This is a genomic window from Spirosoma spitsbergense DSM 19989, from assembly GCF_000374085.1.
Classification (GTDB): Bacteria; Bacteroidota; Bacteroidia; order Cytophagales; family Spirosomataceae; genus Spirosoma; species Spirosoma spitsbergense.
In genome coordinates this window covers 1-57671 of record NZ_KB893555.1, presented here as the reverse complement: position 1 = coordinate 57671, position 57671 = coordinate 1, and the positions used below count along the sequence as shown (strand labels likewise).

Genomic DNA, 57671 nt, shown 5'->3' with positions numbered 1-57671 from the left:
ACGCTTCGCAGCAAGCACGTTACGGTCGCATCGGCCACCTGCTCCACTGTGTTTTGTTCGGGACAGTCTTTGCCAGCCAGCACCATGTTAGGTTTCAGCAGCAGCCCTTCCAGTCTGACCCGCTGGGTGTATAGCTGGGTAAAGAGCCTGGTCAGCCCCCGCTGCGTCACGGCGAAGCACCGGTCCAGGTCGTGCGTGCCATCCATCAGCACTTCCGGCTCCACGATGGGCACCAGGCCAATCTCCTGACACAAAGCTGCATAACGGGCCAGTGCGTGCATATTGGCTTCGAGACAACCACCTGATGGTAAGCGCTCACGGCCTATGGCACCAATGGCAATGACGGCCCGCCACTTGGCAAACCGGGCACCCAGCTGTTTGTACTCCGTCAGGCGTTCGCGCAGGCCATCCAGTCCTTCGGTTATTTTCTCCTCCGGAAAACCGGCCAGCGGTTTGGCACCCAGGTCGACTTTTATCCCCGGAATGATACCGGCCTGATTCAGCGCATCGACAAACGACACCCCTGCTTTAGTCTGCTGCCGAATGGTTTCGTCGTACAAAATGGCTCCGCTGATGGGCTCGCCCAGGCGGGGCGTTGTAATCAGCAACTCCCGATACGCCCGCCGGGCTTCCACCGTCTGCGGAATGCCTGCTGCGGCAAATCGCCTGTTGCAGGTGGGCGTACTTTCGTCCATCGCCAGCAGTCCCCTGTCATCGGCAACAAGGGACCGGGCTGTTTTGATGAGTTCGTTCATGTGCTTACACCGGCCATGTCCAGTTGCGAATCTCGGGCATATCCTGGCCGTTCGTGGTGATGTAGTGCTTGTGTTCGATGAGTTTATCTTTCAGTATCTGTTTCAGATACGCGCCCCGATTACCCAGCTTGGGCACCCGATCAATGACATCCATCACCAGGTGAAAGCGATCCAGGTCGTTGAGCACCGTCATGTCGAAGGCGGTGGTAATGGTGCCCTCTTCCTTGTAGCCCCGCACGTGGATATTTGTGTTATTGGCGCGGTTGTAGGTGAGTCGGTGGATGAGCCAGGGATAGCCGTGAAACGCAAAAATTACCGGCTTGTCTTTGGTGAACAGCGAATCGTAATCGGCGTCGTTCAGGCCGTGGGGGTGTTCGGTATGGTGCTCCAGTTTTAGCAGATCGACCACGTTGACGACCCGGATTTTCAGTTCGGGTAAATGCTCCCGCAGAATCGATACGGCGGCCAGTGTTTCCAGCGTCGGCACATCACCACAACAGGCCATTACCGCATCCGGCTCCCCTCCTTCGTCATTACTCGCCCAGGGCCAGATACCGATTCCTTTGGTACAATGAAGTAGGGCGGCTTCCATACTCAGCCATTGCGGGGCCGGGTGCTTGCCCGCTACAATTACGTTGACATAGTTACGCGAACGCAGGCAATGGTCCATCACCGACAGTAAACAGTTAGCATCGGGTGGTAGATACACCCGCACAATACTGGCTTTTTTGTTGATCACGTGGTCCATAAAGCCGGGGTCCTGGTGGGTGAACCCGTTGTGGTCCTGCCGCCAGACGGTAGATGTCAGCAGGTAGTTCAGCGAGGCAATATCGGCGCGCCAGGGAAGTTCTGCGCATGTTTTCAGCCATTTAGCGTGCTGATTAAACATCGAGTCGACAATATGGATGAACGCTTCATAGCTGTTGAACAGGCCGTGCCGGCCGGTGAGCAGATAGCCTTCCAGCCAGCCTTCGCACTGGTGCTCGCTGAGCATTTCCATCACGCTGCCCGATGGGGCCAGAAACTGGTCATTCACCTCTACCTCGGTGTCCCACTGCCGGTTGGTGGCTTCAAAAACGGCTCCCAACTGGTTGGAGAGCGTTTCGTCGGGGCTGAATACCCGGAAATTGCGGGGCTCCTGATTCATCCGGATCACATCGCGCAGAAATTCGCCGACGGTATGCGTATCGCTGGCCTCGGCCGCACCGGGGGCCGGTACATCGACGGCATACCCGCAAAAGTCAGGCAGGTGCAATCCTTTGAGCAGCAGCCCGCCATTGGCCTGCGGATTGGCACCCATGCGCCGGGTACCGGTGGGTGCCAGTGCGGCCAGTTCGGGTATAAGTTGCCCGTTTTCATCGAAAAGTTCATCGGGTTTGTAGCTCCGAAGCCAGCCTTCCAGCTGGGCCAGATGCGCCGGGGGTGTCGTTGCCGATACGGCCAGCGGTACCTGGTGTGACCGGAACGTTCCTTCGTTGGGCACGCCGTCCACCTCTTTTGGGCCCGTCCAGCCCTTCGGCGATTTCAGGACAATCATTGGCCAGCGTGGACGAGTCGTATTGCCCAGTGGTTTACGGGCACCTTGCTGAATGAGTTTGATTTGCGTGATGGCCTCGTCCAGAGCCGCGGCCATGAGCTGGTGCATGGTTTCCGGCTCGTCGCCTTCTACGAAATAGGGCGTCCAGCCGTAACCACGCAGCAGTTGGTCCAACTCCTCGTGGCTAATGCGGGCCAGTACCGTGGGGTTGGAAATTTTATAGCCATTCAGGTGTAGAATGGGCAGCACAACACCGTCGGTCTGTGGATTCAGGAATTTGTTGGAGTGCCAGGCCGTGGCCAACGGACCGGTCTCCGCTTCGCCATCGCCAACGACACAAGCCACGATCAGTTCCGGATTGTCGAAAACGGCGCCAAAGGCATGGCTTAGCGAGTAACCCAGCTCACCCCCTTCGTGAATCGAGCCGGGCGTCTGGGGCGAAGCATGGCTCGAAATGCCACCGGGAAAGGAAAACTGAGTAAACAGTTTTTTCAGCCCGGCCTCATCCCGGCTGATGTCCGGGTACACTTCGCTGTAAGTGCCCTCCAGATAGGTATTGGCTACCACCGCCGGCCCACCGTGCCCGGGTCCGGAGACGTAAATCATATCGAGATTCCACTTCCTGATAATCCGGTTGAGGTGCGCATAGATAAAGTTTTGCCCCGGTGTGGTACCCCAGTGGCCCAGCAGCATATGCTTGATGTGCTCCAGCCGGAGCGGTTCCCGCAACAACGGATTGTCGTGCAGGTAAATCTGGCCGACGGACAGGTAGTTGGCAGCCCGCCAGTAGGCGTTGATATGCTGGTAGTCGTCGGGCGATAACGGGCTGTACGTTTTCTCTCTTGTTTGCGGGGGCATTACGTCAATTGCTTCCATTTTTTGTCAATGTTTTTGGTTAATTACTGTATTCCATAGGTGCATCCATCAGTTGGTAGACCGTTTGGGCAATCATTTTCTCCTCATCGGTCGGAATGACGCGTACCGTAACCCGGCTCACATCGGTTGAAATCACGTTCGCGTTGGCGGCATTTCGTTTTTCATCCAGGTCAATCCCTGAAAAGGCCAGTCCCTGACAGATCCGGGCCCGTACTTCGGGGGCGTGTTCGCCAATGCCGCCCGAAAACACGAGCGTTTCCAGTCCGCCCAGTACGGCCGCAAAGGCACCGATATACTTTTTAATCTGGTAGCAGAAGAGGGCAACGGCCTCAGCCGCCCGAACATCGTTGGCCTGCCGGTCGAGCAAAATCTGCATATCCGAACTGGTTTCCGAGATACCCAGCAGACCCGATTCGTGATTGATCAGGTGGTTAAACTGCGTGGGCGTCAACGGTTCCGATTGCATCAGGTACCACGCCACACCCGGATCGAGGTCGCCCGTTCGGGTACTCATCGGTACCCCACCGGTTGGCGTAAACCCCATGCTGGTGTCGATACTTTTGCCATCCTGAACGGCCGCCAAACTTGCGCCACTGCCCAGATGGGCCAGAATAACCCGCCCATGCGCAACCTCGTTACCAGCCAGCCGTGCGAGCTCTTCCAGCAAATAGGCGTACGACAGACCATGAAACCCATAACGCCGGATGCCTTTCGCATCGAACCGCCGGGGAATGGGCAGGAGTTGGGCCACGCGCGGCATAGTACGGTGAAAAGCCGTATCGAAACAGGCAATCTGAGGCAGATTCGGGTGCCGCTCCCGGATAATTTCGATTAGTTCAATTTCGGCGGGTAAGTGATCAGGATCATAGGCACTAATCCGTCGAAGTTCGGCGATCAGTTCGGGCGTAATCCGTTCGGGCTCGGTATGTTCCATGCCGTGTACAACCCGATGGCCCACGGCGTTGATACGGTTAAAGACCGGTTGTTTTTCGAGCCAGTTAAGCAGCGAATTCACCGCCGACGTAAAATCATGGGCATCTACCGGCGCCGTATCTGGCTCCCGGGTCATCGGGTCGGTAAACGTCAGTTTGGCATTCGGCTGACCAATTCGGTCGATGTGCCCCGAGAGTTTCCTCGTCAGCGACTTCCCCCAGCCATAGACTGCAAACTTGATGCTCGATGAACCGCCGTTGATCGTAAGTATGTACTGGTTTCGTTGGGTCATGGCAAGGTAGTATGGTTGGTCGAAGGTCAGCTGATGAGGCTGTTCCAGTTCTGCCAGATTCAGGCCGAAGGTGGCAGCCGCCAGCTTACGTGATTGATTTCCCCAGCCATTGGTCAGCAATACGCCCCCGATATCGACAAATAAGGGGGTGACTAATTGGTCTGGCTGCCGGGTTATTGTCATCGTACGTTCTTTCCGGTTGTGGTTTTTCAGAAAAAAGACGGTACACAATCAGCTGATCCCGTTCACAAAACTCGCTAGCCTGCAACAGGCAGGCAATGACGAATATCAGGTCTCGATATGATGATTTACCAGGAGTTGCTTCAGGTTGACGGGTAATTCATCCGGTTTGCCAGTACAGTAAAACCCGGTAACTGTCATGCTCATCCGTGACTGATGTCATGGTGGAGCATGACAGTTACGTTTACCTTTGAGTCATTACCTTTATAGAATCACTAGCCTGACTCATGTATGATCATCGCTTTCTTTAGCTGTCAGCCGTACGAACAACCTTTCCTGGAAGCCGCCAACAGCAATCAACGGCATCAGCTCACATTTCTGCTCCAGACGCTTACGTCAGAAACCGTTAAGCTGGCGGCCGGGCATCAGGCGGTGTGCGTTTTTGTGAACGATCACCTCACTCGTGCCACCTTAAAGGCACTTGCTGACCAGGGAATCCGGATTGTGGCCCTACGGTGTACCGGTTACAATCAGGTTGATCTGACAACGGCCAAAGAGCTGGGTATTCTTATTTTGCGCGTACCCACTTACTCGCCCCATTCCGTTGCTGAACATGCGGTGGCGTTGCTGATGACCTTAAACCGGAAGACGCACCTGGCTTACCAGCGAACCAGCCAGAATGACTTTACGCTCGATGGCCTGATGGGATTTGATCTCTACGGTAAGCGGATTGGGGTAATTGGTACCGGAAAAATCGGTCAGGCCTTTGCCCGCATCATGCTCGGCTTTGGGTGCCGTGTGCTGGCTTATGACAAGGTGAAATCGGCGGTTTTGCAGGAGCTTGGTGTGGAGTATCTGCCCCTGAATGAGCTACTGTCCGAAGCGGATGTTATCTCACTGCACTGTCCGCTTACGTCCGAAACGCACCATTTGATAGACGTTGCCGCGCTGGCCCGGATGAAATCCGGCGCGTATCTGATCAACACCAGTCGGGGTGGTTTGCTGGATACGCATGCTGTTCTGACGGCTTTGCAGAGCGGCAGGCTGGGGGCGCTGGGTATTGACGTGTACGAACTGGAAGACGAATTCTTTTTCAGTGACTGGTCTAATAAATCAATGCCTGATGCCGATCTGGATACCCTGACGCACTCTCCAAACGTACTGGTCACGTCGCATCAGGGCTTTTTCACCCACGAAGCGATGGCGCAGATCGCCCACACAACGCTTAATAACCTGACCTACCTGGAGCAGGAACGCCTGCCTGCCGATGCCGTTGTGGTTGGGTGAGGATGGCCCAGGTGGGGGAATACCTGACCATGAGCACACGATCGCCTGACCTGCATCATGTTTCACCTGCAAATAATCACCCAGCTTTACGGTATCCAGCACAGCAGTACGGATTCCGGCAAATACGCCTTGTTCATTCGCTTGTTGAATAAACTGACTATGGTACATAAAACGCAACAGGAATTGATTACCGACGGATTTATCTTGCCCTGTCAGGCTACTGAAGATACGGAATGGGTGAGTGATCCCGCTGATCCTACCATGCACGAAACGGGCCCGATTCGTCAGGGCGAAACAATCTGGGTACACCATGAGCTTTTTGGCAGTGGCCCGACCTGGGAGCCAGCCCGGCTGATGGATAACACACTACGCTTTGTTCAGCCCCATCACTTTGGCCTGAAGATTCGCTCAGCCAATCCGGCGCATTCCAATCCTCTTTAGCACTGGTTCAGCCCTGCCGGGCGTACGGGTTTCTCCCTCTCCCGAAGCCTTTTTTTAGGCGTTGGGAAGACGGGGGCGGGGCGGGGTAAATACATTTTATAACAGTATATCTCATAAAAAAATGAACGCATTAGTCTATCATGGTCCCGGGAAAAAGTCCTGGGAAGAGAAGCCGACTCCCGTTTTACAGCAGCCTACGGATGCCATTGTGAAAATTTATAAAACCACGATCTGCGGAACCGATCTGCACATCCTGAAAGGCGATCTGCCGGAAGTGACGGATGGCCGGATATTAGGGCACGAAGGAATAGGAATTGTTGAAGACGTTGGGTCCGCCGTGACTACGTTTCAAAAAGGAGATAAGGTCCTGATTTCCTGCATATCCTCCTGCGGAAAATGTGCCTATTGTCGAAAGGGGATGTATTCCCACTGCGACCAGGGCGGGTGGATACTGGGTCACCTGATTGACGGGACACAGGCCGAATACGTCCGGATCCCGTTTGCCGATACCAGCTTGTACCACATACCCGAACAGGCCGACGATGATGCCGTTGTGATGCTGAGTGATATCCTCCCGACCGGGTTTGAATGTGGGGTGTTGAACGGGCAGGTAAAACCGGGAGATACAGTCGTGATCGTGGGGGCCGGACCTATCGGCTTAGCCGTATTGCTCACCGCGCAGTTTTACGCACCGGCCAGGCTGATTATGATTGATATAGACGATAACCGGCTGCAGGCTGCCAAGGCACTGGGGGCTACACACACCATCAACAGCCAGGAGGAAGATGCGATCAGTGCGGTATTCAGCCTGACGGAAAACGTGGGTGCCGATGTCGCCGTCGAAGCAGTGGGCATCCCGGCTACGTTCGAATTATGTACCGCCGTTATTGCCCCCGGCGGGTGCGTTGCGAATGTAGGCGTTCATGGCAAACCGGTTGAGCTTCATCTGGAAACGCTCTGGTCTAAAAATATCACCATCACAACCCGCCTTGTCGACACCGTTACCACGCCTATGCTGATGAAAACGGTACTCTCCCACAAACTGGATGGAACGAAATTGATCACGCACCATTTTGCCCTGAACGATATCCTGCAGGCTTATGATACGTTTGAGCATGCCGCCAGAGAAAAAGCGCTGAAAGTGATTCTCACCAACGAGTAGCAGCCGTAGTAGGGACGGTTTCAGCTACTACCAGTGGCAGATTAACAGATATCGACCAGAACAAACCGGTACTATTGACTCCCTTAGCCTGGCGTCAGCGCACACTGCCGGGCGTATTTCGGGTATGATCCGACGCTAAATTAAAGCGTTTTAGACTGGTTAGTGTTATACTCTTAAACCTGTTAAACCCAACATCATGGCACACGAGGAGAAGAAGAACAAGAACATCAAAAAGGTAGCGACGAAAGCCGCCAAGGTGCATGGGGCTCCCAAAGTACCCAAGTATGAACAGAACGAGTCAGGTATTGGTCCGCTGGATTTGACTCCTAAAGCTAAAAAAGGAGCAAAGTAAACGGAGGTAAACAGTGGCTAATGTAGCATAAAGGCCAGCCACCGAATCAGTTCGGGGCTGGTCTTTTCTGTGTCAAATCAGGCGCAGTCAATAGGGGAGGCCAGCTATCCGTTTATCCTTAACGATAGTCGCTCCGCAACATCAGACAATAGCTAATAGGGGAATATCCGTTAACCGGGCCATGCGCTGCGTTTCGCCATCCACAAAAATCTGCCGTAACCAGTTGTGGGCCTGCGGTAACATTATAATCAGATCCGCTTTGTTCCGATGGGCAAACGTCAGGAGCAGGTCATATACTTTTGAACCGGGCAGGATCGTCAGCGTATGAGGGACGGTGGCCATCAGATGACGGATATGCTCGGCCCGATGTTGAACAGCCGTGTCCGCCGGATTATCATGAACACAGAGTACATTGATCGCGCAGCCAAACTGCCGGGCAAAGTGGAGGGTCGTGTCGAAAACGACGGCGTTGGGAGCAAGATCGAGGTCAATACCCAGCACGACGTTGTTAATGGCGGCATAGTCCGTCGATGGCGGAACGAGCAGCAACGGTACGTGGGTCTTGGTCACCATGTCGGAGGCTACGCTCCCCATTATCTGGGCACTTTGCGGGGCTGACCCAACGGTAGACATAATCAGCAGGTCAACATGCTCATCCTGGGCAGCCTCCAGAATGGCAGGTATCGGGTGCCCCTGCCGGGTCAGGCAACGAATAGTCACCTCATTGCCGTAGCGTCCATGCAACTCCCTGGCCAGGTGTTTTAGTGCCCGCTGGCTGTCGTCGTGCATGGCTTGAGCGCTGAGCGGAAAATCCCCGCCGGTTTCTGCGGGATTGAGTGGCCAGAAATGGAACACATTGATCAACAGTAAACTGGCCCGTTGGGTGTGGGCGAGTTGTAGGGCAAAATGGGCCGCCCTATTCCCATTCGGTGTAAGGTCGGTAGCAACAGCAATCGTTTTCATATGCGCAGAAGTTTCGGAGGTTGTTTAGCAAAACTAACTCGTTTCCTTAGCCCGAAAAATGACTAAGATCAGGCGTAGAACTGATTGATTTATAGTGGACAACTGACTAATATCAGGCGTTTGCAGGCTGTCAGGCCGCACCTTTACATTTGTTAAACGGCTCTGATTCCATGCGCTATCGTCTAGTTTATTCGCTTTTGTGCCTGCTATCGGCTACCGCCGGTGCCCAACCGACTACCAGCTGGGAACGGCTGAGTAACTACGCCCAGTCGATTGGGGCCGTTGATGCATCTATGAGTAAAGTGTGCCCTAACCCGGACGCAGCCTGTCTGTTGCGCTATTTTACGGCGGTTGTTTACGGCCATACGCCCCGCCATATGAGCTATCAGGGCGTACCGGAGCAACTCGATACGACCCGGATCAACCGACTCGTACACCAGTTTCTGGCCGGAGCCGAGTGGGGTTCACTGCTGGATTCACTGGAATCGCACGACCGAAATTATCGGCAGTTGACTGCTTACTGCATGCGCTGTCTGGTGGACGATTACATGAGCGATTCGCTGACCATCGAACAGGTGCAGGAAACGCTGAATACCTACCGCTGGCTCAACCGTTTTTCCGCCGACAAACGCATCCTGATCAATAGTCCATCGGCCACGCTCCGGGTTGTTGACCGGCAGGGAAACACCCTGCTCAGCAGTCGGATCATTGTGGGTAAACCAGACACCCCAACCCCGAATTTTACCGCCTTTGTACCCAGCGTGGTTGTTTATCCCTACTGGAACGTACCCCGCTCCATCATGGTCCGGGAATTGCTGCCCAAAATCCGGCGCAACCCGGCGGCTACGCTGGAGGCCATGAACCTACAGGTGATCGACGCCAAAGGACAGGTTGTTGCCCCGGCACGGGTAAACTGGTCAGCACCCATATCTTCATTCCCGTACCGGCTTCGGCAATCGACGGGCTGTGATAACGCGCTGGGTCTGCTGAAGTTCAATGTTACCAGCCCGTACGATATTTACCTGCATGACACCAACGCCCGGCCGCTTTTTGCGCGCGAGAATCGGTTTTTGAGCCACGGCTGCATTCGGGTCGAAAAGCCTGCTGAACTGGCGAATTTGCTGCTTGGACAAACCCGCTTTGCCACCGATTATCTGACGAATTGCCCCATAAATGGCAGCCCTAAAACAGTAGCGCTGCCCAACAGGATACCCATTCTGATTACCTACAGCGTACTGGATATAGACGACGCCGGTGCCATACAGGTCTATCGGGACATATATAGCCGGTGGCATCCGGGCTTATAATTAGGCACTATTGCCGCCATTCTCTCCAAACGTCCAGTTTTGGACCAATCGGCGGACAGGAGGGGCGGAATGCTACTAACCTAAAAAGAACTGATGACCAGGCTCATCTTTATTAAAATCAGCCATACGGCGATCTGGGTATTTTTCAATGGAATGATTTTTTGTCTCTTCTACGCGGGTATCACCAACGCGAGTGGGTGTGCGCAGGGCCTGTCATCACGGAAGGCGTCGTTTTGGTCGCGTTCAACGAGACATGCCCGCTGACGTTGATGGCACGAAAGTATTCAGATGCTGCCAACGATAAATTTGATATCTATTTACCCGGTTGGTTAGCCAGGTACACCAAACTAATCTATACCACGCTGTTCGGTCTTGTCATTGGCTTATTGATCTCCCGGCTGTTCATTGTTTCCGGGTGTTTTTACGATCATACATGCGGATTTTTCCCTGCGGCCTCCGCTACGAAATTTATACAAAAACAAGTAACACCTGATGATAATCAGGGTGTTTGCTATTCATCATCATAGTTCAAAAAGCGCTGAATCTGTTGCTTTGTCGTACAGAATCTACTATAGCCAACTATGAAAACGATCGTTGTTCCTACGGATTTAAGTCCCGATACGGAGATAGCTTTATCGGTTGCCGTCGATATTGCGAGCGTATCCGGAGTTACTGCCATTACGCTCCTGCATGTGGTGGCCTACCCTTTACCGATGCCCGTGTACGCTTATGTGCCAGCCACAACGGTTCCTACGAGCAGTATCTTGGCCGAATACAGGGAAATCGAACAGGAAGCAGAATCTGCCCTGAAGCGATTCGCCAATCAGACAGCCTACGCTGGCGTTACTATTACCCCCGCCCTCATCACGAATGGAGAGGGACTTGTAACGAACCTGACAAAGTATTCGGCCGATCTGATTGTGATGACCTCCGAAGGGGCATCGGGGTGGGATGAGTTCCTTTTCGGATCGAATGCCGAAGAGGTCGTTCGGTATGCCCATTGTCCGGTATTGATCGTAAAGCAACGTATTCCCCATTTCCAGCCCGAAAATATTGTGTACGCGGTGGACGTAGATGCCCACTTAAAAACCGTTCAGCACTACCCGTTCCGGATGGGTGAAGGGGGCTTACACCAGTTCTTACACGTGATGTCTCCTTCCGATAATCGTAACCCCGAGGTTGTTCGGGAATGGGTAAGCGACTTTGCCCTCGGAAATGGCATAACCAACTATGATCTTATCATGCGTTCGGCCAAAAGCGTCCCGGAAGGCATTATTTGCTACGCCGATAATGTAAAAGCCGATCTGATTGTTCTGTTCACGCATGGGCACAAGGGCATACGACATCTGCTATCAGGTAGCGTGGCCGAAGATGTATTGAACCACGCAACTATGCCGGTTTTGGTGATGCGGGCATAAAGACAAAATTACCTGTCCCCATTGCGTAGCTACTTTGCGTACAGAAAACCTGCCCTCATGATGGTTACACGCACATTTAACCCCGCGGTGAATCCGGCTTCGGGCCAGCAGACTCCGCCTTTATGCCCTACGCATCAGGGCAAAAACAACTGTCTGGTGCAGGACGAGACTTACGCGGAATACACAGCAGCGTCTAAAAAACAGACCTTGAGGGCCTGAGCGATATCCATCAGATTAAAGGAGGACATTGGCTTTTGGATATAGCTGTTAATGCCGTTCTGGTACGCTGCGGCCACCAGATCCGGTTGGGATGAGGTCGAAATCATTACCGTTGGAATGTGCCGGAGGGCCGGGTTGGCCTTGAGGGCTTTTAACGTCTCCATCCCATTGGACCGGGGCATGTTCATATCCAGTAGAATCAGATGTACAGATTGGTGGGCTGGCTCCTGGCTCCATGTTTCCAGCAAATCTAATAAACCTCCTCCATCATTGGCTTCGACAAAGGTCACCGACGAATCAAGCTCCTCAAATGACTTGCGCATAAAATAGCGGTCATCCGGGTCATCATCAGCCATGTAAATGACTTTTTTAGCGGGGTTCATAATTGGAAATGAGGGTAAGTTAGCACGGGTTAACAAAGATTAGCAGTAAAACTCATTTCTACAATGACGGAAGTCAGTATCGAATGTGATTGTTTACGGAATTGGTCTGTTTGCCGGCACTCAACTTCGACTGATTATATAGCCACCTGATAGCCATAGCCACCCCGACGTTTCCCGCAGGAACGGCACGTTCGTGACGATTCCTTCGGCATCGGCACCAGAAGCTAAACTGGCCGTTATCCTGCTGAAGGAAGCTGGATCTGCTGCGGTAAGTAAAGGCGGGAGTCCAGCCAGCACTACCCACGAAGTCCTCGTCTGACGTGAATACGGTAGTGGATATTATCAGTCGATGAAGTTCGTGAAGCTGAACGCTGACCTCGCTATTCTGGTGGATGTGCTTACGGTTTCAGACCCCTCCGGGTGTTATTCTCCCATTGTTACCATTGCCTTAATCACCCCCTTTGCCGGGTCGAGCCAGCTGGCAAATTCGTTGGCTACCTCCCCGAAGCCGACACGATGGGTGATATAGGTCGTTGGAGTAATTAGCCCTGCCTTCATTGAGGCCATTACGTGGTCGAAATCGGCCCGGGTAGCGTTGCGGCTGCTCATCAGGGTGGCTTCCCGTTTGTGGAATTCGGGGTGGCTGACGCCGATATCGCCCTTCTGCAAGCCTACCAGTACGTACCGGCCACCGTGGGCGAGGTAACCAAAGGCGGTGTTGATGGCCCGCAGATTACCCGTCGCGTCAATAACGACCGTCGGCATAGCGCCATTGGTAATGGCGCTGAGCTGTTCGGTCACGTCGGCATCCGTAGCCTGGATAGTATGGGTTACACCCAGCCGCTCCCGACAGAACCGGAGTCGTTCGGCGTTGATATCCAGCGCGGGTAGTCCTAAACTTGTTATGAAAGGTTGTAATGAGTCACTACAAACTTGATTGAGTTTATATGTCGACCCAGTTTTTTCGAAAACCAGAGACTTAAGCGAACCAACCGGGAGCATCGTTGGCGAAGCGTACAGAAAAACCGTTCCGCGTGATTTGTATCCTTTTTTTGCCTTGAAGACCGGTGTTGATGAGCGGGAATAATTTGCTTATAGGCCCGCCAGTCATCGGTATGAAACGTGGCATGAGCACGATATCGCTCGGGTAATGCCTGCCATAAGCCTAATGCACCATCCGCGCTTCGATCACCCACGAACAGGGCCACCACTTGGCGGCTAGCCCGGTCAATGGCGACCCAAACCCATTGTTTATTGGCTTTCCAGCCGAAAAAACTCCACAGCTCATCGAGTTCGCAATTAACCTTAACTAATTATATATCAGCCTTATCACTCACTGAGCAAGCCAAATCATGCGGCAATTCTTCATAAAGCTCATCCATGTAGGTATAGAGTTGGTGAGGCTTAATTTCCAGCACTCGACAGATGGCTTGCAGAGAAATACGTTCGCTAGCATAAGTTCAATGCGCTGTTTAGATTCGTTCGATAGGGGCTCATAGGTACGCAACTGGACAAATTGTCGGCCACATCGTTTACACTTGACGGGGCCGCCCTTTAGGTTTGCGTCGTGGTAAGATTCCAAGATTTGGTAATTTGCCAACAAGTAACAGGGCGGGTTATCCTATGGGGCCGCAGAGTACCAGCTCTATGCGCGGATTCAGGCCCCGCCCTGTCTTGCTTGCTCCAGACTCAAATGGAAATTCGGGCATCATGGCCCATTAGCAAGCGGGGCGCCCCGTGGCGGTTTGAGTGATAGAGTAAGCACTTGTTGAACTACTAAATTATTACCTCTCATGGACATTCGCTATTTCATCGGCGTTGACATTTCAAAAGCTACTCTGGACTGGGCTGTTTTTGATGGTAAGACAATAGTCCTGCAAAGCCAATCGGCTAATTCAGAGACTGGTATTAAAGCAACCATCAAACTCATCAAAGCCCTGCCGGGTTTTAGGGTGGCTGAGTCCGTTTGCTGTATGGAACACACGGGCATCTACAACGCCCACCTATTGGCTCACCTCCACAAAATTTCTCTCCCCATTTGGTTAGAAAGCAGTTTGCAGATCAAGAAAGCGGGTGGTCTACAACGGGGTAAAACCGACGCAATTGACGCGCAGCGCATCGCTGAGTACGCTTTTCGCTTTCGCGACCAGTTGCACTTGTGGCAACCGCCCCGCCCTGTTTTACAGAAACTGGCTGCTTTAAGTGCGCTGCGCCAGCGGTTAATACTGGTTCGCCAGCAACTTCAGCAGCCAATCAGGGAACAGCAAGGTTTCGTTGACAAGGCACTTCACAAACAACTGGCTAAAAACTGTCAGGCTTCCCTAAAGGCTATCGAAGCAGACCTGGCTGTGGCTGACAAACAGATCGATGAACCGCACAGGCGGCCCTGTCATCCAGCAGGATGACCGCCTGAAAGAGTTGTTCAAGTGGATTACCTCTGTTCCTGGTGTTGGTCCGGCCACAGCGACCGAAGTAATGGTTGCTACCGACGAGTTCAAAGCCATTTCTGACCCTAAGCTTGACTTTAGCTGTTTGGAAAACACGAAATGCTTTTCACAGGCCATAGAACACGATTGAGCTGTCTATTTTTGAACATCAGCTTGAAAAATCAGATGTTCAAAAATACAATCAGGCTCTATTTTTGCTTAAACAGGCCAATTTAAGGCTTTTCTAAAAGGCTAAAGTCAAGCTAAGAAGCTGGCCTGTCATGCGGGTGTTGCCCCCTTCGAGTATAAGTCGGGGAGTAGCGTTCGGGGCAAAACTCGCGTTAGTCAACACGCCCGACTTCGCCTAAAGTCGCTCTTCCACTTGGGGTCAATGTCAGCTATTCGAATGAAAGGAGAATTGCAGGATTATTACAAACGCAAAGTCGGATCAGGCAAGAACAAAATGTTGGTGCTCAACAACGTTCGAAATAAGCTAATTCATCGGGTTTGCTCGGTAGTTCACCGCCAGCAGAAATATAACAAAAATTATACGCCAGCCCTTGCATAAACCATGGAAATCCGTGCGGTCGAGCTTTGCCGTAGTAAGTAGATCCATTCTTGACTAAATTTGTCGAGCCGCAGTTTGGGCAGTTGTCTTGTTGATACATGGCACGTAGAAGTGAGTTTGACGACCCAAAACTACGGCCCGGCTGCGGCCTTTTTCTATCATCATTACTTTTTAAGGACTACCAAACAAGTTACTCACGTGGACAGTGTTTAACCTGTTTTTCTGTTCTTTTCGCCTGCTGATAACCCGGTGTATCAAACCCGCAAAAACGTCTTCTTCTTGTATAGAAAGTACAGGAAGACCCACTTCATGGCCAGCAACGCCATTACTCCACCAACGCCCCTGACCACATCGGACGAAGACAGGCTGAGCAGGCCACCGAAAAAGAAGCGGGCGGCATACTCGAAGTCGATGAACTTACCCGCCAGGTAAATCAGGATGGAATTCATGCCGATGATGGTGAAGAAAAACGTCCAGCCTTTTATTCCTTTCACGTCGATTATCCAGTAAAACAGGCCCAGCAGGAGTAAGCTCAGCCCGCCCGTTACCAGCACGAATGAACTGGTCCAGAGGTTTTTATTGATGGGGAATACGAAATTCCAGAGCCAGCCGAGCACCAGAAGAGCCGCCCCCGCCCCCAGCAGGTAGATCGTTTTCCGGCTCCCCGGTTTGGCGGACCTTTGCAGAAACGTACCCGCAAAAATACCGAGCAGGGCGTTGCCAATGGCGGGTATGGTAGAAAACAATCCCTCCGGGTCGTGGATGGTTTTATACAGGTGGCCCGGCACCAGCATCCGGTCGATGTAGCTGGCCAGGTTGCAGGGCATCGTGAGCACACCCGCCCCACAGCCCGGCACCGGAATCAGCATCATACAGGCCCAGTAACCCAGTAACACCCCAACAAACCAGCCGTATTGGGTACGCGGCCGGGCGTAGAGGTAAATGAGTTGGGCGAACATCCCCGCCAGGCCGATGCGACCTAAAACACTTGGAAATCGCGTATCCTGAAAAGCCTTGAGAAACAGGCCATTGTTATAAATAATACCCAGTACCACCAGAATAAGCCCCCGGCTGATAATTTTCCGGGCGATCAGGGCTTTATCATCCCCTTTCGCCAGCCGACTCCCGACGGAGAAGGGCGTGGAAACCCCCGCCATAAACAGGAACAGCGGAAAAATAAGGTCATACGCCCGGAACCCGTTCCAGGCGGGGTGGGAGAATTGGTCGGCTACGGCAATGGCCCAGGCCCAGCCGGTAGTTTTAGCCAGTACGTGGAAAATTTCTTCGCCCCCCATAATCCAGAACATATCGAAACCCCGCAGGGTGTCGAGGGAGAGGAGCCGTTTGACGGGAGTGGGCTGGGCAAGGGCTGGTTCGGCCTGGGCAGCGAATGTAGGGTTGGGCATAATGGATGGTTTCCGGGCTGGAAACTTGTCAGGTATAGGGAAGAGGTAGTCGGTTATTTTTATGCGAGGGCCAGCCGGATATGCGCCAGGTGGTGCTGTACGTGCCAGGCCGACATGGCCAAAGCCTGGGCCTGACTGAACAGCCGTTGCCGAACGGGATGGTGATACGTTATGGCCAGCATCGGTTCTGTCAGCGACCGGGCCAGGTACAGATAACGCCGGTTAATGCCATCCAGCATCAGCAGTGAATCGGCTACGGGGGCATCCAGGCCGTCGGCTGTTTTGACCCAGCCATCCATATTGATTAGGGTAACTTCATGATAATCGGGTTCGGTCAGGGCTTTCTTCATCCGAAGAAAGTGCAACAGGTGGATATCGGCCACGTGGTGCACCAATTGCTGTACCGTCCAGCTACCCTCGCGATACGTTTTCATCAGGTCGGCAGGGGAAAGTGACCCGACGGTTGGCTGGTACTGACCGACACAACGGTCGATGGTGTTGAGAAGGTCGGTGATTTCGGCAGGGGTGTACTGTTCCTGCGTCACAAAAGGTCCGATGGGGAATTTACGGTCGGTCATACACACGGGGGAAATCGAAAATGCAAGGTAATTAATTTTCGGTCTGATTGAAGAATAGTCTCCGTTTTAGCTTCCTGAAGCAGTTTTTTTCACTGGCTGGCATACTGGAGCAGGGCGTTTTTTTACCAGAATGAAAACACAGGTGCCGCGGCAGTCGACCTCTACAATAAGGCTGGATAAGACATTGTGTTTTTTTGGCTGAATTTTTGTTGTGTATTCTATGAGGTAGGGTTACTTTGGTCATTTGTTTCCTTATTTGCTTTATGCGTATCATTTTTTACGCTTTAACGTTACTACTTTTCTTGCCTGCCCTGGTTAGTAAGGGTCAGGTGACTTCGCATGCCGTTTTGTTGCAGGATACAACCCGTTTTGTTTCCATTGGACGGAGAATGTCTATTCTGGAAGATAAAACGGCCCGATTGACGTTAGCCCAGGTTCGGCAACGCACCGATTTTGTGCCCAGCTATTCCGAAAAATTTCAGTACGGGTATACCAGCAGTGCCTACTGGTTTCGGTTTGAGGTGACCAACCACAGTCAGGAAAACCAAAAGCACTGGCTGCTTGGCCTGCTGGATGCCATCTCGCTTGATTATGTAGACTTGTACCTGGTTTATCCGAATGGGCAGGTAATACACCAGCAGGGAGGGGGAAAACGGCCTTACGTGGACTGGGGGTTTTTTGACCCAGCCCCATTTTTTCGGGCTACCTTCCCCACCAGTCAGCCCGTAACGGTTTTCGTTCGTATCGAAAGCAGCCTTAGTATGTATGGTAACGTGACGGTTTGGGATGAGTACTACAACCTGAGCAAAAGGCAGGTGGTTATTTTCTTTATCTGGCTGTTTCTGGGATTATTTATCCTGCGCTCCCTGCACAGTTTCGTGCTGGCCCGCTTCATTCCTGATCCGCAATTCCGGTTCTATGTCCTCTGCACGTTTCTGTTCTATATAGCAACGCTGGCACGTGCAGGCGTGTACTCCCTTTTTCTGGTCAATTATCCCATTCTGCTGAACTGGATGCAGTACGGAATGGTGCGCCTGCTGCCCCTGGGACTGGCCGTCTGGATGTATAGCCTGATGGATGGGCAGCCGGTCTTTAAGCCGCTTCGGTGGACGATGCTATTGGTTATGGGTATTAGTCTGGTAGGGGCTCTTTTGCCTCTCTTCGTTGAGAACGCGGCTATCGGCGAGTTTTATGCCATACTGATCCTGGCTACGTATGCGCTGTTTTTTATTGGTGCTGTGCTTGTCTGCACAATAGGAAGAAAACCCACGCCGTATTTTGTACTGCCCATTACGCTGTGTATCATCCCGTTCGCATTCTACCAGATGGCAACCCTGCGGATAATTACCTACACCCCCCTGATTAATCAGCTGCCCATGCTGGCCCTGATAATCGAAATGGTGGTCATGTCACTGGTGCTGGGGCGGATTGTACTGACGTATATTAGGGAACGGATTGCCACCGCCAATGCGCTGATGCTGGAAAAAGTAGAAGTCGACAAGCTACAGGAACTGGGCGCGCTGAAAACCCGCTTCTTTACCAATTTATCCCACGAGTTACGCACCCCTCTCACCCTGATTATCAGTCCACTGTCGGAGCTGAAAAAGCGATTCCCCGATGAGCCGATGCTACCCATGATGGAGCGCAACAGCAACCGGTTGCTGGGGTTGATCAATCAACTGCTCGATATGAGCAAACTGGAAGCGGGTCAACTGAAAGCCCAACCCGAACCGGGCGACATGGCTGCCTTTTTTCGGACTCTGGCGGATTCATTCCAGGCGCTGGCAGACAGGCGCCGGATTCATTTTTCCTTTACCCAGAACGAATCCGAATATTGGGCCAGTTTCGACCGGGATAAGGTGGAGAAGGTCGTAACCAACTTACTGTCCAACGCCTTTAAGTTTACTCCCCAGGGCCACGAGGTCCGTGTGGATGTTCAACTGGCGTTCCGTTCGGTGCAGTTTAGCGTATCCGATACCGGAATCGGGATTTCCACGGCCAATCTGCCGTATATTTTCGATCGGTTTTATCAGGTAGACAGCCAGGTGAACCGGTCCTACGAAGGAGCGGGTGTCGGACTGGCCCTGGTACGGGAACTGGTTGAGGTGTTACAGGGGACGATTTCAGTCGACAGTAGCGAGGGCAAAGGTACGACCTTCCGGGTCAGACTGCCTTTGTCCGCAGCAGTCCAGTCAGCGGGGAAAATAATGGCCCCGGCAGGTATCCCGGCCACTTAGGTCGAATCCAGACGCTGAGTTCAGTCAGCCACGCCGTCCCGTGCCGGAGAACATTCTGCTTATCATCGACGACAATGCCGATGTCCGGAACTATATACGGCGTATTTTTGAGCCTGGTTATTCGATTGTCGAAGCCGTAAATAGATAAACTATTGAAGGAAAAACCCGGTTTTCGACGGTGAAGTCTCAATCGAAAGCTATCCGGAATTACGTAAATAAGCAGTTAACACCTTTCCAGATGCGCTTATTCTGTCTACTGCTACTTTTGCCGTTTACTGTTCCAGCTCAATCGGCCCATCAGGAGGGGCCACTTACCACCAAAGGCTGGCAGGAGCTGACCATTGCTGATGGACTCTCGCAGGGGATGATTTTTGGTCTCAGGCAGGATAGAAACGGCTTTATCTGGGTGGCCACCAAAGATGGCCTGAACCGCTACGACGGGCATAACTTCACCGTATTCACCCATGATCCCTATAATCCGTTCAGCCTGTCGAACAATCACTGCCCGGCACTGCTGCTCGACCGGCGGGGGAGGCTGTGGGTGGGTACGCTCAACAAAGGACTGAATCTGTTCGACGACCGTACCCACCGGTTTTACCACGTCGACATTATCGACCATTCGACACCCAACAGCGGGGGCTACGAAATCAATCTGCTGAGTGAAGACCCCGATGGGAATATCTGGCTGGCGACCGACAATAACAAACTCTTCAAGATCAGTTTACCGCCTTCGTTACAAACGGCCTTCCCGACACAAGCCAACTTCACGACTCAGGTAACGATTGAGCCGTTGCCAATACCCACAACGGCTACTGAAAATTCGGTTCGCTACATTCGTTTTCAGGCCAATGGACGGGCTACCCTCGGGTCTTCTTTCGGCCTGTATTCCTTCAACTGGCAACATCCTGCCGGGATAGCCAAAGACAGTCTGCTCTCCCGGTCGTCGCTCGATTTTCATGCCCTCTACCACGACGAAAAACAGGATATCTGGTTTGCCGCCACCCGTGATAATATCCTTGCCTGGAAACAGGGTGTACTAAAAACCATTGCCCTACCCAAAACCAATAATTTCAGTGTCAATTTTGACGTCATTGACCCTGCCATGATGGCTATTTCGGCTACTAATTACCTCTGGCTGATGTCGCCGGCCGAACTCTTTGCTCAGGATAGTCTGTCGGCCCGTAACGCCTTTGTGACATTGCCTCCCAATACCTATTCGGTGACTGAATTTCTGAAAGACCAGACGGGTAACCTATGGATTGGTACGGGTGGGTATGGGCTGCGTAAATTCAATCCTAAAATCAAACGGTTTCGGTCTTACCTGCCTAATACATCGCTGACCGAACTCTACGCCGACCGGCAGGGACGGGTGTATACGCGTCACCAGTATGCCTATCAGTTACTGGACCGGACGACCAATCAGATGGTGCCTTTTCTGGATAAAAAATTACCCGCTGCCGACCAGCGACAGCGGTACCTGATGCAGGATCGCCGGGGGATATTCTGGGTGTCCAACGTCAATTTTGAAACCCACGAGGCTACGCTGTTTAAGTTTTCTACCGACTGGACGCTCCTCAAAAAATACCCGCTGCCTCCCGGAACAACCTTTGGTTTTACGGGTAATCAAACCCTGGAAGGGCAGACGGGCTACCTCTGGATTGGGGCTGCCAACGGGAAACTGCTCCGGTTTGATCCGGTTACTGAAACGTTTGCCGTGTTTAGCTACCATGATCTGATACCGGGAGGAAGCGAAGGGTTGGAAACCTACGCCCTGCATCAGGACGCAGCCGGAACGCTCTGGATCGGGACCCAGAAAGGACTGATACGGACCGACAACGTGCTGGCGAACCCTACTTTTTCGCTGTACAAAAATTCGCTGACCAACCGGCTGAGCCTTAGTTACGACTTTGTGTCTAGTCTGGCTGACGACCCCTACCAGCCGGGGCGGTACTTGTGGATAGGTACCAAAGGGGGGGGGGTTAACCGGCTCGACCGGCAAACGGGTCATTGTCTGCACATTAAAGAAGCGCAGGGACTGCCCAATAAAGTTGTATACGGCCTATTGACCGATCAGTTTAAGAATTTCTGGATAAGCACGAACCGGGGTCTGGCTGAGTTCAGTCCGAAAACGTTCCGGTTCCGCAACTACACCAAAGGGGATGGCTTGCAGGATGATGAGTTCAACACCAGCTCGTTCGTCAAATTACCGTCGGGCGAGTTACTCTTCGGTGGTATAAATGGACTCACTGCGTTCCTGCCATCAGCGTTACTCAATACCAGAACCCGGCCACCCATTGCCAATATCATCAACCTGAAAATCAATAATGAATCCATTCCCGTTGGCGGTCCCGATAAGATTTTGACCGAGAGTATCGACCATACCCATCGGATCGACCTGGCCCATGACCAGAACCTGCTGACGGTGGAGTTCGGCGTGATGGATTACACCAATTCAGCCCAAAATCAGTACCGGTACCGCCTGTCGGGTATTGACCCCGACTGGGTGAATGCGGGCACCAATCGGTTTGCCAATTATGCGCAGCTTCCCATCGGTAATTATACGTTCGAGATGATGGGATCGGCCGATGGGCAGGTCTGGAGCAAACCAGTCGAACTACAGATTTGGATTCATCCCCCGTTTTACCGGACCTGGTGGGCGTATCTGTTTTACGCGCTGGTACTGGCCGTTGCACTGCGGCAGTTGTACCTGTTCCAGACGCAGCGGTGGCTGCTCCAGCAACGACTGTTGTTCGAGCAGCGTGAAGCCATTCGGCTAACCGAACTGGACTCCTTCAAGACCCAGTTTTTTACGAATATTTCGCACGAGTTCCGCACACCACTGACACTGCTGCTGGGACCATTGGGCGATTTGAAACGAAAATTCCCGGAGGAGTCGGTGCTGCCGATGATGGAGCGCAACGGGAATCGGTTGCTGAGCCTGATTAACCAACTGCTGGATCTGAGTAAACTCGAAGCAGACCAGCTCCGGACCGAACTCAAGCGGGGAGACATAGCCTCGTTTCTGCGTACGCTGGCTATTTCCTTCGACTCGCTCGCCGAAAGCCAGCGAATCAGGTTTACGTTTGCTCAGACTGAAACCGAGTGCTGGGCTGATTTTGATGCGGATAAGATGGAGAAAATTGTGACCAATCTATTGGCCAATGCCTTCAAATTTACCCCCGCCGGTAACGATGTGCACATGAACGTTAGTTACCCCGAATCGGCCGAAACCCCGAATTTGCAGGTAATCATTGAGGATACCGGAATCGGTATTGCACCGGAAGACCTCGCGCATATTTTCGAGCGATTTTATCAGCGTTCGGCCGGTGGGCAAAGCCAGGCATACGGAGGAACCGGTATCGGACTGGCTCTGGTACACGAACTGGTCCGGGTACTGGGCGGCCAGGTTGGCGTAACCAGTACCGTTGGTCAGGGTACCGCCTTTACCGTAACGTTACCGCTGATACTCGTCGATAAACCGGTATTGCCCCAGCCGGCGGCTACCGATAGTAGCCTGCCGGGGCTCCAGGACGTAGTATTCCCGGTTCCGTTGTCGCCCGGGATCTCCCCCCTGGAGAGTGAACCGATGGATACTGAACGCATCCTGCTCATTATCGACGATAATGCCGATATCCGCGCCTATGTACGCACGGTGTTCGAAGCAGATTACCGGGTTATTGAGGCCGAAGACGGGCAGGAGGGGCTGGAGAAAGCCATGGCCACGATGCCCGATATCGTCATCTGCGACCTGATGATGCCCCGGATCGACGGCTTCGTTTTTTGCCGGATGCTGAAAACCCAGGAGGTAACAAGCCACATCCCGGTAGTGATGCTCACCGCAAAAGCCACCGTCCAGGACCGCATCGAAGGCTTTGAACTGGGAGCTGACGATTATCTGACCAAGCCCTTCAACCGGGCTGAACTACAGGTGCGGGTGCGTAATCTGGTGCAGCAGCGCCAACGGCTTTACCAGCGCTTTGCTACCGGTCTTATGTCAATACCCACTAATGCTACCCCGGTAGCCGATGGGATTGAGCCGGCAAAGCCTGTGCTGCTGGCGGCTGAACAGAAATTCCTCGATCGGCTCTCGGTGGTGGTACTGGCGCATATCGATAATGCTGCGTTTACCGTCGAGGCACTGGCCGAAGCGGTTAACATGAGCCGGGCACAATTGTTCCGTAAACTAAAAGCCCTAACCAACACGACCGCCAGCAACTATATCCTGAACATCCGAATGGTGAAAGCTGCTCAGTTACTGAAAGAGCAGGAAGCGTCCATTACGCAGGTTGCATATGCCGTCGGATTCGATAACCCATCTTACTTTACGAAAGTATTTAAAGAGCGCTACGGGGTATTGCCTTCGCAGTATGGCAAGTCGCTGACTCGTTCTGCTGACACTGAATAGATTGCTACGCGTTCAGTTTTTCATAAAAAGATCTTTCACGGTGCTTTTCTACGTTCATGCAACCTGATTGCTAGTTTATACAACCAGAATGGTGGTAGGTGAATTCGTGTGTGGGGTACTTGCCATCGTATTTGATGCCCGGTTTATACACTTTATTCTTCTATGATCGCCGTGTTTATTTCCGCAAAATGCCGCGTAAATAATAAATTGTAACGCAGGATTCAGACTTAAGTCAACATGAAGCGTGGCTCACTGCAGACGATTACCCAACAATAATCTAACCCAAATTCATACCTTGATGAACACACTGTTTACGTACAATCCCAAGTACTTTACCGTTCACTACAGTCTTTTTATTAGCCTTCTCTGTTGGTTAGGGAGCCAGTCGGCCGGGTTTTGCCTGCCGTTACCGTCAAGTTCTGTTAACATGGGCGTGGTAACGAGAAATAACGACGGGTCTTCCCTGGGTACTGTGATGATCTCCCCGGTGGCAGCACCCTTACCCAACCTCTCGTCTCCGATGTCCGTTTCGGCGGTTGAGCCTAATAAGTGCTACCGGCTGGTATCCCGGCTCAGTGGCAGGGTGCTGGGCATAACTGGTAGTGCCCAGAATGACGGGGACAAACTTGTTCAGCAAACCGACGCCAATCAGCTTACCCAGGGCTGGCGGTTTACGCCTGCCGATGGGGGCTACTACAGCATCACGGTGCTGTCTACCCAGAAAGGTATTCAGGTGGCCAATTTCTCGAGTGCCGATGATGCCCTGCTGGAGCAATGGACCTACTGGGGGGGCAGTCATCAGCAATGGAGTGCACAGCGCAACGCCGAGGGTTATTATACGTTCAGCAACCGCAATTCCAGTAAAGCGATTACGGTACGCAATGCCAGTACGGCCGAGGGGGCTGAAATTAGCCAGCAGACTCTGGGGGCGGGGCAGCAACAGCAATGGAGCGTCCAGGAGAGGACGTGTCCGGCCGGGGCCAGATTGGGCGCTGTGGAAACGGGAGTAGCAGTCAGACTATGGCCTAACCCTGCCCGCGACCACGTACTGATCGACCTTAGCCCTGTTATTGGACAACCGGTGGGTTTGCAACTTAACGATCTGCTGGGCCACCCACTCCAGCAGACGAAGCTGGAAGTGGCCCCTGCCGAGCCGTACCGCCTGAACACCAGCCAGCTTCCCGACGGCCTGTACCTGATTCAGGTTACACCCACCGGGCAATCGCCAACTACGTTGCGGCTGTTGATACAACGGTAATTGACAGGTGCGATACGGATGAGGTCGGGCAAGTTGATACGGCCTCATCCGTAGCCGGGTTGCCACTGGGTATGAGCCAGAGGGAGGGGTATCACGTCTATCGGTAAATATAGCCATTCCGGGAACCCCTGTAAACTGGCAACGGCCAGTTAGAACTGATGTTTAGAATTGCCCCGCTGGTTTGTGCTTTGTTATTGTTTTTAAGTGTTCGGTAAGTTGTTGAAAATCAACTTGATGATACGTTAATTAAAAAAGTAAATGCCTGAAATGAGCAAAAGAATGCCGAAAATGGGTCAATGAGAAACTGGCAGAAACCCCCAATTTGGACAGCGTAACCCATAAATGTTTACTTATATTCTTCCTCTTTTTTACGCGTCCACCTTCCTCTTTTTCTAATAGTTTACCGCTACTACCTCACCTTAACCTTAAACGTAAAGTCCAACACCCGGATACAGCCCTCGCAAATTCGCAGCGGCCGTATCCGGGTGTTGGACTGAAGTGACGTCCATGTGAAAAATAGCCGCGTCCCATACGCATGAGATAGTGCGGCTATTTAAAAAAAACAGACTACCTGGTGATTTTGAAGGAATCCAGCTCCTTGCCGTCCACGTCAATCTGCTTAACGGTCATAGTTTTGTCGTTTATGTCCACCACCGTCAGCGAATTAATGTTAGAGTAGAATTTGGTGGTGAACTTCTGCCAGGAATCGGGGTCATTGTTTTGTTCGGGGTTGTAGAGTTCCTGCCCACCCGCGCCCGTCACGAGGTAGATAATACCGCTGGGTTTAGTGTTCGTCTTTCCATCGAACGATTTATCAAGCGTCCAGCGTCCGTTCACTACCCGGCCCCGTGCTTTGGTACTGCCCATACTGGCCACCAGTAATACGCCTTTTTTATCCGGCACAAACGTCATTGGATACGACCGCTGGTAATTATGCACGTGGCCATTGAACACCACATCGACCTTGCCTTGCTCGAATACGGGCGAGAGTAAACGCATGTGCTGCTGCTCGAAATGCTCCCGCGATGAGTTGAAACCCGGATGATGAAACATCACAAACCGCCATGTGGCTTTCTGAGCGGCTGGCGATGCCAAATCGGCGGCTACCCAGTCGGTGATGGTTTTGTCGGTAAAGTCAACATATGGGTTGGAGTCAAGTACCGTCCAGTGAGCATTGCCGTAATCGAACGAGTAGTTTGCCATTTTGAGGTAGGCATCTCCGGCGGCCGTCTGAAAAGCCGTCCGATTATCAGCCGAAGCGGTGAGGGTAGGCACCATTGGGCCACCTTCCACGCCCTGCGGCCCGTTGAGGGGCTGGTTCCAGTAGTAGAAATACGCCAGTGCATCGGGGTACTTGTTCAGGTCCCGGGTGTCGGTATCATGGTTGCCGGGAGCCACAATCATCGGCACCGACCGCAGCAGGGGAGCACCCTCAGCGGTAGTCTGGTCAGCATTATAGATAGGCCAGAACCGTGACCGGTACTCCGAAATGAGCCCGCGTTCGTATACGATATCGCCGGGTACAACCACCATATCGGGTTTGGCGAGCATGGCCTGCGTGGCCAGTTTTTTCTGGGCGGCCGTTTCGGCGCCAATATCGGCGAAGGCCACAAACCGGTACGGCTGGGTAGACGCTTTGGATGCCTGCCCTTCGGCCGTAAATACTTCTTTCTTACCCTGCAACACCCGGTAGGTAAATTTTCCACCCGGCGTCAGGCCGGTCAGGGCTGCGTTATAGACCCGGTGCGGCTCGATACCAGCAACCGCCACCCGAATAGACGTTGGGACAGCCGTTTTCTTCCAGGGACCACTAGTTCCCATCCGGTATTCGACCGTCCAGTCCGCATCGTTATCCGGCGCGTGCCAGAGTAGTTGCAGGTTGTCCGGAGAAGGCGTACGCCCGATTTGCAGGTATGGCTTGGCAATGAAATTATCCTGTGCTGTTGTCAGCTTACAACATAGCAGAGAGAAGAGCAGGAATGGAAGGGTAATTAATTGCTTCATTGGGGAGGTGGGTTGGGGTAAATGAATAATGGACAATGTAAAATGGATAATCAGCCGTTGCAATAATTATTCATTTTACATTGTCCATTCAATCAATGCTGATTCCCTTTTCCGTTGGATGGGTAGGCACCAATGTCGGTGCTGGGCGCCGTTATTTCCGTAGAGCCGTAGCGTTCGCTGATCGGCACCACGTTCAGCGGGGTAAAGCCCGTCGTGCCTTTGCCCAAAGCGGGTGATGTAGGCTGGAGCCGGAAATTGAAGGTACCAACAAAGCTGGCGTCCGCAATTTTCTTCGTGGCTACGTAGGGCAGCGGGAAATTCACGAACAGCGGGTTGTTTTTCTGTACGACTGCTGTACCGTCATATGCCTGACCGGGCTTATAGCCTGTTGGCAGAAACGTTGATGGAGCCGGAATATCGGTCGTTTGTGGCTTGGTGGTAAAGCCGACCGGATAGATCTGGTTGGCCATCTTCAGCGAATCGACGTAGTTGTAGTTATTGCTGTACTTGATGTTCGAGGTGTCGGCTACCACCAGCGAGTTACCCGCATAGGAGGCTGTAGCCCCCACGATACGCGGGCCGTATTTGCTATCGACAATCAGGTTATTGTAGTAACCGCCTTTGGCCCCGTTCTCATAGTTGATCGAGCCACCCCGTCCGTCGGACGACCGGCGCCAGCCGTTGGCCACCATCGTATTATTGTACATCAGGATGTTGGTCTGTGGCTGGGTAGGCGATTGCCCGTCATTGGACGCTTTCGGGCCGTTGGTAGCCATGCCGATAATCAGGTTGTAAGCAAAATTGCCGACGGTACCCCCTTTGATATTGAACGCTTCGCCCCCGGTAAAGCCGCATTTCTCGAAGGTGTTGCGCATAATGTTGTACTTGCCGCCAAACGGACGACATGGATCATCGACTGCACCATACACCCACGAATCTTCCAGTACTACGATACCGTCCGAATTCTTGGAGGTCAGCGTATAGGCGTTGGCTCCGTTGGCCAGGAACGATACCGGCGATGTGCCGAGCTTGCCACCGCCAAAATCGAGGTGGGTCCACTTAATGATGATGTTTTTGAAGGTCGTTTCACCCGCAATACCACCCCAGAAGCCTTTGTAGGCCGGGTCGGTAGTAGGGTCAGCACCGAGCGTTTCGTTTTTAACCGCTACCGAAGATGGCACGGTGAAGTAGATTGGCTTAGCCTGCGTGCCAAGTGATAACAACGACCCTTTCACGACGAAATACCAGGCACCCTTACCATCGAACAGCACTTTGGCGCCCGGCTGAATCAGGAGCGTGTCGCCTTCGTTGATAAACACATCGCCCGTCACGTTATAGGTCGAATCCGACTTCAGCGTGCCTTTGATCGAACCCTGGAGCGGTGTTTTGGTGCTCACAGCCTGCCCGACGCTAAACAGCGGTGCCGACACGACTACGTCTTCGCTGGAACTATTACAGCCAGACAGCGCAGCTACCAGTCCGGCAGCCAGGATACCGTATTTGATTTGGTTTTTCATTGTACTTTATTTTGGGTAATTGATTGAAAGGAGAGTGTACAGTGAAGAATGTAAAATGTATAATGAAGGAGGTGCCTATTGTCTTTCCATTGTACATTATCCATTGTTCATTGATTTTATCGTTTATACCGGATGCCCAGCAGATAGCTCTGGCCGAACACGTCTTTTTGCACCGTAATGCGGTCGGTGTGATCCTGATCGGGGTAGCCGACGAGTGTGTTAGGCCGCAGAATATCCACGATGATCGGGTTGTTGAGCAGGTTGGTCATCTTGGCAAACACGCTAACCCGCGTGCCGAAGCGTTTCTCCGCCGAGAAGTCGACCTGCGAGGTGCCGCGCTGCCAGTAATCGAGGTCTTTATAGGCCGATACGATATTGATGCGCTTGCCGGTGTACACCCAGGCCAGCTGCGCGTCAATGCCCGTCTGACTGCTTTTATAGATCAGTGACAGGTTGGCGATGTGGTCTGACTGACCCTGTAGCGGGCGGGTTTGCTGTTGGGTGGTCGCCACTGTGCTGCCGTTGGCATCGCGTCCGTACACCCGTTTCGTAGTAGTGATGCGCGAGTGTGTGTAGGTGTAGTTACCCGAAATGCCCCAGTTGCTGATGTAGTGCGAGAACACCAGTTCTGCACCGTAATTCAGCGCGTTTCCGTAATTAATGGGCTGATAGACAATATTATTCTGCGCCAGATCGCTGAAGCCGTACTCGATAGGATTCTTGATGTTCTTCGCGAAAGCGCCTATCAGTAGTTGTTCGTTGCCACGCGGAAATAGTTCATACCGCGCGTCGAGGTTGTCGGCTACGCTGTGTTTGAGGTTGTAATTGCCCGTTTCGGTGTAGAAATCACCGGGAAACGAAGCCGGTACCAGCTCAAAATAGCCCGGCCGGCTAATGCCCCGGAAGTAGGACAGACGGATATTCTCACGGGCCGACAGTTTGTATTTAAAGTGCAGGCTTGGCAAAATATCCAGATACTGAATTTTACCGGTCTTGCCCGTTGCCGTCACGGGCAGTTGCGATACGTAGGACTGCTGCGTGTTCTCAGCCCGTACACCGCCCAGAATCTGCCAGTGGTCATTGTTGTATTTACCCTGGATGTAGGCAGCCCCTACCTGCTCTTTGGCTGTGTAGTTATTGGCGTTTGTGCTGTCGGGGTAGGCGTAGGATTCGGGCCGGAACGAGAAAATGGCCTTGTCGACGCTGGTAAACACCTGCCGGTCGCCACCGGGTAGTACCGTCGACAGCTGGTAATCGTTGTAGTAATTATTGCGGTCTTTATCGCGGAACATCCCCCCGGCCGACACCTCGAAACCCGGAGCAACCGTGTAATTGAGGTTTACGTAACCGGCCAGGTCACGGTCGTTATTTCGGGTCCAGATGTAGTTCAGGTTATTGATATACAGTGTTGATTGCTGGGAAACGCCATCCGGCGCCAGTGCCGTGCGACTCGTTATCGACAGGTCGGTCCAGCCAGGTGTCTGGCTTTTGGCCAGCGAATACACCGCCGACCAGTTCAATTTTAATTTCCCCGTTAGAGCGTGGTCGCCCTGGAGGCTAGCGTTATAGACGTTCTGCCGCCGAAATACCGAACGGTCGGTGGTGGTAACGTCGCCAATCTGAACCAGCTGATTGCCCAGTACGGTGCGGTGCTGCTTATCGTCGAGCTGCATGAACAGCCCATATAAGCTAATCTTATTGGCTTCGTTGAAGACGTAATCGGTTTTGAGGTTCAGGCCCAGCCGCGCCTGCTCATTGGAGTATTTGCGTTGCTCCACAAACTCAAAAATGGGCGTGTTCGGTACGGGGTCGGGTGAGGGCTGACCGAAGAGCCGCAGGAAGGTGGTTTCGCTGCCCCGGTAGGTGTGCTGATACGAACCTCCAACCAGAAAGCCCAGCCGTTTGTTGAGCACCCGATTGCCAATCGACAGGCTCAGCAGACCGTTTGCCGGCAGCTTTACGTTCTGATACTGCGCCGTTTTGGTCGAGAAATCCGACGGTTGGGCTGCGTAGCGGTTGCTGCCCGCCACTTCGGAGGGGGAGCGGAAGTTGATACCTGATGTACTGAACCCCGAAAACGGCTGACTGCTGAGCATTTGACTGTAGCCGCCCGATGCTGTCGCGTTAATAACCAGATAATCGGGTGCCGAGCGCATAATCATGTTCATGGCCCCCCCGATGGCATCACCTTCCATGCTGGGCGTGAGGGCTTTCACTACTTCCAGCCGTTCGAGCAGATCGGCCGGGAAAATATCCATCGGCACGTAGCGGTTCTTGTTGTCGGGTGAGGGAATCTTGATGCCGTTGACGAGTGTGTAGTTATACCGCTTGTCCATGCCCCGGATAATGGCAAACTGGCCGTCGCCGGTGCTGTTCCGCACGACCGATACGCCGGATACCCGCTGGAGTACATTACCCACCGTAATATCGGGCAGCAGTGAAATCGCTTTGGCCCCAATGATGTTGAGCACATTGTCTGCTTTCTGCTCGGTTTTGCGGGTGCTGTTCTCGCTCTCCCGGTCGCCCCGTCCCGAAATTACTACCTCAGACAGATCATTACTGGAACTGTTCAACGCTATATTTTGGGAGATCGTACCGCTTCCAACGGTCAGTGTCTGGGTTAATGTTTTGTAGCTGACGTAGCTAACGGTAAGTTTATACGTTCCCTCCGGTACGTCGCGCAGGGTGTAGCTGCCATCCAGTCCCGTAACAACACCTTGTTTTGTCGTTTCTCCGTCCGATTTAGTTAAGGTAACGGTAGCACCTATTAAGGATTCACCGGTTTGGGCATCAGTTACGTATCCTTTGATGGTAGCCGCTTTAACCGCCAAACTGCTGACAAACAAACTAATCAGTAAAATATATCGCATAGTATTCTGGTTTACATCCGAAAAAGCATGAACCTCCGGCCCCTGTTCAGGGCATAGTTGGCCGGAACGAATCTGGCTGAGTTTACCGGGTGACTTTAGGTCTGACCCAGACGCGCATTTATTGTTTCTGGCCCGGGCCGTATACGTACACGCCGAAAGTACCGGGCACCGGTGTTTTGCCATCAGCCTGCAGATCGGCACCACTGAGATAAATACGATGGGTAGTGCCCCGGTGAACCATCGTTTTCAGGCCCGGTTTCGTGGTCAGCGTCTGCACAACCGCGTATGTATCGGGCGACTCCTGCCGAACGATGGTGACATTCCCTTGTCCGTTGGAAGCCATGACCAGCTTCGTTTCCTTATCGAAGACCACCGCATCGACCCCGCCACCAATCGGCAGTGTCTGAACGACTTTGCCGTTCGAGGCATCCATCACCACCAGCATTTGAGGTTTGCGGCAAACCGAAAACAGGCGATTCGTTGCGGCATCGTAGGTCAGACCGGTAGGTACACCGCCGGGTGCCACGGCGTACTTATTCTTTACGGCAAAGGTTTTGGCGTCGATCTCGACGATCTCGTTGGTATCTTCATTATTATTGAAGATGCTGCCTTTCTCATTCGACACGGCAAACTCCGGTGCGCCCCCCATCTCAACACTACCAACTACCTTATCGGTTGTCGCGTCGATTGCCACGGCATTGCCGCTACCGTTATTGAACACGAAAATCTGCTTTGTGGCTTTGTCGTACAAGATGGCATCAGCTTTTTTGCCTGTTACCAGAATCGTTTGCAGAACCTTAAAGGTGTCGTAATCGAAAACGGTTATGGCGTTATCAGCACCGTTGGTGATGTATCCTTTGTTCAGATCCTTGGCCAGTGCAATACCATGCACACCTTTCAATCCGGTTATCTCGCCGATGGGCTGGTCGGTTTTGAGGTCGATGATGTGTACCCGGTCGAAGTGTGAAACGAAGAGCCGTTCGCGTTCGCCGTCCATTTTCAGATAGTCCCACTTGCCGTTGCCGGTGGGCAAACTGATTTTTTTGATGAACGAATACGTAGGTACTGACTGAGCCAGTACGAACGAATACATACAAACCAAAACCAGCGTAATTAGCTGTCTTTTATGGGTTAGCATACAGGGAGATCCAGGGATAGTCTATTTTTCTGCAAATGTAAGTAGTTGATTATTAGTGAAATGCCTCTTATTTTTTCTTTACAGAAAAGTAATAATCAGATTAAAATAATCAGTACAAAATCTGAAGTTTTTAACGGGATTGGCGTATTCTCCAGGATAAAAGGCAGTATATCAGCGTACATTCTACCGATAGTAAATGCAGGTGGAAAGGAGGGATTAAAGAATGGGAAATGATACCATGCCTGATGTTAAGAAATTGAAAAAGCAGCGGGGTTGAATCTATATTATTGTTAATACGACCCATGTAACTATCAGGAAGGAGAGTAGCCTGGAATTGCTATGTACTTTTAGCTGTCAGTTGGGATATCTGCCTGATAGACTGTAATAGACTTATGAAGCATTTTTTGACTGGGGTAGCAACGGGTCTGGCCATCGCCTATCTGATCGCTCCCCACTCGGGTAAAAATACCCGAAACCAATTGGCCACAGCGGTCAACAACCAGAAGGTGGACCTGGAAGAACAATGGCTACGGATTGAAAGCCAGTGGGAGAAAACCGTTGAGCAGGTCAGGCATTTGATAGACACGATAAAGTCGTTTGCCCCCTGAGCCAGTACAGTAAGGCCTGAATGCCTGTAGCTAACCAATTGCCCTGCAACGAATAATCATGCAAAAATCACTACATACACTAGCGTTACTCGTGCTAACCATTCCGTTGGCACTGGCCCAGAAATCAGCCTCCCGCGAAGAGTGGGTCCGTATTTTCAACGGAAAAGACCTCAGCGGCTGGGACATCAAAATTGCCGGATTACCGCTCAATGAAAATTATAAAAACACGGTTCGGGTCGAGGATGGTATGATGCGGATTGCCTACGACCAGTACAAAACCTTCGATGGGAAATACGGCCACATCTATTACAAAAAGCCGTTCTCCTATTACCGGGTCCGCTTTATGTACCGGTTTTTAGGGGAGCAGACCCCCGGCGGTGACACCTGGAATGTGCGAAACAGTGGCGTGATGGTCCACTCGCAGTCGGCGCAAAGCCTGTCTTTAAATCAAACCTTTCCTGTATCGCTTGAACTCCAGTTGCTGGGTGGTTTGGGCAAAGGGGTTAGGCACACGGGTAACGTCTGCACCCCCGGCACACAGGTCCATATGAATGGTAAACTACAGAATGAGCACTGCATCGACTCCGACTCGAAAACCTACGACGGCGACCAGTGGGTAACGGCCGAAGCCATTGTCCTGGGCGATTCTATTGTCCACCACGTTGTTAATGGCGATACCGTCCTGACATTTGAACGCCCGCAGGTAGGCGGAGGTTTTACCGCTCCCGACAACTGGCAGTCGGGGCATTTTAGTGACGAAGCGGCCAGGTACTGGATTAGCCGCGCCAACACGCCCCTCGGCGAAGGCTACATTGCATTGCAGGCGGAGAGCCACCCCATTGATTTTAAAAACGTGGAAGTGCTCGACCTGAAAGGTTGCATGGACCCTAAAGCACTGAATTATAAATCGTATTTCGTGAAGTCCGACAATACGCAGTGCCAGTATAAAAAGCGGTAAATTCTCTGTTCAGGCTCCCGCATGAAGCGTATAACCAGTATTGATGTAGCCCGTGGTCTGGTCATGGTTATCATGGCCCTTGACCATGTGCGCGATTTGCTGCATACACCCGCCCTGACGCAGAATCCTACGGACTTAACTACTACGACACCCGCTCTTTTTATGACCCGCTGGGTTACGCATTTGTGTGCCCCAACATTTGTATTCCTATCCGGAACATCAGCTTATCTATCGCTCCGGAAGCAGGTTACCTCCGGCCAGCCTGGTGGATCGGGGCGGCAATTCCTGCTAAAGCGCGGTTTGGTCCTCATCGGGCTCGAGTTGACCATCATCAACTTTGCCTTCTGGTTCGATATCCACTTTCAAACCATCATGCTACAGGTGATTTACGCCATTGGGGGTGGTTTAGTGTTGCTGTCCCTGTTTTCGAGGCTACCGGTAAAGTGGGTCGGGATTATCGGGTTGTTGATTGTATTCGGGCATAACCTGTTGCAGGGTGTACCTGCCTTTAGTAATCCGGCCGCTCGATTAGGGTGGTCCTTACTGTTCCGAACGGACTTGTTCGCGGTCAGTCCCACCTTTACCTTGCTGGTGGGTTATCCGCTTGTTCCCTGGCTGGGCATACTGTTGCTGGGTTTTGCCTGCGGGCGTTTAATGGAACGGCCACCCGACGAGCGAAAACTACTGCTGCTGCGCATCGGCCTGGTGGTACTGGGCCTGTTTATCCTGCTCCGCTTCCTGAATCGCTATGGCGACCCGGCTCCGTGGACTCCGCAGAAGAACGGGCTATTCACCCTGCTATCCTTCATTAACCTGACAAAGTACCCGCCTTCGCTGTTGTATGACCTGCTGATGCTCGGCCTGATGCTGGTATTTCTGGCTGGGATAGACGGGGTTACCAACGCTTTTACTCACTGGCTGATGGTGTATGGCAAGGTGCCGATGTTTTATTATATACTGCATTGGTATCTGGTGCATCTGTCCATGCTGGCCATGAGCTTCGGGCAAGGCTATTCGTGGGCCGAAATACCCACGGGACCCCTGAATTTTGGCCGACCGGCGGGGGCTGGTATTTCCTTGCCCGGTGTATATGCTGTTTGGTTCGGGTTGGTGCTGTTGCTGTATCCAGCCTGCCAGTGGTATGGCCGCTATAAAGCCCGGCACCCCGAAATTGGGTGGTTACGGTATGTGTAGATTTTGTTGACCGGCAGCTTTTACTGCTGAATGAGAGAGATACTGGTTCAGATTCGAAAATTGGCCTGAATACCAGCTTGTTTTGGTTCCTTATCCGGATGCGTTTAGTTAATTGACAGGCATTAAACACGATAGTAGGTAGAGAATACATACATTTATTCTATGGTAAACCGGTTTGCAAATCAGATAGCCATCGTTACGGGTGGTGCCGAAGGTATCGGAAAAGGCATTGCCCGGCGGCTGGCAATGGAAGGGGCCACTGTGGTACTATTCGACATCAACCATGTAGCCCTCCAGCGTACGGTAGCTGATTTTACCGGGCAGGGCTTTGCCGTCACGGGCCACATTGTCGATGTGTCGCAGGAGAGTTCGGTTGAGAAAGAAGTGCAGTCCGTCGTTGATACGGTCGGCCGCCTGGACATCATGATCAATTCGGCGGGAATCGTTGGGCCAACCAGCACCAAAATCACGGACTATTCCGTCGCCGATTTTGACCGGATGTACCACACTAATCTGCGGGGCGCTTTTCTAATGACCAAGTACGCCCTGAAAGCGATGGAGAAAAGCAATTACGGGCGTATTCTGCACCTGGCTTCCATTGCCGGTAAGGAAGGGAACCCATTCATGACGGGCTACTCGTCCACGAAAGCAGGCGTAATCGGGCTGGTGAAAGGTATCGGAAAAGAGTATGCCGAAACGGGCATCACCATCAATGGACTGGCCCCGGCCGTTATCAGTACGGCGATGAACAAAGAAACTGCTCCCGAACAGTTGGCTTACATGACCGCCAAAATACCCATGAAACGGCTGGGTACGGTGGAGGAGGTGGCGGCAATGGCGGCCTGGATTGTGTCGGAAGAAGCCAGCTTTACCACCGGGTTTATCTTCGATTTGTCGGGCGGACGAGCCACGTATTGAGTAGGGTAGTTGTAGAGACCACACCCGGAACCCATCAATCGTTGGGCCGGACGTTGATTCTGTCGGGATTGTCTGTCGGCTTAAAAACCGAATGGGGGCACTCCCAACCCGGAAACAGGCATTCGGCCGCTTTCTTTTTGGCTCCGTATCGGAAATAGGTAGTTTTGTCCATAAACCAAGCATACTATGTCCAACCGTCTGACGACTTCGCAAAAATGGCAACTCGCCCTGAGCGTGTTCGTTATTTACTGGCCTATTCGTTTGTATGTCAACATAGGGACCTGGACGCAGGCCATGATTACCCGTAGTATACCCTTCTGGATTTTGGAAATCGTCCTGAGCGTTCTGTTTTTTTACGCCTGGATTACCGTGACGGAACTGCTGCAGCAACGGCTGTTCAAACAGTTTGGCGAAGGGTTTCTGATTGAGTTCAAGATACCGGCCCAACTGGCTACGCTGGCCATTGCCAGCGCTCTGGCCCTGTGTTTCAACTTTGCTTTTTACGGAATCTGGCATGGGCTGGACAGTACGCTGGAAAAGCAGTTTGGTATTCGTAAAGAACAGGATATTCGTCCCCAGCAGGCAGAACTGCCACCGGTTGTTCAGGAAGAACGGCGCAAACGGTCCGAACAGCGTCGGCGGGTGAATAACGGCCTGACCGTAATGGCCATGCTGTCGGCATTCTATCTGGCGGCTAACCGCCGTACCTACCGGCGGCTGGAAGATGTGCAGGTACGGGCCGAACGGCTGGAAAAGGAAAACGTTCAGGCCCAGTTTGCCGCGCTGAAAAGCCAGGTCAACCCGCATTTTCTGTTCAACAGTCTCAGTATTCTGTCGTCGCTGATTCATGCCGATGCCGAACTGTCCGAAAAATTCATCGACCAGCTATCGCGGGCGTACCGCTATATTCTGGAGCAGAAAGACAATGAGCGCGTACTGCTCAAAACCGAGCTGGAGTTTATTCAGGCCTACCGGTTTTTGCTCAATATACGCTTCGAGAATAAATTCGATGTAATCATCAACGTGCCCGAAACGGACCAGACGCGCTACAGCATCGCTCCGCTGACCCTCCAGTTATTGGTCGAAAATGCGGTGAAGCATAACCGGATGTCGGCCAAAGAACCACTACAGGTGCAGATTCAACTGGAAGATGACAACCTCGTGGTGCGCAATAACCTGCAACCCCGTCCGCAGTCGGAAAGCTCAACGGGCATGGGGCTTCAAAACATCATTACCCGGTATACCCTGCTTACCAAACGACCCGTTTGGGTGGGTGAAAGCGACGGTAGTTTTGTCGTGAAAGTGCCGCTGTTGGTCAACGAACGCATGAGCGGCCTGCCCGTCGATGAATTTGCCTCCGAACGGGCCGGAGTCGTGCTGGGCTGAGGCCCTTTTCACCCAACAAACAGATAGCGCTTTAGCGCACTTTTTCCATTCACTGTACCGGACTGCCGGCGGATTACCGGTTTTTTGACAAATGAACGTAGTCATTATTGAAGATGAAAACCTGACGGCCAAACGGCTCGAGAGTCTGCTCCATAAATATGATCCGGCCATTACCGTATTGAACCAGATTCCGTCGGTGGCCGAAGCGGTGGCTTGGTTTAAAGAACCCCATCCGCCCGTGGAACTGGTGTTCATGGACATTCACCTCGAAGATGACCTGGGTTTTCGTATTTTTGAACAAACACCCCTGATCGTGCCGGTCATTTTCACGACCGCCTACGATGAGTACATGATTCAGGCGTTTAAGGTCAACAGCATCGACTACCTCCTCAAACCCATCAACTACAACGAACTGGTAGCGGCTATCGAGAAATTTAAAGCCCTGAAAAAACAGTTTGGGCAGGAGGCCGCCCCCGCTCCCGACATTGAAACGCTGCTCAGCCTGATCGGAAAATCGAAACAGACCGATTATAAAGACCGGTTTATGATCACGGTGGGGGCAAAAATCCGCAGTGTCGAAACCACTGATATCGCTTATTTTTATCTCGAAGAGAAAATTGTCTTTTTAGTGACCAAAGATGGCCTGTCGCTCCCCGTCGACTACAGCCTGGACAAGCTGACGCAGTTGCTCAATCCGCGGCAGTTTTTCCGCATCAGCCGCCAGTTTCTGGTGTCACTGCCTGCCATTCACCTGATTCATGCCTACTCGGCGGGTAAGCTCAAACTGGACCTGGCACCCAAATCCCGGCAGGAAGTATTCGTCAGTGGCGACCGCATGACCGAGTTTAAAGAGTGGCTGGGTAAGTAGTTCGGCCTGATAACCGTACCTTTGCGGTATGGACAAACCAGACCAGCCCCGTCGGGCACGCGGTCAGCGTACCGACACGAAACTGCCCGTATCAGAACCCATCCAGTTGATGGCGTTCCTGATCGCCCAATTGCCGCATAAGAACCGGAGCAACATCAAATCATTGCTGAGTAACAAACAGGTATTGATTGATGGAAAAGTGTTTACCCAGTTTAATCATCCGCTGCAGCCGGGGCAGATTGTGACCGTTGCCGCCAACCGCGTTCCCGAAGTGGCGCAGTACCGGGGGCTAACCATTTTGTACGAAGACCCGGCCATAATCGTCATTCACAAGCACGCCGGGCTGCTGTCGATGGCTACCAACAAAGAGCGGGATCGCACCGCCTACGGTATCCTGAGCGAATACGTCAAGAAAATAAATCCCCAGCATAAAATATTCATCATTCACCGGCTGGACCGCGAAACATCGGGCGTGATGATGTTTGCCCGGAGTGAACATGTCCAGCGCCTGATGCAGGAGTCGTGGAATGCTACCACCAAACAACGTACCTACGTGGCGTTGGTGGAAGGGGTTCCGGAACCCCAGAAGGGAACCATCACATCGTACCTGCGTGAGAGCAAGGCCCTGATCGTGTATTCGAGCCAGAACCCGGACAATGGGCAGTTGTCCATTACCAACTATTCGGTACTTAAGTCGGGTAATGGTTTTTCGCTGCTGGAACTGGAACTGGAAACGGGCCGGAAAAACCAGATTCGGGTACACATGCAGGATATTGAGCATCCTATAGTGGGTGATGTTAAATACGGTGCCAAAACCAACCCAATTGGGCGGCTGGGTTTACACGCCGAAGTCCTGGCCTTTGAGCATCCCACAACGGGAGAATCCATGCGTTTCGATGCCCCCGTACCAAAGGTTTTCCTTACGGCGGTGAAGGAGAAAGTGGAGGAGTAGACAAGCTGGTTTATACGCCTGAGCCTACTCCACTTACTGCATAATCCTGTAGCGCAGTAACACCCAGATGGCTTCGATTCCGTCGAACCACGAAATCTTTTTGCCCTCGGCAACCGACCGGGGGTAGTAGCTGATGGGTAGCTCTTTGATGCGAATACCGTGCTTGGCGACTTTGGCGGTTACTTCCGGGCAAAACTCAAAGCGGGTACAGTTGAGGGGAATCGAGCGCAGGAAGTCCGCGTCGAATACTTTGTAGCAGGTTGGCTCGTCGGTAAGCCGCTGGTTGTACAGGATGTTGGTCAGCAGCGTAACGACCTGGCCACCAATATAAAAACTCATGTACGAGTGACGATTTTCCGGTTTAAGGAATCGGGACCCGTAAATTACTTTTTCTTTCCCTTCGGCAATGGGTTTCACCAGCGCCAGATAATCCTGGGGTTCGTACTCTAGGTCGGCATCCTGCACAATGGCAATAGTACCGGTCATGTATTTGATGGCTGTACGGATAGCTGCCCCCTTTCCCTGGTTATGATCGTGCAGAACCACCTTAATATTCGGTACGGATGCGTAGGTAGCCAGCCGGTCGCGGGTGCCATCGGTGGAGCCATCGTCTACAATGATAATTTCTTTATCGAGGGGAACAGCCTGAATTTTTTCGAGTAGCGTATCAATGGAGTTAATCTCATTATAAGCGGGTATCAGAACAGAGAGCAGCATGAAGCAAAGATAAGGGAAAAGAGAAATGAACAGCGAATGGGTTATTTTCGTACCCAGTAAGGGTACGAAAAACGGGGATCACTCACCCGAACAAAGTCCTTCTGCAAACCAGTTCTCATCTGTTGAATGGCCCGCCTGTTGACAGGCTCATGGAGGGCCGTACTATCGTCGATCAGGCTGGCCCGGTTGCCAAACACCACAAATTTCAGGCTGGTATCGGCCAGGGCCCGCTGGTAGGTGTTGGGGTGAGTGGTAAGATAATGCGTCGTTTGCATCTCGGTGAAAATAAAGGGCACATTAGGCTCCCGGTCCGACAGATAATATAAAGGCATGGCGTTATCGAACAACAACACATTGCCATTGGGGCCAGCTTTTTCCCGGATAAATGCCCCGGCCTGCTCCTCATCCCGGTAGTCGGCCAGGGTTGTAAAGCGTTTGATGGTTTGGGGCCGGTAGAGCAGCAGACTAATCAGCAGCAGTATGGCAAACCCGCCACTTCCCATTAGCAGCAACCGGTAAGGCACGTTTTGGTGGCGGGACTCGTAGCGTTTAAGCCATTCATCGGCCAGGAAAGCGAGGTGCAGGCAGAAGAACACGGCGGCCTGGAAAAAATAGTGGCTGGCCTGCGTCTTCAGCATCGGAACACAGGCAAAGGCCGCCAGTAATAAGGCCAGCCAGATAGCCGGTGTTTGCTGGTAAATGCTTCGGTAAGGACGTTGTACAACCAATAGGACCGACAGCATCAGTAACAGCAGCAGCCAGCTTATCTTGATCAGAAACTTAGTCAGGAACAGGGTATGGGCCGGATAACCACCAAACGGATAAATATACGTCCATTCGAGGTGCTCGTTCAGCCGGTCTGTCGCGTAAAAATACAGGGCCGATAGCAGGAGGGGAGCCGCAAAACCCGCCAGTACCCCCATTCCCCGACCCACCATGGGCCAGAAGGTGAGTCGTCCCGTTAGGGCCAGCACCAGGATAAATGCGCCAAAGCCAATTACGTAGAAAGCCGCCACGCTTTTGAAACACATGGCTATACCCAGCAGCAAACCCGCACCCAGCCATCGCCAGGGGTATTTACCATCCGTACGCGCCACCAGGGCGAAAGCGTTCAACCCGAAAATAGCAATCCAGCTTTCGGGTTCGAGGAAATTCATTTCCATGAAAAAGCAGCAAACTGCCGTCAGGGCAACGGTGAGCAGGGCTGCTCGTTCACGGAAAATCCGGGCTGCCCGCCATGCCGACACCAGTATACCCGTGGCCAGCAGTGTAATCAGGGCCGACACACTCGTGTGGTTGTAGCCCCCCAGCAGGTTCAGCAGCACGTTCGTGGAGGCATACAACAAATACGATTTTGAGGGGATAAAGTCGTACAACGTATACCCTTCATTGAGGGTACGGGCAATAATCAGGTACTCGTACGCATCGTATCCGTAACCGGAATTGTAGGTGAACAGAAAAAAGAAAGGACAGAATAGGGCCAGAATCAATAAAAACCGCGTCATAAAAGGCTATCAGGGCGCAAAAAAACTGCGTATTAAGCAGCAAATGTACTTGTTTACGAATAAGTGATTGACCCCGTTTGCACGGTTTATTCGCTACACGTCTGCCATAGGTAGGCTGGACTTAGCTGACTTTTGCCTCAGAATGCCCGTTGCAGGACTGTCCGCCTGGCGGATAGGTGGGGTTTTCAAGGCCCGTTTATACCGGACTGCCGGGCATTTTGATGCGGACGGTTTTTCTTCATCGGGCTGATTTTTGGATTCAACATCAAAAAACGGGCATTCAGCTAGATTGATTTTCGGAGGGAGCACCGCGTGATGACATTTGACGTGTCAATCTAATCATGGTATGAAAACGCTATTACTCTCCTTACTTATAGTTAGTGCAACGGCATCGTTTGCCCAGGTGACACCAACGCCCACAACACCCGCACCTGCAACGACCGAAACGACACCGGCGGCCGCTACCACACCCGCTAATCCGGCATTACCCGATCCGTTCGGTAAAACGCCCGCATCAACTACCACTCCGGATAGCTTTACCATGCCTGCCGAAACGACACCGGCCCGAACGGCGGCTATCCCATCGGAAGCGCGGCCACTGGCACCGGGCAACGGTAAATTGAGTGGTGTGCTGACCGACTCGACAACGAACAATCCCGTTGAGTTCGCGACCATCGCCCTCGTCAGCACCGTTACGAATAAACCCATTGATGGAACAACGGCGGATGCCAAAGGGAAATTTACCCTGAATAAAGTGCCTGCCGGCAAATACCGCCTTGTCTATTCATTTATTGGCTACAAAGACAAGCGCAGTGCCGTGATTACCGTCGAATCGGGTTCCGACATTAACCTGGGTACGATCAAAATCGGGGCCGATGTTCGCACGCTCAGCGAAGTAAACGTAGTAGGGCAGGCCGCGCTGATTGAAGAGAAAGTAGACCGGCTCGTCTATAATGCGGATAAGGATATTGCTGCCAAGGGGGGGGATGCTACCGATGTTATGCGGAAGGTACCCATGCTCTCGGTGGACCTGGATGGTAACGTGAGCTTACGGGGCAGCAGTAATGTAACGGTTCTGATCAATAACAAGCCTTCTACCATCATGGCCAGTAGTGTGGCCGATGCGCTGAAGCAAATTCCGGCTGACCAGATCAAAACGGTTGAGGTAATTACCTCGCCATCGGCCAAGTACGATGCTGAAGGATCGGCGGGTATTATTAATATCGTAACCAAAAAGACTATCCTGCAGGGGGCAACGCTCGATGTAAACGGCGGAGCAGGTAATCGGGGGAGCATGCTGGGGCTGCGCGGTAACTACCGTACCGGCAAAATGGGTTTCTCCCTTAGCGGCTTCGGCCGGGCCGAATACAACGTGAAAGGGGCCTTCCTGAACGACCAGACCACCCGGTCGTACGATCTGGCAACGAACACCTACTCGGCCAGTACGCACACAGTCCAAACGGCCAGCACCCTGAACCAGCGGATTCACGGTAATTACCAGTTAGGCTGGGATTACGATATCGACAAGAACACATTCCTTACGGCCAGCATCCGGTACGGGGCACGGAACGGAATTACCAATCAGTATAATCTCCTGACGCAAACCACAACCCCAACCAGTTTTTTTCCAATTCTGAACGACCGGAATGTAAAAACGACCGACCTGTCGGGTACACTGGATGCCAACGTGACCTATACCAAAACGTTTAAGCCACAGAAGGAATTCAGTGTGCTTGCACTCTACAGCCGAAACAACCGGACCAATAATTTCGTGGCTGACATTTTAAATGGTACCGATTTTCAAACGGTTACCTCGCGTCAGAAAAACGAGAACCTGAGCTACAATCAGGAATCAACCATACAGGTCGATTATCAGACACCCATCAAGACCAATCAACTCATCGAGTTTGGTGGTAAAGGCATCCTCCGGCAGGCTAACAGCCAGTACCAGTATTTTCTGGCCAATGGTGATAATGCCGATTACCAGGTGGACAACAGCCGGACGGGCAACACGCTTTTTTATAATCAGAACATTGCCGCTAGTTACCTGTCTTATACGCTGACCACAAAGAATAAATATAGTATTAAGGCCGGTGCCCGGTATGAGTACACGTTTATCAATGCCCGGTTCAGTACCGAAACGGCGGGACAATCCACCGCCATTCCCAACTATGGTAATCTAGTGCCCAGCATCAACATCTCCAAAAGTCTGAAAGGCGGGAAGATCATTAAACTGGCCTACAATCGCCGGATTCAGCGGCCCGGTATTCAGTTCCTGAATCCCAATATCAACTCATCCAACCCAACTAACATCAGCATTGGTAACCCATTGCTGTCGCCGGAACTGACCGACAATGTTGAGTTCGGAACCAGTGCCAACATCAAAGGGCTGTATTTGAATGCTACCCTGTTTGCCCGCCGGACCAATAATGAGATTACGGCCGTTCGCGATGTATCGCAGTCACTCATCAGTGGGGTATCGCAGCAGGTGATCCGGACCAGCTACCAGAACGTGGGTCGTCAGGATGCGGTTGGCCTGAACCTGTTCGGTAACGGTACCCTGTTTGGTAAACTGCAACTGGGTGGTGGCATCGACATCTATCACGTTAGCCTGACGAACAACAATGCTAACCCCATCTATTCGGCTTCTAATTCAGGCCTGGTAGTTGGCGGCCGGATTATGAGCAGCATGACGCTGGCCAACGGCTGGGGCTTCCAGCTCTACGGTGGAGCGCGCGGTAATCAGGTGCAGTTGCAGGGGTATCAGAGCAGCATGTACTACTACAGCCTGGGTGTCCGGAAAGAGTTCAACGACAAAAAAGCAAGTCTGGGACTGGCGGCAGAGAGCATCTTCAACCACCCGTTCGTACAGCGGGCCGAGTTGTCATCGCCCATCCTGACCCAGAGTACACAAACCAGTTTCTACAACGCCGGTGTTCGCCTTACGTTCAGCTACAAACTGGGTAAAATGAGTTTCGATGCGCCACAAAAACGCCGGAAGTCGATTAATAACGACGACGTGAAAGGTGGAGGTGGTGGCGACAGTAACGACCAGCCGGCACAACCCCAGCAGTCGGCCCCTGCCGGTGGACGTACGGGTGGTGCTGCCCGGCCACGGTAACGAATAGATTCCAGCTATCTTCATCAACAAAGGATTGACGCTGGAATGATTTTAGATTAGGTTGGTGATCAATCCCTCTTGCCTTGCAGGAGGGGTTTCTCTTTTCTGATGAATTCTTCCTGTAACTTTGCCTCTTCACCCACTCTATTTTTCCTATGAAATCGAAAAACCTGGTTAGCCTCTCGGTCGCTGCCGTATTTTTTGTACTGGCTGTTACCGGCCTGTTAATTTATTTTGGTCAGGGTTCGCACGCTGTTGAGCATACGCACGCCTGGTTCGGTGTTTTGTTCGTTACGGCGGCTGTGTTTCACATCGTCAATAACTGGTCGTCGCTAACTGCCTACAGCAAAAATCGCCGGTCGGGTGGTATTCAAAAGGAGCTTGTTCTGCCTGTTTTGGTTGTTATTGTTTTCGTTGCCGGTATTGCGTTCGATGTGCCTGTATTTGATAAACTGGCCAATTTTGGCAAAGACCTATTTCGGGGTGAGCAACCCCGGCGGGGACCAATGACCCAAACAACGGCCGACTCTATTGCCAAAGCGGTGGAAATGGCTTACGTTGATGCCTATAATAAAGCGGATACCGCAGCACTGGCAACTGTTTTGCCCGCTAAAACGACGATAATGACGCAGGCTGGAACTATGCTGAGTGGCCTGGATATTCAGCAAAACCTGCTCAAACAAACAACGGCCGAAAAACTGGCGGTAAAAGTGGACAAAGCTGAAACAATTACCGATCAGGTGCTGCTGGTACGGGGTACATCGACCAGCACGGCCACGACTACGCCTACCGTGTATACCCATATTCTGAAAGAGCAGGATAAAAAATGGCAGATAGTAGCCGCCCAGCAGGCGTATCCATCCGTTCAGTAAAGCAAGTTTTACCGCTTGGCCACTGGTAATGAAATGGCTCATCACAGGCGTGGTGAGCCATTTTTAGTTTCTGTACAAACAAGCTGTAAAGTTGCCACAAAATGAAGTCGACAGGCGTATTAATAAAGGATTAAAACACACGCCATAAGCCCGATTCTGACTGTTTCAGGATGTATCAGGTAAAGAATTGGACTTTTCCTTAATTTGTATTAATTGGTAAACTCTGTTGACTAAACATAGGTTATGGCAATGGATTAAAAGGACATTAATTGAATGAAACAATCGTTACGGAACAAGGTACTTACAGGCCTGCTTCTGGTTGGCTTCTATTCGGCAATGGCTCAAAATTCCTACCTGATTTCGGGGCGGGTAACAGATACGGCAACGGGCGAAGGCGTTCCATTTGCCAGTATTGCCGTTCAGGGTAAGTCGTCGGGAACGACGTCGGACGCTGATGGCCGGTACTCCCTTCGGCTTGCGCAGCTGGCGGATTCTATTCAGGTTTTCAGTTTGGGTTACCGCACCACATCCTACCCGATAGCCGCCCTAACTACACAGGTAATCGACGTCGGTTTGGTCGTTACGGCTACCAAACTACAGGAGGTGAAGATATACGCCAAAGGGGGCGACCCTGCCTACCGAATCATACGCGAAGCCGTGCATCGGAGTGACCGGTTCAACCCGGCGCAGCTATCAGCCTACCAGTATGAGAGCTACACTAAAATTGAGGGGTATATCAACAATTTTGCCCGCAAACGAAAGAATAACCGACCTCCCGGCCCCGTAAACAGATTGCTTGGCAAGCTACCGGCCATTACCGATGCCAATGGCCAGTCGGCCATACCGGTGTTTATCTCCGAAACCTTTTCTACTTTTTATCGCCGTACGAATCCCGAGAAAGTAAAAGAACATATTCTGAAGACGCACGTAACGGGCGTAGGCGTTAGTGACGGCGGACTAATCTCCCAACTGACGGGCGCGTCGTTTCAACAGTACAATTTTTACCGCAATTCACTCCAGATTCTCTACAAAGATATTCCGTCGCCCCTGGGCAACGCCTGGGAAACGATTTACACGTTTCACCTGAAAGATACGGTGGCCCTGTACAACGGGGTGTGTTACGAAATTGAATTCTCCCCCAAACGAGCCACCGATCTGGCTTTTACCGGCACCGTCTGGGTGGATACACTGCACATGGCATTAGCGCAGATTGATGCCCACGTCGATAAGCGCGCTAACATTAACTTTGTGGAGGACCTGCACATTGAGCAGGGGTGGGAAACATCGGCATCGGGCCTGCGATTTCCAACCCAAACCCAACTAACGATTGATACCGATCAACCCACGCCAAACTCCCCCGGAGTGCTGATTCGGTTACTCACCAATGCCGCCAACATTACAGAAAACAGGCCCAATGAGGTGGGTTTCTATGATCCATCCATCGAACTGTCTGACGGGTATCGGGAAGCCGACAGTACCTTCTGGAACCGGGTGCGGCCCGTTTCGCTCTCTGCCAGCGAGTGGCGGGCCATGCGGGTGGTTGACTCCGTACGTAACGTACCCATCGTGAAAGTAGCCGGTGAGCTTATCAAACTGGGCGTACTGGGCTACAAACCACTCGGTAAATGGAACATAGATCTGGGACCAGTGCTATATTCATACGCGAATAACAACATTGAAGGAAACCGGCTTCGGCTGGGGATGCGTACCAATACCGGGTTTAGTAAAAAGTGGTTGCTGAGCGGTTACCTGGCGTACGGAACAAAGGACAAGGAGCTTAAATACAGCGTTGGTATCGACTACATCCTGAGTCGTAAACCCTGGACGGTACTCGGTGCCCGGCAGAGTTATGACCTGGAACGAATAGGTGTATCGTCCGATAATATTGGGAATAATTCCCTTTTTTCTGCTTACTCCAGGTTCGGCACCATCCGCCGGCCTTATTTTCAGGAAGAGCAACAGGTATATATTCGGCGGGAAATGGGGCGGGGCTTCACGCAGACATTAGCCTTACGGCAACGCAGTTTTGAACCGTTGTTTCCTTTTGCCTATTACGTCAATAATTACGATGAGTCTACCCGAAGCAACTATCAATTGACGGAACTGGTGTCGGAAACGCGTTTTGCACCGGACGAGGTCATGTTGCAGGATGGAAATACCCGGATTAGTGCCGGTGCCACGCGCAAACCGATTTTTACACTCCAGTATAACCTGAGTCTTCGTCACGTATTGGGCAGTGATTTTACGTATCATCGCATCGCCCTCACCATGAAACATTCGTTTCGGATGGGTATTCTGGGCCGGACGTATTATTCCGTTGGCGCGGGAATTATCCCGTCTACCGTTCCTTATCCATTGCTGTACACGCCCCTGGGTAATGAGTCATCGTTTTATGTCGGCAATGCGTATAACCTGATGAATTATTTTGAGTTTGTGTCTGACCGGTGGGCTACGGCACAGGTCGAACATAATTTTGGGGGCTTATTATTCAATCGGTTGCCACTACTGCGTCGGCTTAAATGGCGCGAACTGATTACCGCTAAAGTGCTGGTAGGTAGCGTATCGACGGATAATGTGACGCTGATTCCAGTCAGGAATGAGGCCGGGAAGGCTATTGATGGGTTTAGTGCGTTAACCAGAACACCTTATGTTGAAGTTGGATATGGTATCGACAATATCTTCAAAGTGCTGCGGGTAGACGCTATTCACCGACTTACCTACCGCGATAACATTGGTCGCACCGGCATTCCGGTAACGCCTTTTGCCATTAAATTATCGGGTTGGCTGGCCTTTTAAGGCTTAATACTAGCTTACTGCTTTACAGATTTCAGCAAACGGCGTAGAATAGGGGGCAAAACAGACTATTTTGGCCATAAAAAAACCTTCCAGTGCGATGAGTATCGTATTTGGAAGATTTTTAATTATTTATATGCATTTAGACTGAAAGGTTAATAAAAGTCACCTGATTTGGTATTTATTTTTTCTGATCAGTTCACAAAATGATGTTCGCAGAGAGACTGTATCTTGTCCCGGCTTCGCTTTAGTCGCATTTTAACCGCGCTTGGCGAAAGATCCAGGGTTTGGGCAATTTCGTCGATACTCAGTCCATCTTCATATTTCAACCGAAGTAAACTGCGCTCTTTGGCTGACAGGCTGGTCATGGCCTGTTGCATAAGCTGGAGAGTCTCTTCATGGAGTTGATCATCCAGCGAATCGGCCTTATCCCATTCGTTATTAAAATCCAGACTGGTGGTGGAGAAACGTTTGGCAATCCGAAGCTGATCGGCGCAGTAATTGAAGGAAACAGAATAGAGCCAGGTGGAGAAACTGGACCGTTGCTCGAAGGCTTCCAGTTTGTTGAATACTTTAATGAAAATATCGTGCGTAAAGTCTTCTGCCTTTTCGGTGTCGTGGGTCATTGATAAACACCGTTGATAGACTTTACCCACGTATCGCTTATATAGAATTTCGAAGCATTGGTTCGATTGATCAGGTAAATACTGACGAATCGCTTCTTCGTCCGTTAAGGCCTTGTACATTATCAGGTTTAAATTATAAGTTTAGAAAACTAGTTTTAAGACAAAGGGCTTTTTCTATTTTGTTTATTTAAGACTGAAAAGAGTAATATAGGGCACTATTAATTTATTAGACGGTGTATTTATTTTTGGGGTATAGTCCGTGTGCCGGGCTTATGCCGCAGTTTTTGAAGAAAAAACTGGTAACCGAATGGGTGAATAAGGATACTAAGTTAGATTTGAAAGGACGTAAGAGAAAACACACAGGATGCTGTAAGTTAAATTCAAGTTGCCTTGTAAGTTAGCTTAACTTGCTGATTATAAGTATAAAGAGTCTTGTATGTTTAGCTTGCATACGAATCACTACTTGTGTGTACTGCCCGTAAACCGGTACGTTGCTGGCATGAAAAAAATCCGAAACCAGTAGCGGAGTTGGCTGAAGAGGCAGGTCAGCATTAATCCATTACCATTACGAAAGTATTTTTTCCTGAGTACCCACTAAGCGGGAGGTAACGGTCACACACCTGTAATGCATTAGTCCTGTATTCTGCCGGAAATTATTGGGAAAGTAACTCTGGTTTTATGCCGGTAGTCAGGCGGTGGGTGGGATTTCCCTACCGACGCTGCGCTGTTTACCCCCATATGGGGCAAAAATTAATCCCGTATTCACGTTAAAGTAAAAAGTCTGGCCAGACGAAGTGATTTAACGATATGGAAAGGTACCACTGCAAAGAACTTGGAATGTCGAAGGGTACTCTGGTTATATTTTGCTGATGACACTGAACGCTATCGCATAACGATATGGGTCGAACGTTGATGCATCCGACGTAGTGTAAAACGAAACGCACAAGGTTACGTACCCAACAGTCGACTCTTTGGTCTGACTCGACTCCGTTCCATGTTCCGGCGGCACAGCGTTGAGGAGTACGGACCAGCTTTTGTGTTACTTCCCTTTGTAGGGATGCTTACGAAAAAACTCGTCGGCGTTGATGTCAAGAAAGGGAAAAGCGGGGTGCTGCCCGCCGAGGGTTTTCGCTACTATCCGGTCGGCAATGTCCAGGCCGTTGGTCGAGTTGGTGAAATAAATCACCGCATCCTGCCGGTCACGGTTGGCCATAATGAAACATTTAAAGGCACCATTGTCGCCCCAATGCCAGAACCAGGTAGCATCCGACATTTCTTCCAGTCCAAAACCCAGTCCCCAATACAGGTTGGTTGACAACGTATCGCCCGAGAAACGGGTTGGGAGTTTGCTGGTGGGCGTCAGCATCTGATTGACGGTAGTGGGCTCAAGGCCGGCAGGCGTAAAAATGGCTCGGATAAAGCGGGCGTAATCTTCGGCGGTTGTGTGCAGGGAGTAGGCCATGTTTGCCTGCCCCGGCTGGTATTTCTGCTCCGGCTCTCCGGCTTCATTGTGGGGCATGGCTACGTGTTTGTTGAAGTCGGATTGCCAGACGAAGCTGCTATTCGTCATGCCCAGGGGCTTCAGTACACGGAATTCCATAATCTCGTTGATGGGCTGGTCAGTGATTTTCTCCACTACTTTTTGCAGATATACATAGCCCTCCCCCGAGTAGCCGAAGCGTTTGCCGGGGGAGTAGGCCATGGCAAGCTGGGGTAGTTTCCGGTCTTTGCGCCAGTTGGGAAAACCGGACTGGTGACTCAGTACCATCCGGGCCGTAATTTTCTGGTACCGTGCGTCGGCGGCTGCATCCGGGTAGGGGAGGTACTCGTATAAAGGCTTGTTCAGGTCAAGTAGCTTTTCTTCAACCAGTTGCATAACGGCATAAGCAAAAACGGGTTTGCTGAGCGAAGCTGCTTCAAACACGGTGTTGGGCGTTACCGGCTGGGTCGAGTCGGCTTTGGTCAGGCCATAACTCTTGCTATATACGATGTTGTTTCCCCGAATCACTACCATCGACAGACCCGGTATGCGGGCACTGTCCATCAGTCGCGTGATGAACTGGTCAAGTTCGGCCGGTTGCCGGTTGGGCGTTACTGTCTGCGCCCGGAGGGTCCCAACAGGCCCAATGGCTAAAAGCAGAAGCAAAAGATTGGCGCATAGCCACGCAGGCACGTTCATGGGTGGGGAGAAAGATAAGGGGTGTTTAGCCATCGGTTTGTGGGGGGCTAGAATGAATAGGCTACCTGCGTGAGTAAGCTCAGGTCAAAGGTCGGGTCATTCGTGAGTGATCCCCCCAGTTGCCCGAAGGTGTAAGTCCAGACCGGCTGGGCCAGCAGCGTATATCGCTCCGTCAGTTTGTACTGGACACCAGCCCCCAGCATCCCCTGAAAAATGGGGGCTGGTTTTGTTTTTAACCGCAGGTTCTGCGTTGACTCCGTGCCCCGCGTCACGACCACCCGCCCCGTTAGCGGAAGGTCGACCAGGAAACCAAGCGAAAAATAAGGGGATAGACGCTTACTGGATAAGGCATAGTTCAACAGGATTGGGAAGCGGACAACCCGGTTGCGAAGTGTTACCATCCCCTCACCGGCCGAGGGCCGCCGGGCCTGCCGAAAGGATACTGACTGATACCAGATACCCGATGAAACGGACCATCCGGGCGTGTACTCGTAGCGAACGGATAATCCTGCCGAATAGCCCGTTGCCCAGCGAGGCCCATTCACGTACACCGGTTCTACTACCTGTCCATCGCTTTCAGGATAAAAATAGCGGTATCCGTAAACGATGCGGGAGAACGTTGGCGAACCGGTTGCCGATACGGATAAACTCGGTTGCCCCCAGGAAAAGGTACTGGTAAAAAAAACGAGTGCAGCGAGAAAACTCAGCTTCCTGATCATAACGAAATGAGTCGTTCGGGATGGCAATATACGCGTCCAACCAAATCCGGCGGTTAACTTCGACCCAAATTACCGGTTATACTTTTCTGTATCATGCTGTTTCTAAGTCTTAGCATCGTGTTGTCGGTGCTGTTGCTGTTGAATTTTCGCCTGTTTCCCCGCTACGATGTCAATACGTTTCAGGCTATCGTGTTCAACTACCCGGTTTGTTTTCTAACGGGACTGCTGCTGCTACCCGCTGGTCAGTCGTTCACTATTGATTTCTCGCAAACCTGGACCTGGCTTGCGCTGGGCCTTGGCGTGGGTTTCATATTAACATTTATGCTGTCGGGGGCTTCTACGCAACGAATGGGTATTACGGTTACGTCGCTGGCCAATAATCTTTCGCTGGTTATTCCGGTTTGTTTCAGTCTCTTTATTTTCCAGACGGGCGGTAAACCCTTTGATGGGCTGAACTATCTGGGACTGGTGCTGGCCGTTGTCGCCGTGGGGCTGAGTACCTACAAAAAAGAGCCGCAAACGGACACCGATACCCCGGCAAGTACCCGCCAGAAAGGAACCGCTTTTCTGCTGCCAGTGGCTGTATTTCTGTTTTACGGGGCTACCAACACCATGATCAACTACATGAACCTGCACTACATTCCGTCGGCCGATAAAACCATCCAGGTAACGCTCACGATGGTACTTGGAGCCGTTGTGGCCGGGGTGCTGATGCTGGCCGTCAGGATGGTTCAGGGGAAAGAAGTAATTCAGGCAAAGAGTCTGCTGGGGGCCATTACGCTGGGAATTCCTAATTTCCTGAGTTTCTATACGCTCTTGCTGGCTTTGTCTGCCTTTGGAAGCAATGGGGCGTTTGTGTATCCGCTTTACAACATCGGGGTTATTTTGCTGGCGGCCCTGATAGCCGCGCTATTTTTTAAGGAGCAACGCTCAACGACCAACAAAATAGGGCTGGCCCTGGCGGTCGTGGCTATCGGGTTGATTTCTTGGCAGGAATTGGCGCTGTAAACGCGTAAGAAACAACCCGCTTTGCCTTTTCTGGAAAAATCTTATCCGCATGCATAAAATTGTCGTTATCGCGCTGGTATTGAGTGGACTGAGTGTATCGTTCCTGAAACGTCCGTTGGTGCCACCTGTCCCCGTTCAGCCCAATATTCTCTGGATCACCTGCGAGGACATGTCCTATCACCTGGCCTGTTTTGGGGATACCGAAGTAAAAACGCCTAACCTCGACCAACTGGCGGCCGAAGGGGTTCGTTACTCACACGTGTATTCCACGGCGGGGGTATGTGCCCCCAGCCGGTCGTCCATCATTACGGGTATGTACCAGAGTTCCATTGGTACTATGCACATGCGTACCCTCCAGGGTGATTCCTATCCGCACAAATCATCACCAATGAAGTCGTACTCGGCGGTGTTGCCGGAGCCGGTGCGGTGTTTTCCGGAGTTTCTGCGCAAGGCAGGGTACTACTGCACGAACAATAGCAAAGAGGATTATCAGTTTGTGCCGCCCGTTACGGTTTGGGACGAAAGCAGTAGAAAAGCGCACTGGCGGAGCCGGCCCCGCCGTGGAGACGAAGACTGGAAACCCTTTTTCTCGATTTTTAATCTGATGATTACCCACGAATCGCAGCTTTGGACAAGAGAAAATGAACCCCTGCTGGTTCGGCCGGAAGATGTGATTGTTCCCGCCTACTACCCGGATACCAAAACGGTTCGGCACGATATTGCCCGTAACCTGTCGAATGTGATGCGGATGGATTCCATCGTGGGCACTCTCATTAAACAACTCAAAGACGACGGTCTTTATGACAACACAATCATTTTTTTCTACTCCGATCATGGTGATGGTCTGCCGTTTGTGAAGCGGGAAGTGTACGGCCGGGGACTGCGGGTACCAATGATTGTGCGGATTCCGGAGAAATTCAAGGTCAGGGGCAGTAAACCCGCCGGGAGCATCGACAACCAACTCGTTAGCTTCGTTGATTTGGGGCCAACGGTGCTTTCGCTGGCTAATACGCCGATACCAGCTTACATACAGGGCCAGGCATTTCTGGGTGAACAGCAGGCTAAAACACCCCGGAAGTACATCTTCGCCGGACGTGATCGGATGGATACCGAACTGGATCGGGTACGGACCGTGGGCGATGGCCGCTACAAATACTACCGGAATTTCATGCCCGAAAAGCCGTATTACCAAAATATTGGCTACCGGCAGAGTATCCCTATGATGCAGGAAATTCTGCAACTACGGGATGCCGGGAAACTGAATGCCACACAGATGCTATGGTTTCGGAAAACCAAACTCGCCGAGGAACTGTGCGATACCCAAACCGATCCCGACGAGTTTACCAACCTGGTCAACAAGCCCGCTTATAAAGCCAAACTTCAGGAGTTGCGCAGCCAGATGGATGCCTGGTTAAGAAAAGTAGGCGATAAAGGCGCAATGCCCGAAGCCGGGATGCTAGAACAGATGTGGAATGGTGGCTCTGAACCACCCAAAACGGCTGACCCGGCGTTAGTCGTTGCTGGTAATACGGTATCTATTCGCTGTGCCACACCCGGTGCATCGGTTGGCTATAAGCTGAAGCACGGAGCCGAGCCGGTAAAAAGCTGGCAGGTGTACGGTGGGGAGAAATTAGCCATACAGCCCGGCGATTCATTAACGGTTGTTGCCCAGCGAATTGGGTATCTACCCAGCAAAGAAGTAACCGTCAAAAAGTAAAAGCAGGGCTGATACTGCTTATTGAAGCGAAGAATCCTTAGCGTCTTTCGCGTATTCCTTTTGCGTTCTTTGCACCGGACCGCCGGTGTGATTACGGTTCATAAAATTATCATGAAAATAACTCAATTCTACTGGCTGGCTGGCGCAGGCCTGGCGATACTGACTACCCTGCTCTTTTTTGCCGGCAAACAGGAGGTAGCCCCCCCGAGCCGCCGGAATGCCGTACCACCAAACATTATCTTTATCTTCTCGGACGACCATACCAATCAGGCCATTAGTGCCTACGGGAGTAAACTGACCAAAACGCCTAACATCGACCGGATTGCCAATGAGGGGGCTATCCTGCATACCAATATTGTCACCAATTCTATATGTGGCCCGAGCCGGGCTACACTGCTGACGGGAAAATACAGCCACCTGAACGGCTACAAACTCAACGAGAAAGTATTTAACGTAAATCAGCCGGTGTTTACGGAGAATCTCCAGAAAAATGGCTACCAAACTGCCTGGATTGGTAAGATGCACCTCGGTACCCTGCCCAACGGCTTCGATTACCTGAACGTTCTGCCGGGACAGGGGCATTATTACAATCCGGACTTTATCAATTCGAAAAATGAAAAGGTGCAGTATCCGGGCTACGTTACCAATATCATTACGAAACTTTCCATGGACTGGCTGGCGAAGCGTGATGAATCAAAACCGTTCTTTCTGGTAGTAGGGCATAAGGCTACCCACCGCGAGTGGTTACCCGATCTGCCGGATCTGGGTGCGTATGATAACCGGACTTTCCCCATTCCCCCAACCTTCTACGATAACTACGAAGGGCGTTTGGCGGCTCAGGATCAGGACATGACCATCGACAAAACCATGCGCCTGAAGGAAGACCTGAAAGTTCATGTGGATTACGAAAAGGCCGGTTCCTACAGTCGGTTTACACCCGAACAGAAGAAGGCGTTTTACAATTATTACGAAAACAAGGTTAGCAAGGAATTCGATGCCAAAAAGCTGACCGGCAAAGCACTGGTCGAGTGGAAATACCAGCGGTACATGAAGGATTACCTGTCGGTGGCTAATTCGATGGATCGCAACATCGGCGCGTTGCTGGATTACCTGGATAAATCGGGACTGGCCAAAAATACGGTTGTTATTTATGCATCCGATCAGGGTTTTTACCTAGGCGAGCATGGCTGGTTCGATAAACGGTGGATTTACGAAGAGTCCCTGAAAACGCTCTTCGTTATCCGGTATCCGGGGGTTATCAAACCGCGTACGCACATTAACCAGATCGTTTCCAATATAGACTGGGCGCCCACGCTGCTCAACCTGACCGGCACGCCCATTCCTTCCTACATACAGGGCGAATCGTTCCTGCCGTTATTAAAAGGAGAAAAGACCAATTGGCGAAAGCAAGCCTATTACCACTACTACGAATTCCCGCAGCCGCATCACGTGTACCCTCATTTTGGTATCCGGACGGAGCAGTACACGCTGGCCCGGTTTTATGGACCAAAGGATTTCTGGGAGTTATACGATATTAAAAAGGACCCGCACAACATGCACAATCTGTACGGTCAGAAAGGATACGAAGCCCTGACCGCCGACCTGAAAATCAAACTGAAACAGGAGATTGAACAGTATAAAGATGATGAAGCCCTCGAAATTATGGCGAGTAAATAGTGTTGTTTTCTCATTGCTGATTGTTGGTTTATGGGTAACTGTATTGGCTGGTTGTCAGTCCACCAATCAATCGTCCGAGGCACAAACATCAACTGCCACTGCTGACCCGGTTCGGAAAACCACAGCTTCAGCAGCCGATACAACGGGTATGGTCTGGATACCGGGTGGTCCGTTTCTGATGGGGGCCGACGAGTTCCCGGACTCAAGGCCGGTCCATCCCGTTTTGGTAACGGGTTTCTGGATGGACGAACATGAAGTCACCAACGCCGAGTTTGCCCGGTTTATAGCCGCCACGGGCTATAAAACCATTGCGGAACAAATCCCAAATCCAGCCGATTTTCCGGGTGTTCCGGCGGAGCAACTGGTGCCGGGGTCGGCGGTTTTTGCGCCTACGGCCCAGCAGGTATCGCTTGATAATCCGCTGCAATGGTGGGCCTACGTGAAAGGGGCCGACTGGCAGCATCCCAATGGCCCGGAAAGTACGGTGAAGGGGCACGAAAATGAACCCGTCGTTCACGTGAGCTTCACCGATGCCGCAGCCTACGCCAAATGGGCCGGGAAACGCCTGCCGACCGAAGCCGAATGGGAGTTTGCAGCCCGGGGCGGCAAAGAGAATCAACCGTATTACTGGGGTAACGAACTGAAGCCCGGTGGTAAATGGATTGCCAATATTTACCAGGGCCATTTTCCGGATAAGAACACCAGCGAAGACGGGTTCAGCGGTGTTGCTCCCGTTAAATCATTCGCGCCCAACCCGTATGGCCTGTACGATATGGATGGCAACGTGTGGGAGTGGTGCCAGGATTTTTATCGACCTGACTACTATGCCAAACTGGCCAAAAACGACCCGCAGGGACCTGCTGACAGCTATGACCCGGATGAGCCGGGAGCCGTAAAACGGGTGCAGCGGGGTGGCTCGTTTCTTTGTAGTGACGACTATTGCATTCGTTACAAAGCAGGTAGCCGGGGCAAGGGAGAAATAAACAGTGGCAGCAATAACCTGGGCTTTCGCTGCGTGCGGGACAAGTGAATTCACATTCCTACCCGTTCCGTCAGCGGGTGATTTATTGATTTGTAGTAATTAACCGCCGAAACTGACTTTACCTGTGGTACATTAACAAACGGCGACCACTATGCTTAAACTCACCCTTGACCAGTCCGCTCAACAAGCCTTGCAAAAGGCCCTCAAAACCCACCCCAAAGCCTATGTCCGAGAACGAGTTAGTGCCATTCTCCAAATTCATGGTGGCCAGTCCGGTAAACAAGTGGCCCATAAGGGCTTATTGGTTCGAAGACGGGAAAATACCATTTATGACTGGGTTAGTCGGTACCAACAGGGGG

At 51.9% G+C, this 57671-nt stretch carries 45 protein-coding genes and 2 pseudogenes (1 of these 47 running past the window's edge); 27 read left to right on the top strand and 20 right to left on the bottom strand.

All coding sequences use genetic code 11. The features are described 5' to 3' along the window. The 3 genes in view from B157_RS0118995 to B157_RS0118985 are tightly spaced (at most 19 nt apart) and all read right to left on the bottom strand, a layout consistent with a single transcriptional unit that may run on beyond the window. Positions 1 to 755, bottom strand: the 5' portion of a protein-coding gene (locus tag B157_RS0118995) for a class I fructose-bisphosphate aldolase (protein ID WP_020604896.1). 268 nt of this gene lie to the left of the window's left edge; only the first 755 of its 1023 coding nucleotides appear in the window; it begins with the start codon at positions 753 to 755; its stop codon lies off the left edge, out of view. Positions 756 to 759: 4 nt separating this feature from the next. Continuing rightward, complete coding sequence (locus tag B157_RS0118990) at positions 760 to 3168, bottom strand: phosphoketolase family protein (protein WP_020604895.1); 2409 nt, start codon at positions 3166 to 3168, stop codon at positions 760 to 762. Between the two features lie 19 nt (positions 3169 to 3187). After that, the gene (locus B157_RS0118985; protein ID WP_020604894.1) at positions 3188 to 4576 is read right to left on the bottom strand and encodes an acetate/propionate family kinase; all 1389 of its coding nucleotides are present in this window, start codon (positions 4574 to 4576) and stop codon (positions 3188 to 3190) included. Between the two features lie 288 nt (positions 4577 to 4864). On the opposite strand from B157_RS0118985, the gene B157_RS0118975 reads away from it, so the two are divergent. The 4 genes from B157_RS0118975 to B157_RS39050 all read left to right on the top strand — a co-directional run bounded on the left by B157_RS0118975 (position 4865) and on the right by B157_RS39050 (position 7815). Next, a complete protein-coding gene (locus B157_RS0118975) occupies positions 4865 to 5860 on the top strand; it encodes a 2-hydroxyacid dehydrogenase (RefSeq protein WP_020604892.1) in 996 nt (331 codons plus the stop codon). A gap of 57 nt (positions 5861 to 5917) precedes the next feature. Next, entirely contained in the window at positions 5918 to 6301 is a 384-nt protein-coding gene (locus B157_RS0118970; RefSeq protein WP_020604891.1) for a hypothetical protein, read from the top strand. 121 nt (positions 6302 to 6422) lie between these two features. Beyond that, positions 6423 to 7463: a zinc-dependent alcohol dehydrogenase family protein gene (locus B157_RS0118965; protein ID WP_020604890.1), complete on the top strand. Its 1041-nt coding sequence runs from the start codon at positions 6423 to 6425 to the stop codon at positions 7461 to 7463. Positions 7464 to 7659: 196 nt separating this feature from the next. Continuing rightward, positions 7660 to 7815 (top strand): hypothetical protein, encoded by a 156-nt coding sequence (locus B157_RS39050; protein WP_020604889.1) that lies wholly within the window; start codon positions 7660 to 7662, stop codon positions 7813 to 7815. Positions 7816 to 7956: 141 nt separating this feature from the next. Here B157_RS39050 and B157_RS0118955 read toward each other — a convergent pair whose 3' ends face one another. Next, a complete protein-coding gene (locus B157_RS0118955) occupies positions 7957 to 8778 on the bottom strand; it encodes a universal stress protein (RefSeq protein WP_020604888.1) in 822 nt (273 codons plus the stop codon). A gap of 170 nt (positions 8779 to 8948) precedes the next feature. Here B157_RS0118955 and B157_RS0118950 point away from each other — a divergent pair, with 170 nt between their 5' ends. Then, positions 8949 to 10085 carry a L,D-transpeptidase family protein gene (locus B157_RS0118950; protein WP_020604887.1) on the top strand — a complete coding sequence of 379 codons (1137 nt, stop codon included), beginning with the start codon at positions 8949 to 8951 and terminating at the stop codon, positions 10083 to 10085. A 581-nt stretch (positions 10086 to 10666) separates the two neighbouring features. Then, entirely contained in the window at positions 10667 to 11503 is an 837-nt protein-coding gene (locus tag B157_RS0118940; RefSeq protein WP_020604885.1) for a universal stress protein, read from the top strand. Positions 11504 to 11673: 170 nt separating this feature from the next. On the opposite strand, the gene B157_RS0118935 is transcribed toward B157_RS0118940, so the two are convergent. From B157_RS0118935 to B157_RS40550, 3 genes and pseudogenes are all read right to left on the bottom strand, one after another. Further along, positions 11674 to 12105, bottom strand: coding sequence for a response regulator (locus B157_RS0118935; RefSeq protein WP_020604884.1), 432 nt, complete (start codon positions 12103 to 12105; stop codon positions 11674 to 11676). A 423-nt stretch (positions 12106 to 12528) separates the two neighbouring features. Next, a pseudogene (locus B157_RS35725) lies at positions 12529 to 12990 on the bottom strand (zinc-binding dehydrogenase); the annotation flags it as partial. 17 nt (positions 12991 to 13007) lie between these two features. Further along, positions 13008 to 13388 carry an IS1 family transposase gene (locus B157_RS40550; protein WP_084761840.1) on the bottom strand — a complete coding sequence of 127 codons (381 nt, stop codon included), beginning with the start codon at positions 13386 to 13388 and terminating at the stop codon, positions 13008 to 13010. Positions 13389 to 13898: 510 nt separating this feature from the next. Between B157_RS40550 and B157_RS35720 the strand changes: the two genes are divergently transcribed. The 3 genes and pseudogenes from B157_RS35720 to B157_RS37540 all read left to right on the top strand — a co-directional run. Beyond that, a complete protein-coding gene (locus B157_RS35720; protein WP_020604882.1) occupies positions 13899 to 14510 on the top strand; it encodes an IS110 family transposase in 612 nt (203 codons plus the stop codon). Then, a complete protein-coding gene (locus B157_RS36925; RefSeq protein ID WP_020604881.1) occupies positions 14473 to 14682 on the top strand; it encodes a hypothetical protein in 210 nt (69 codons plus the stop codon). Before B157_RS35720 ends, B157_RS36925 begins: the two co-directional genes overlap by 38 nt. Positions 14683 to 14796: 114 nt before the next feature. Beyond that, a pseudogene (locus tag B157_RS37540) lies at positions 14797 to 15099 on the top strand (transposase); the annotation flags it as partial. On the opposite strand, the gene B157_RS40545 reads toward B157_RS37540, so the two are convergent. From B157_RS40545 to B157_RS0118915, 3 genes are all read right to left on the bottom strand, one after another. Continuing rightward, complete coding sequence (locus B157_RS40545) at positions 15005 to 15199, bottom strand: IS1/IS1595 family N-terminal zinc-binding domain-containing protein (RefSeq protein ID WP_425423208.1); 195 nt, start codon at positions 15197 to 15199, stop codon at positions 15005 to 15007. The pseudogene B157_RS37540 and the gene B157_RS40545 overlap by 95 nt on opposite strands. A 154-nt stretch (positions 15200 to 15353) precedes the next feature. After that, positions 15354 to 16505 carry an acyltransferase family protein gene (locus B157_RS0118920; protein ID WP_020604879.1) on the bottom strand — a complete coding sequence of 384 codons (1152 nt, stop codon included), beginning with the start codon at positions 16503 to 16505 and terminating at the stop codon, positions 15354 to 15356. Between the two features lie 59 nt (positions 16506 to 16564). Next, the gene (locus B157_RS0118915; RefSeq protein ID WP_020604878.1) at positions 16565 to 17083 is read right to left on the bottom strand and encodes a DinB family protein; all 519 of its coding nucleotides are present in this window, start codon (positions 17081 to 17083) and stop codon (positions 16565 to 16567) included. Positions 17084 to 17346: 263 nt separating this feature from the next. Here B157_RS0118915 and B157_RS0118910 point away from each other — a divergent pair, with 263 nt between their 5' ends. From B157_RS0118910 to B157_RS0118900, 3 genes are all read left to right on the top strand, one after another. Continuing rightward, on the top strand, positions 17347 to 19320 hold the full coding sequence (locus B157_RS0118910) for a sensor histidine kinase (RefSeq protein WP_020604877.1): 1974 nt from the start codon (positions 17347 to 17349) through the stop codon (positions 19318 to 19320). Positions 19321 to 19558: 238 nt separating this feature from the next. Further along, a complete protein-coding gene (locus tag B157_RS0118905; protein WP_020604876.1) occupies positions 19559 to 23725 on the top strand; it encodes a hybrid sensor histidine kinase/response regulator transcription factor in 4167 nt (1388 codons plus the stop codon). A 298-nt stretch (positions 23726 to 24023) separates the two neighbouring features. Continuing rightward, the gene (locus B157_RS0118900) at positions 24024 to 24983 is read left to right on the top strand and encodes an RICIN domain-containing protein (RefSeq protein ID WP_084761839.1); all 960 of its coding nucleotides are present in this window, start codon (positions 24024 to 24026) and stop codon (positions 24981 to 24983) included. 567 nt (positions 24984 to 25550) lie between these two features. Here the strand turns inward: B157_RS0118900 and B157_RS0118895 are convergent. The 4 genes from B157_RS0118895 to B157_RS0118880 form a co-directional block, all read right to left on the bottom strand. Continuing rightward, positions 25551 to 26987 (bottom strand): metallophosphoesterase, encoded by a 1437-nt coding sequence (locus tag B157_RS0118895; protein ID WP_020604875.1) that lies wholly within the window; start codon positions 26985 to 26987, stop codon positions 25551 to 25553. A 92-nt stretch (positions 26988 to 27079) separates the two neighbouring features. Beyond that, positions 27080 to 28504 (bottom strand): hypothetical protein, encoded by a 1425-nt coding sequence (locus tag B157_RS0118890; RefSeq protein WP_020604874.1) that lies wholly within the window; start codon positions 28502 to 28504, stop codon positions 27080 to 27082. Between the two features lie 116 nt (positions 28505 to 28620). Continuing rightward, entirely contained in the window at positions 28621 to 31374 is a 2754-nt protein-coding gene (locus B157_RS0118885) for a TonB-dependent receptor (RefSeq protein WP_020604873.1), read from the bottom strand. A 118-nt stretch (positions 31375 to 31492) separates the two neighbouring features. Next, complete coding sequence (locus B157_RS0118880; protein ID WP_026308800.1) at positions 31493 to 32512, bottom strand: YncE family protein; 1020 nt, start codon at positions 32510 to 32512, stop codon at positions 31493 to 31495. Positions 32513 to 32904: 392 nt separating this feature from the next. Here B157_RS0118880 and B157_RS0118875 point away from each other — a divergent pair, with 392 nt between their 5' ends. From B157_RS0118875 to B157_RS0118860, 4 genes are all read left to right on the top strand, one after another. Beyond that, positions 32905 to 33120, top strand: a complete 216-nt coding sequence (locus tag B157_RS0118875) for a YtxH domain-containing protein (protein WP_020604871.1) — start codon at positions 32905 to 32907, stop codon at positions 33118 to 33120. Positions 33121 to 33178: 58 nt separating this feature from the next. After that, complete coding sequence (locus B157_RS0118870; RefSeq protein ID WP_020604870.1) at positions 33179 to 34078, top strand: 3-keto-disaccharide hydrolase; 900 nt, start codon at positions 33179 to 33181, stop codon at positions 34076 to 34078. Positions 34079 to 34099: 21 nt separating this feature from the next. Beyond that, positions 34100 to 35272, top strand: a complete 1173-nt coding sequence (locus B157_RS0118865) for an acetyltransferase domain-containing protein (RefSeq protein ID WP_020604869.1) — start codon at positions 34100 to 34102, stop codon at positions 35270 to 35272. Positions 35273 to 35434: 162 nt separating this feature from the next. Then, positions 35435 to 36190 (top strand): SDR family NAD(P)-dependent oxidoreductase, encoded by a 756-nt coding sequence (locus B157_RS0118860; protein ID WP_020604868.1) that lies wholly within the window; start codon positions 35435 to 35437, stop codon positions 36188 to 36190. Between the two features lie 34 nt (positions 36191 to 36224). Here the strand turns inward: B157_RS0118860 and B157_RS38370 are convergent, their stop codons facing one another. Then, on the bottom strand, positions 36225 to 36362 hold the full coding sequence (locus tag B157_RS38370; RefSeq protein ID WP_157618501.1) for a hypothetical protein: 138 nt from the start codon (positions 36360 to 36362) through the stop codon (positions 36225 to 36227). Positions 36363 to 36376: 14 nt separating this feature from the next. On the opposite strand from B157_RS38370, the gene B157_RS0118855 reads away from it, so the two are divergent. From B157_RS0118855 to B157_RS0118845, 3 genes are all read left to right on the top strand, one after another. After that, positions 36377 to 37576 (top strand): sensor histidine kinase, encoded by a 1200-nt coding sequence (locus tag B157_RS0118855; RefSeq protein ID WP_020604867.1) that lies wholly within the window; start codon positions 36377 to 36379, stop codon positions 37574 to 37576. A gap of 91 nt (positions 37577 to 37667) precedes the next feature. Continuing rightward, positions 37668 to 38444 (top strand): LytR/AlgR family response regulator transcription factor, encoded by a 777-nt coding sequence (locus tag B157_RS0118850; protein ID WP_020604866.1) that lies wholly within the window; start codon positions 37668 to 37670, stop codon positions 38442 to 38444. 28 nt (positions 38445 to 38472) lie between these two features. Beyond that, positions 38473 to 39396 (top strand): RluA family pseudouridine synthase, encoded by a 924-nt coding sequence (locus tag B157_RS0118845; RefSeq protein ID WP_020604865.1) that lies wholly within the window; start codon positions 38473 to 38475, stop codon positions 39394 to 39396. Positions 39397 to 39429: 33 nt separating this feature from the next. Here B157_RS0118845 and B157_RS0118840 read toward each other — a convergent pair whose 3' ends face one another. Further along, positions 39430 to 40113, bottom strand: coding sequence for a glycosyltransferase family 2 protein (locus B157_RS0118840; protein WP_020604864.1), 684 nt, complete (start codon positions 40111 to 40113; stop codon positions 39430 to 39432). Positions 40114 to 40154: 41 nt separating this feature from the next. Next, positions 40155 to 41618, bottom strand: a complete 1464-nt coding sequence (locus B157_RS0118835; protein ID WP_020604863.1) for an ArnT family glycosyltransferase — start codon at positions 41616 to 41618, stop codon at positions 40155 to 40157. Positions 41619 to 41964: 346 nt separating this feature from the next. On the opposite strand from B157_RS0118835, the gene B157_RS0118830 reads away from it, so the two are divergent. From B157_RS0118830 to B157_RS0118820, 3 genes are all read left to right on the top strand, one after another. Beyond that, entirely contained in the window at positions 41965 to 44739 is a 2775-nt protein-coding gene (locus tag B157_RS0118830) for a TonB-dependent receptor (protein WP_020604862.1), read from the top strand. A 155-nt stretch (positions 44740 to 44894) separates the two neighbouring features. Further along, complete coding sequence (locus B157_RS0118825) at positions 44895 to 45611, top strand: DUF4405 domain-containing protein (protein WP_020604861.1); 717 nt, start codon at positions 44895 to 44897, stop codon at positions 45609 to 45611. A gap of 273 nt (positions 45612 to 45884) precedes the next feature. Next, the gene (locus tag B157_RS0118820; protein WP_020604860.1) at positions 45885 to 48407 is read left to right on the top strand and encodes a DUF5686 and carboxypeptidase-like regulatory domain-containing protein; all 2523 of its coding nucleotides are present in this window, start codon (positions 45885 to 45887) and stop codon (positions 48405 to 48407) included. Positions 48408 to 48598: 191 nt separating this feature from the next. On the opposite strand, the gene B157_RS35715 is transcribed toward B157_RS0118820, so the two are convergent. The 3 genes from B157_RS35715 to B157_RS0118800 all read right to left on the bottom strand — a co-directional run bounded on the left by B157_RS35715 (position 48599) and on the right by B157_RS0118800 (position 51928). Next, positions 48599 to 49150 carry an RNA polymerase sigma factor gene (locus B157_RS35715; protein ID WP_026308799.1) on the bottom strand — a complete coding sequence of 184 codons (552 nt, stop codon included), beginning with the start codon at positions 49148 to 49150 and terminating at the stop codon, positions 48599 to 48601. A gap of 919 nt (positions 49151 to 50069) precedes the next feature. Beyond that, positions 50070 to 51242 carry a serine hydrolase domain-containing protein gene (locus B157_RS0118805; RefSeq protein ID WP_245565143.1) on the bottom strand — a complete coding sequence of 391 codons (1173 nt, stop codon included), beginning with the start codon at positions 51240 to 51242 and terminating at the stop codon, positions 50070 to 50072. 14 nt (positions 51243 to 51256) lie between these two features. Further along, the gene (locus B157_RS0118800) at positions 51257 to 51928 is read right to left on the bottom strand and encodes an outer membrane beta-barrel protein (protein ID WP_020604856.1); all 672 of its coding nucleotides are present in this window, start codon (positions 51926 to 51928) and stop codon (positions 51257 to 51259) included. Positions 51929 to 52021: 93 nt separating this feature from the next. On the opposite strand from B157_RS0118800, the gene B157_RS0118795 reads away from it, so the two are divergent. The 5 genes from B157_RS0118795 to B157_RS39400 form a co-directional block, all read left to right on the top strand. Next, positions 52022 to 52936, top strand: a complete 915-nt coding sequence (locus tag B157_RS0118795; RefSeq protein ID WP_020604855.1) for a hypothetical protein — start codon at positions 52022 to 52024, stop codon at positions 52934 to 52936. 49 nt (positions 52937 to 52985) lie between these two features. Beyond that, positions 52986 to 54653, top strand: a complete 1668-nt coding sequence (locus tag B157_RS0118790; RefSeq protein WP_020604854.1) for a sulfatase family protein — start codon at positions 52986 to 52988, stop codon at positions 54651 to 54653. Positions 54654 to 54764: 111 nt separating this feature from the next. Continuing rightward, a complete protein-coding gene (locus B157_RS0118785; RefSeq protein ID WP_041952197.1) occupies positions 54765 to 56330 on the top strand; it encodes a sulfatase family protein in 1566 nt (521 codons plus the stop codon). Continuing rightward, a complete protein-coding gene (locus tag B157_RS0118780; protein WP_020604852.1) occupies positions 56299 to 57360 on the top strand; it encodes a formylglycine-generating enzyme family protein in 1062 nt (353 codons plus the stop codon). Before B157_RS0118785 ends, B157_RS0118780 begins: the two co-directional genes overlap by 32 nt. 103 nt (positions 57361 to 57463) lie before the next feature. After that, positions 57464 to 57671: hypothetical protein (locus B157_RS39400; protein WP_026309126.1), on the top strand; the 208-nt coding region annotated here is incomplete at its 3' end.

Excerpts from the sequence above, each read along its gene's own strand:
- B157_RS0118780 (WP_020604852.1), top strand. The coding sequence starts at position 56,299 with ATGAAGCCCTCGAAATTATGGCGAGTAAATAGTGTTGTTTTCTCATTG.
- B157_RS0118900 (WP_084761839.1), top strand. The coding sequence starts at position 24,024 with ATGAACACACTGTTTACGTACAATCCCAAGTACTTTACCGTTCACTAC.
- B157_RS0118820 (WP_020604860.1), top strand. The coding sequence starts at position 45,885 with ATGAAACAATCGTTACGGAACAAGGTACTTACAGGCCTGCTTCTGGTT.
- B157_RS0118850 (WP_020604866.1), top strand. The coding sequence starts at position 37,668 with ATGAACGTAGTCATTATTGAAGATGAAAACCTGACGGCCAAACGGCTC.
- B157_RS0118870 (WP_020604870.1), top strand. The coding sequence starts at position 33,179 with ATGCAAAAATCACTACATACACTAGCGTTACTCGTGCTAACCATTCCG.
- B157_RS0118970 (WP_020604891.1), top strand. The coding sequence starts at position 5,918 with ATGTTTCACCTGCAAATAATCACCCAGCTTTACGGTATCCAGCACAGC.
- B157_RS0118920 (WP_020604879.1), bottom strand. The coding sequence starts at position 16,505 with ATGCCCAACCCTACATTCGCTGCCCAGGCCGAACCAGCCCTTGCCCAG.
- B157_RS0118890 (WP_020604874.1), bottom strand. The coding sequence starts at position 28,504 with ATGAAAAACCAAATCAAATACGGTATCCTGGCTGCCGGACTGGTAGCT.
- B157_RS0118840 (WP_020604864.1), bottom strand. The coding sequence starts at position 40,113 with ATGCTGCTCTCTGTTCTGATACCCGCTTATAATGAGATTAACTCCATT.
- B157_RS0118935 (WP_020604884.1), bottom strand. The coding sequence starts at position 12,105 with ATGAACCCCGCTAAAAAAGTCATTTACATGGCTGATGATGACCCGGAT.
- B157_RS0118800 (WP_020604856.1), bottom strand. The coding sequence starts at position 51,928 with ATGATCAGGAAGCTGAGTTTTCTCGCTGCACTCGTTTTTTTTACCAGT.
- B157_RS0118845 (WP_020604865.1), top strand. The coding sequence starts at position 38,473 with ATGGACAAACCAGACCAGCCCCGTCGGGCACGCGGTCAGCGTACCGAC.
- B157_RS0118795 (WP_020604855.1), top strand. The coding sequence starts at position 52,022 with ATGCTGTTTCTAAGTCTTAGCATCGTGTTGTCGGTGCTGTTGCTGTTG.
- B157_RS0118830 (WP_020604862.1), top strand. The coding sequence starts at position 41,965 with ATGAAAACGCTATTACTCTCCTTACTTATAGTTAGTGCAACGGCATCG.
- B157_RS36925 (WP_020604881.1), top strand. The coding sequence starts at position 14,473 with ATGAACCGCACAGGCGGCCCTGTCATCCAGCAGGATGACCGCCTGAAA.
- B157_RS0118965 (WP_020604890.1), top strand. The coding sequence starts at position 6,423 with ATGAACGCATTAGTCTATCATGGTCCCGGGAAAAAGTCCTGGGAAGAG.
- B157_RS0118990 (WP_020604895.1), bottom strand. The coding sequence starts at position 3,168 with ATGGAAGCAATTGACGTAATGCCCCCGCAAACAAGAGAGAAAACGTAC.
- B157_RS40545 (WP_425423208.1), bottom strand. The coding sequence starts at position 15,199 with ATGTATCAACAAGACAACTGCCCAAACTGCGGCTCGACAAATTTAGTC.
- B157_RS0118955 (WP_020604888.1), bottom strand. The coding sequence starts at position 8,778 with ATGAAAACGATTGCTGTTGCTACCGACCTTACACCGAATGGGAATAGG.
- B157_RS0118880 (WP_026308800.1), bottom strand. The coding sequence starts at position 32,512 with ATGCTAACCCATAAAAGACAGCTAATTACGCTGGTTTTGGTTTGTATG.
- B157_RS0118860 (WP_020604868.1), top strand. The coding sequence starts at position 35,435 with ATGGTAAACCGGTTTGCAAATCAGATAGCCATCGTTACGGGTGGTGCC.
- B157_RS35720 (WP_020604882.1), top strand. The coding sequence starts at position 13,899 with ATGGACATTCGCTATTTCATCGGCGTTGACATTTCAAAAGCTACTCTG.
- B157_RS0118865 (WP_020604869.1), top strand. The coding sequence starts at position 34,100 with ATGAAGCGTATAACCAGTATTGATGTAGCCCGTGGTCTGGTCATGGTT.
- B157_RS0118875 (WP_020604871.1), top strand. The coding sequence starts at position 32,905 with ATGAAGCATTTTTTGACTGGGGTAGCAACGGGTCTGGCCATCGCCTAT.
- B157_RS0118895 (WP_020604875.1), bottom strand. The coding sequence starts at position 26,987 with ATGAAGCAATTAATTACCCTTCCATTCCTGCTCTTCTCTCTGCTATGT.
- B157_RS0118855 (WP_020604867.1), top strand. The coding sequence starts at position 36,377 with ATGTCCAACCGTCTGACGACTTCGCAAAAATGGCAACTCGCCCTGAGC.
- B157_RS0118985 (WP_020604894.1), bottom strand. The coding sequence starts at position 4,576 with ATGACAATAACCCGGCAGCCAGACCAATTAGTCACCCCCTTATTTGTC.
- B157_RS0118975 (WP_020604892.1), top strand. The coding sequence starts at position 4,865 with ATGATCATCGCTTTCTTTAGCTGTCAGCCGTACGAACAACCTTTCCTG.
- B157_RS0118885 (WP_020604873.1), bottom strand. The coding sequence starts at position 31,374 with ATGCGATATATTTTACTGATTAGTTTGTTTGTCAGCAGTTTGGCGGTT.
- B157_RS35715 (WP_026308799.1), bottom strand. The coding sequence starts at position 49,150 with ATGTACAAGGCCTTAACGGACGAAGAAGCGATTCGTCAGTATTTACCT.
- B157_RS38370 (WP_157618501.1), bottom strand. The coding sequence starts at position 36,362 with ATGGACAAAACTACCTATTTCCGATACGGAGCCAAAAAGAAAGCGGCC.
- B157_RS0118825 (WP_020604861.1), top strand. The coding sequence starts at position 44,895 with ATGAAATCGAAAAACCTGGTTAGCCTCTCGGTCGCTGCCGTATTTTTT.
- B157_RS0118805 (WP_245565143.1), bottom strand. The coding sequence starts at position 51,242 with ATGGCTAAACACCCCTTATCTTTCTCCCCACCCATGAACGTGCCTGCG.
- B157_RS0118905 (WP_020604876.1), top strand. The coding sequence starts at position 19,559 with ATGCGCTTATTCTGTCTACTGCTACTTTTGCCGTTTACTGTTCCAGCT.
- B157_RS0118790 (WP_020604854.1), top strand. The coding sequence starts at position 52,986 with ATGCATAAAATTGTCGTTATCGCGCTGGTATTGAGTGGACTGAGTGTA.
- B157_RS39050 (WP_020604889.1), top strand. The coding sequence starts at position 7,660 with ATGGCACACGAGGAGAAGAAGAACAAGAACATCAAAAAGGTAGCGACG.
- B157_RS0118915 (WP_020604878.1), bottom strand. The coding sequence starts at position 17,083 with ATGACCGACCGTAAATTCCCCATCGGACCTTTTGTGACGCAGGAACAG.
- B157_RS0118940 (WP_020604885.1), top strand. The coding sequence starts at position 10,667 with ATGAAAACGATCGTTGTTCCTACGGATTTAAGTCCCGATACGGAGATA.
- B157_RS0118950 (WP_020604887.1), top strand. The coding sequence starts at position 8,949 with ATGCGCTATCGTCTAGTTTATTCGCTTTTGTGCCTGCTATCGGCTACC.
- B157_RS0118785 (WP_041952197.1), top strand. The coding sequence starts at position 54,765 with ATGAAAATAACTCAATTCTACTGGCTGGCTGGCGCAGGCCTGGCGATA.
- B157_RS0118910 (WP_020604877.1), top strand. The coding sequence starts at position 17,347 with ATGCGTATCATTTTTTACGCTTTAACGTTACTACTTTTCTTGCCTGCC.
- B157_RS0118835 (WP_020604863.1), bottom strand. The coding sequence starts at position 41,618 with ATGACGCGGTTTTTATTGATTCTGGCCCTATTCTGTCCTTTCTTTTTT.